Annotated in this window: 56 protein-coding genes, 1 tRNA gene, 4 pseudogenes and 1 riboswitch (1 of these 62 cut by a window edge); of the genes and pseudogenes, 31 read left to right on the top strand and 30 right to left on the bottom strand. The window is 63.0% G+C overall.

All coding sequences use genetic code 11. The annotated features are described in order from the left end of the window. The first annotated feature begins 93 nt into the window (after positions 1-93). Positions 94-660, top strand: a complete 567-nt coding sequence (locus AUC70_RS11785) for a hypothetical protein (RefSeq protein WP_069445017.1) — start codon at positions 94-96, stop codon at positions 658-660. Here the strand turns inward: AUC70_RS11785 and AUC70_RS11790 are convergent. The 4 genes and pseudogenes from AUC70_RS11790 to AUC70_RS11805 all read right to left on the bottom strand — a co-directional run bounded on the left by AUC70_RS11790 (position 657) and on the right by AUC70_RS11805 (position 5,091). After that, positions 657-1,411 (bottom strand): annotated as a pseudogene (locus AUC70_RS11790) (SDR family NAD(P)-dependent oxidoreductase). The gene AUC70_RS11785 and the pseudogene AUC70_RS11790 sit on opposite strands and share 4 nt — an antisense overlap. Then, positions 1,398-2,789, bottom strand: coding sequence for a glutathione-disulfide reductase (gene gor, locus AUC70_RS11795; RefSeq protein WP_069445018.1), 1,392 nt, complete (start codon positions 2,787-2,789; stop codon positions 1,398-1,400). Before gor ends, AUC70_RS11790 begins: the two are co-directional and overlap by 14 nt. Positions 2,790-2,885: 96 nt before the next feature. Continuing rightward, a complete protein-coding gene (gene rpiA / locus AUC70_RS11800; RefSeq protein ID WP_083241503.1) occupies positions 2,886-3,596 on the bottom strand; it encodes a ribose 5-phosphate isomerase A in 711 nt (236 codons plus the stop codon). A gap of 34 nt (positions 3,597-3,630) precedes the next feature. After that, on the bottom strand, positions 3,631-5,091 hold the full coding sequence (locus AUC70_RS11805; protein ID WP_069445019.1) for an NAD-dependent succinate-semialdehyde dehydrogenase: 1,461 nt from the start codon (positions 5,089-5,091) through the stop codon (positions 3,631-3,633). A 56-nt stretch (positions 5,092-5,147) separates the two neighbouring features. Here AUC70_RS11805 and AUC70_RS11810 point away from each other — a divergent pair, with 56 nt between their 5' ends. From AUC70_RS11810 to AUC70_RS11865, 12 genes are all read left to right on the top strand, one after another. Continuing rightward, a complete protein-coding gene (locus tag AUC70_RS11810) occupies positions 5,148-5,831 on the top strand; it encodes an HAD-IA family hydrolase (RefSeq protein WP_069445020.1) in 684 nt (227 codons plus the stop codon). A gap of 116 nt (positions 5,832-5,947) precedes the next feature. Then, positions 5,948-6,259, top strand: coding sequence for a hypothetical protein (locus AUC70_RS11815; protein WP_069445021.1), 312 nt, complete (start codon positions 5,948-5,950; stop codon positions 6,257-6,259). Positions 6,260-6,413: 154 nt separating this feature from the next. Beyond that, a tRNA-Val gene (locus tag AUC70_RS11820) sits at positions 6,414-6,489 on the top strand. A 117-nt stretch (positions 6,490-6,606) separates the two neighbouring features. Next, positions 6,607-6,831: riboswitch (cobalamin riboswitch) on the top strand. A gap of 174 nt (positions 6,832-7,005) precedes the next feature. Continuing rightward, complete coding sequence (locus AUC70_RS11825; protein WP_069445022.1) at positions 7,006-7,803, top strand: DUF4198 domain-containing protein; 798 nt, start codon at positions 7,006-7,008, stop codon at positions 7,801-7,803. 25 nt (positions 7,804-7,828) lie between these two features. Further along, positions 7,829-8,461 (top strand): cobalt transporter CbiM, encoded by a 633-nt coding sequence (gene cbiM / locus AUC70_RS11830; RefSeq protein WP_069445023.1) that lies wholly within the window; start codon positions 7,829-7,831, stop codon positions 8,459-8,461. Continuing rightward, positions 8,458-9,063 (top strand): transthyretin-like family protein, encoded by a 606-nt coding sequence (locus AUC70_RS11835; RefSeq protein WP_069445024.1) that lies wholly within the window; start codon positions 8,458-8,460, stop codon positions 9,061-9,063. The genes cbiM and AUC70_RS11835 overlap by 4 nt, the downstream gene beginning before the upstream one ends. 72 nt (positions 9,064-9,135) lie before the next feature. After that, positions 9,136-9,852 (top strand): cobalt ECF transporter T component CbiQ, encoded by a 717-nt coding sequence (gene cbiQ, locus AUC70_RS11840; protein WP_280138254.1) that lies wholly within the window; start codon positions 9,136-9,138, stop codon positions 9,850-9,852. A gap of 16 nt (positions 9,853-9,868) precedes the next feature. After that, positions 9,869-10,522 (top strand): energy-coupling factor ABC transporter ATP-binding protein, encoded by a 654-nt coding sequence (locus AUC70_RS11845; protein ID WP_069445026.1) that lies wholly within the window; start codon positions 9,869-9,871, stop codon positions 10,520-10,522. A 77-nt stretch (positions 10,523-10,599) separates the two neighbouring features. Continuing rightward, the gene (locus AUC70_RS11850; RefSeq protein WP_069445027.1) at positions 10,600-10,863 is read left to right on the top strand and encodes a metal-sensing transcriptional repressor; all 264 of its coding nucleotides are present in this window, start codon (positions 10,600-10,602) and stop codon (positions 10,861-10,863) included. Positions 10,864-10,876: 13 nt separating this feature from the next. Further along, the gene (locus AUC70_RS11855) at positions 10,877-11,821 is read left to right on the top strand and encodes a nickel/cobalt efflux transporter (protein ID WP_069445028.1); all 945 of its coding nucleotides are present in this window, start codon (positions 10,877-10,879) and stop codon (positions 11,819-11,821) included. A gap of 225 nt (positions 11,822-12,046) precedes the next feature. Further along, positions 12,047-12,301, top strand: a complete 255-nt coding sequence (locus AUC70_RS11860; protein ID WP_193427319.1) for a hypothetical protein — start codon at positions 12,047-12,049, stop codon at positions 12,299-12,301. 1,165 nt (positions 12,302-13,466) lie between these two features. After that, positions 13,467-13,910 carry a fasciclin domain-containing protein gene (locus AUC70_RS11865; protein ID WP_425283601.1) on the top strand — a complete coding sequence of 148 codons (444 nt, stop codon included), beginning with the start codon at positions 13,467-13,469 and terminating at the stop codon, positions 13,908-13,910. Between the two features lie 126 nt (positions 13,911-14,036). Here the strand turns inward: AUC70_RS11865 and AUC70_RS11870 are convergent, their stop codons facing one another. The 3 genes from AUC70_RS11870 to AUC70_RS11880 all read right to left on the bottom strand — a co-directional run bounded on the left by AUC70_RS11870 (position 14,037) and on the right by AUC70_RS11880 (position 15,990). Continuing rightward, positions 14,037-14,276: a hypothetical protein gene (locus tag AUC70_RS11870; RefSeq protein ID WP_069445031.1), complete on the bottom strand. Its 240-nt coding sequence runs from the start codon at positions 14,274-14,276 to the stop codon at positions 14,037-14,039. A 105-nt stretch (positions 14,277-14,381) separates the two neighbouring features. Continuing rightward, positions 14,382-14,777: a DoxX family protein gene (locus AUC70_RS11875; RefSeq protein WP_069445032.1), complete on the bottom strand. Its 396-nt coding sequence runs from the start codon at positions 14,775-14,777 to the stop codon at positions 14,382-14,384. A 181-nt stretch (positions 14,778-14,958) separates the two neighbouring features. Then, a complete protein-coding gene (locus AUC70_RS11880) occupies positions 14,959-15,990 on the bottom strand; it encodes a glutamine synthetase beta-grasp domain-containing protein (RefSeq protein ID WP_069445033.1) in 1,032 nt (343 codons plus the stop codon). 417 nt (positions 15,991-16,407) lie between these two features. Here AUC70_RS11880 and AUC70_RS11885 point away from each other — a divergent pair, with 417 nt between their 5' ends. Then, on the top strand, positions 16,408-16,608 hold the full coding sequence (locus tag AUC70_RS11885; protein ID WP_158007438.1) for a DUF2735 domain-containing protein: 201 nt from the start codon (positions 16,408-16,410) through the stop codon (positions 16,606-16,608). 100 nt (positions 16,609-16,708) lie between these two features. Here the strand turns inward: AUC70_RS11885 and AUC70_RS11890 are convergent, their stop codons facing one another. The 5 genes from AUC70_RS11890 to AUC70_RS11910 form a co-directional block, all read right to left on the bottom strand. Further along, the gene (locus AUC70_RS11890) at positions 16,709-17,902 is read right to left on the bottom strand and encodes a type III PLP-dependent enzyme (protein ID WP_069445035.1); all 1,194 of its coding nucleotides are present in this window, start codon (positions 17,900-17,902) and stop codon (positions 16,709-16,711) included. 172 nt (positions 17,903-18,074) lie between these two features. Next, positions 18,075-19,139, bottom strand: coding sequence for a caspase family protein (locus tag AUC70_RS11895; RefSeq protein WP_141702095.1), 1,065 nt, complete (start codon positions 19,137-19,139; stop codon positions 18,075-18,077). A 26-nt stretch (positions 19,140-19,165) separates the two neighbouring features. Further along, a complete protein-coding gene (locus AUC70_RS11900) occupies positions 19,166-19,495 on the bottom strand; it encodes a hypothetical protein (protein WP_141702096.1) in 330 nt (109 codons plus the stop codon). Positions 19,496-19,572: 77 nt separating this feature from the next. Continuing rightward, positions 19,573-20,508: a c-type cytochrome gene (locus tag AUC70_RS11905; protein ID WP_069445038.1), complete on the bottom strand. Its 936-nt coding sequence runs from the start codon at positions 20,506-20,508 to the stop codon at positions 19,573-19,575. A gap of 27 nt (positions 20,509-20,535) precedes the next feature. Continuing rightward, complete coding sequence (locus tag AUC70_RS11910; RefSeq protein ID WP_069445122.1) at positions 20,536-21,165, bottom strand: glutathione S-transferase N-terminal domain-containing protein; 630 nt, start codon at positions 21,163-21,165, stop codon at positions 20,536-20,538. Positions 21,166-21,339: 174 nt separating this feature from the next. Between AUC70_RS11910 and AUC70_RS11915 the strand changes: the two genes are divergently transcribed. From AUC70_RS11915 to AUC70_RS11930, 4 genes and pseudogenes are all read left to right on the top strand, one after another. Continuing rightward, positions 21,340-22,116, top strand: coding sequence for a DUF1045 domain-containing protein (locus AUC70_RS11915; RefSeq protein WP_069445039.1), 777 nt, complete (start codon positions 21,340-21,342; stop codon positions 22,114-22,116). Positions 22,117-22,207: 91 nt separating this feature from the next. Continuing rightward, positions 22,208-22,387, top strand: coding sequence for a hypothetical protein (locus AUC70_RS11920; protein WP_045367957.1), 180 nt, complete (start codon positions 22,208-22,210; stop codon positions 22,385-22,387). Between the two features lie 295 nt (positions 22,388-22,682). After that, positions 22,683-23,381: a 2OG-Fe(II) oxygenase family protein gene (locus AUC70_RS11925; protein WP_069445123.1), complete on the top strand. Its 699-nt coding sequence runs from the start codon at positions 22,683-22,685 to the stop codon at positions 23,379-23,381. A 122-nt stretch (positions 23,382-23,503) separates the two neighbouring features. Next, positions 23,504-24,387: pseudogene (locus tag AUC70_RS11930) on the top strand (NAD(P)-dependent oxidoreductase). A gap of 6 nt (positions 24,388-24,393) precedes the next feature. Here AUC70_RS11930 and AUC70_RS11935 read toward each other — a convergent pair. From AUC70_RS11935 to AUC70_RS11945, 3 genes are all read right to left on the bottom strand, one after another. Beyond that, on the bottom strand, positions 24,394-24,873 hold the full coding sequence (locus tag AUC70_RS11935) for an Lrp/AsnC family transcriptional regulator (protein ID WP_069445124.1): 480 nt from the start codon (positions 24,871-24,873) through the stop codon (positions 24,394-24,396). A gap of 113 nt (positions 24,874-24,986) precedes the next feature. Continuing rightward, positions 24,987-25,598, bottom strand: a complete 612-nt coding sequence (locus AUC70_RS11940; RefSeq protein ID WP_069445040.1) for a uracil-DNA glycosylase family protein — start codon at positions 25,596-25,598, stop codon at positions 24,987-24,989. Between the two features lie 70 nt (positions 25,599-25,668). After that, positions 25,669-26,412 carry an MBL fold metallo-hydrolase gene (locus AUC70_RS11945; RefSeq protein WP_069445041.1) on the bottom strand — a complete coding sequence of 248 codons (744 nt, stop codon included), beginning with the start codon at positions 26,410-26,412 and terminating at the stop codon, positions 25,669-25,671. A gap of 263 nt (positions 26,413-26,675) precedes the next feature. Here AUC70_RS11945 and AUC70_RS16825 point away from each other — a divergent pair, with 263 nt between their 5' ends. The 7 genes from AUC70_RS16825 (at position 26,676) to AUC70_RS11975 (ending at position 32,159) form a co-directional block, all read left to right on the top strand. Continuing rightward, a complete protein-coding gene (locus AUC70_RS16825) occupies positions 26,676-27,071 on the top strand; it encodes a hypothetical protein (protein WP_141702097.1) in 396 nt (131 codons plus the stop codon). Further along, the gene (locus tag AUC70_RS11950) at positions 27,041-28,201 is read left to right on the top strand and encodes a sensor histidine kinase (RefSeq protein ID WP_141702098.1); all 1,161 of its coding nucleotides are present in this window, start codon (positions 27,041-27,043) and stop codon (positions 28,199-28,201) included. The genes AUC70_RS16825 and AUC70_RS11950 overlap by 31 nt, the downstream gene beginning before the upstream one ends. A gap of 88 nt (positions 28,202-28,289) precedes the next feature. Further along, complete coding sequence (locus AUC70_RS11955) at positions 28,290-28,484, top strand: DUF1289 domain-containing protein (RefSeq protein ID WP_069445125.1); 195 nt, start codon at positions 28,290-28,292, stop codon at positions 28,482-28,484. Next, entirely contained in the window at positions 28,481-29,182 is a 702-nt protein-coding gene (locus tag AUC70_RS11960; protein WP_069445042.1) for a retropepsin-like aspartic protease family protein, read from the top strand. Before AUC70_RS11955 ends, AUC70_RS11960 begins: the two co-directional genes overlap by 4 nt. A 67-nt stretch (positions 29,183-29,249) precedes the next feature. Then, complete coding sequence (locus AUC70_RS11965) at positions 29,250-29,804, top strand: retropepsin-like aspartic protease family protein (protein ID WP_069445043.1); 555 nt, start codon at positions 29,250-29,252, stop codon at positions 29,802-29,804. Positions 29,805-29,948: 144 nt separating this feature from the next. Beyond that, a complete protein-coding gene (locus AUC70_RS11970) occupies positions 29,949-31,451 on the top strand; it encodes a phosphomannomutase/phosphoglucomutase (RefSeq protein WP_069445044.1) in 1,503 nt (500 codons plus the stop codon). An 84-nt stretch (positions 31,452-31,535) separates the two neighbouring features. After that, entirely contained in the window at positions 31,536-32,159 is a 624-nt protein-coding gene (locus AUC70_RS11975; protein WP_069445045.1) for a methyltransferase family protein, read from the top strand. A 72-nt stretch (positions 32,160-32,231) separates the two neighbouring features. On the opposite strand, the gene AUC70_RS11980 is transcribed toward AUC70_RS11975, so the two are convergent. Further along, complete coding sequence (locus tag AUC70_RS11980) at positions 32,232-32,726, bottom strand: fasciclin domain-containing protein (RefSeq protein ID WP_083241505.1); 495 nt, start codon at positions 32,724-32,726, stop codon at positions 32,232-32,234. A gap of 282 nt (positions 32,727-33,008) precedes the next feature. Here AUC70_RS11980 and AUC70_RS11985 point away from each other — a divergent pair, with 282 nt between their 5' ends. Together AUC70_RS11985 and AUC70_RS11990 are read left to right on the top strand one after the other, a co-directional pair. Next, entirely contained in the window at positions 33,009-33,944 is a 936-nt protein-coding gene (locus AUC70_RS11985) for a LysR substrate-binding domain-containing protein (protein ID WP_158007439.1), read from the top strand. 37 nt (positions 33,945-33,981) lie between these two features. Beyond that, positions 33,982-35,001, top strand: a complete 1,020-nt coding sequence (locus AUC70_RS11990; protein ID WP_069445047.1) for a TerC family protein — start codon at positions 33,982-33,984, stop codon at positions 34,999-35,001. A gap of 39 nt (positions 35,002-35,040) precedes the next feature. On the opposite strand, the gene dusA is transcribed toward AUC70_RS11990, so the two are convergent. The 5 genes from dusA to AUC70_RS12015 all read right to left on the bottom strand — a co-directional run bounded on the left by dusA (position 35,041) and on the right by AUC70_RS12015 (position 38,705). Beyond that, entirely contained in the window at positions 35,041-36,060 is a 1,020-nt protein-coding gene (gene dusA, locus AUC70_RS11995) for a tRNA dihydrouridine(20/20a) synthase DusA (RefSeq protein WP_083241506.1), read from the bottom strand. 109 nt (positions 36,061-36,169) lie between these two features. Continuing rightward, on the bottom strand, positions 36,170-36,898 hold the full coding sequence (gene arsH, locus AUC70_RS12000; protein ID WP_280138249.1) for an arsenical resistance protein ArsH: 729 nt from the start codon (positions 36,896-36,898) through the stop codon (positions 36,170-36,172). A 3-nt stretch (positions 36,899-36,901) separates the two neighbouring features. Then, positions 36,902-37,312, bottom strand: a complete 411-nt coding sequence (arsC, locus tag AUC70_RS12005; RefSeq protein WP_069445049.1) for an arsenate reductase (glutaredoxin) — start codon at positions 37,310-37,312, stop codon at positions 36,902-36,904. Further along, positions 37,309-37,662 (bottom strand): ArsR/SmtB family transcription factor, encoded by a 354-nt coding sequence (locus AUC70_RS12010; protein WP_069445050.1) that lies wholly within the window; start codon positions 37,660-37,662, stop codon positions 37,309-37,311. The genes arsC and AUC70_RS12010 overlap by 4 nt, the downstream gene beginning before the upstream one ends. 86 nt (positions 37,663-37,748) lie before the next feature. Then, on the bottom strand, positions 37,749-38,705 hold the full coding sequence (locus AUC70_RS12015; protein ID WP_141702099.1) for a c-type cytochrome: 957 nt from the start codon (positions 38,703-38,705) through the stop codon (positions 37,749-37,751). 119 nt (positions 38,706-38,824) lie between these two features. Here AUC70_RS12015 and AUC70_RS12020 point away from each other — a divergent pair. The 4 genes and pseudogenes from AUC70_RS12020 to AUC70_RS12035 all read left to right on the top strand — a co-directional run bounded on the left by AUC70_RS12020 (position 38,825) and on the right by AUC70_RS12035 (position 46,259). Further along, positions 38,825-41,153: pseudogene (locus AUC70_RS12020) on the top strand (heavy metal translocating P-type ATPase). Between the two features lie 15 nt (positions 41,154-41,168). Beyond that, positions 41,169-43,820: an aminopeptidase N gene (gene pepN, locus AUC70_RS12025; protein ID WP_069445052.1), complete on the top strand. Its 2,652-nt coding sequence runs from the start codon at positions 41,169-41,171 to the stop codon at positions 43,818-43,820. Between the two features lie 256 nt (positions 43,821-44,076). Further along, positions 44,077-44,415, top strand: a complete 339-nt coding sequence (locus tag AUC70_RS12030; protein WP_069445053.1) for a hypothetical protein — start codon at positions 44,077-44,079, stop codon at positions 44,413-44,415. Positions 44,416-44,420: 5 nt separating this feature from the next. Beyond that, positions 44,421-46,259 (top strand): PAS domain-containing sensor histidine kinase, encoded by a 1,839-nt coding sequence (locus tag AUC70_RS12035; RefSeq protein WP_069445054.1) that lies wholly within the window; start codon positions 44,421-44,423, stop codon positions 46,257-46,259. Positions 46,260-46,266: 7 nt separating this feature from the next. On the opposite strand, the gene AUC70_RS16830 is transcribed toward AUC70_RS12035, so the two are convergent. The 9 genes and pseudogenes from AUC70_RS16830 to ccmI form a co-directional block, all read right to left on the bottom strand. Then, positions 46,267-48,075 carry a bifunctional [glutamine synthetase] adenylyltransferase/[glutamine synthetase]-adenylyl-L-tyrosine phosphorylase gene (locus AUC70_RS16830; RefSeq protein ID WP_141702100.1) on the bottom strand — a complete coding sequence of 603 codons (1,809 nt, stop codon included), beginning with the start codon at positions 48,073-48,075 and terminating at the stop codon, positions 46,267-46,269. Positions 48,076-48,154: 79 nt separating this feature from the next. Then, positions 48,155-49,123, bottom strand: a pseudogene (locus AUC70_RS16835) (bifunctional [glutamine synthetase] adenylyltransferase/[glutamine synthetase]-adenylyl-L-tyrosine phosphorylase); the annotation flags it as partial. 42 nt (positions 49,124-49,165) lie between these two features. Continuing rightward, on the bottom strand, positions 49,166-50,623 hold the full coding sequence (locus AUC70_RS12045; protein WP_069445055.1) for a sensor histidine kinase: 1,458 nt from the start codon (positions 50,621-50,623) through the stop codon (positions 49,166-49,168). After that, the gene (locus AUC70_RS12050) at positions 50,607-51,287 is read right to left on the bottom strand and encodes a response regulator transcription factor (RefSeq protein ID WP_069445056.1); all 681 of its coding nucleotides are present in this window, start codon (positions 51,285-51,287) and stop codon (positions 50,607-50,609) included. Before AUC70_RS12050 ends, AUC70_RS12045 begins: the two co-directional genes overlap by 17 nt. A 115-nt stretch (positions 51,288-51,402) precedes the next feature. Further along, positions 51,403-52,968, bottom strand: a complete 1,566-nt coding sequence (locus AUC70_RS12055) for a Do family serine endopeptidase (RefSeq protein WP_069445057.1) — start codon at positions 52,966-52,968, stop codon at positions 51,403-51,405. A 168-nt stretch (positions 52,969-53,136) separates the two neighbouring features. Further along, entirely contained in the window at positions 53,137-53,634 is a 498-nt protein-coding gene (locus AUC70_RS12060; RefSeq protein ID WP_069445058.1) for a cytochrome c-type biogenesis protein, read from the bottom strand. Between the two features lie 2 nt (positions 53,635-53,636). After that, positions 53,637-55,625 carry a heme lyase CcmF/NrfE family subunit gene (locus tag AUC70_RS12065; protein WP_069445059.1) on the bottom strand — a complete coding sequence of 663 codons (1,989 nt, stop codon included), beginning with the start codon at positions 55,623-55,625 and terminating at the stop codon, positions 53,637-53,639. Continuing rightward, complete coding sequence (ccmE, locus tag AUC70_RS12070; protein WP_069445060.1) at positions 55,622-56,092, bottom strand: cytochrome c maturation protein CcmE; 471 nt, start codon at positions 56,090-56,092, stop codon at positions 55,622-55,624. Before ccmE ends, AUC70_RS12065 begins: the two co-directional genes overlap by 4 nt. After that, positions 56,089-56,642, bottom strand: the end of a protein-coding gene (ccmI, locus tag AUC70_RS12075) for a c-type cytochrome biogenesis protein CcmI (RefSeq protein WP_069445061.1). 598 nt of this gene lie beyond the right edge of the window; 554 of the gene's 1,152 nt are visible here — the last part of the coding sequence; its start codon lies beyond the right edge, outside the window — the gene reads right to left on this strand; it ends in the stop codon at positions 56,089-56,091. The genes ccmE and ccmI overlap by 4 nt, the downstream gene beginning before the upstream one ends.

Below are 56,642 nucleotides of genomic sequence, written 5' to 3' on the forward strand. Positions count from 1 at the left end.
TGCAGCCTCCGACGATACGAACGATTCGCATCAGGATGAGGCTCGCAGATGGGGCTCCGCTATCAAAACCTTTGCCGACGTGTACGCCAATGCATGACGTCGGAGTTGGATCTCGAAACGCCCCGGATAAGACTCACCAAAGAAGAAATGGAAGATGCAACCCTCCAGCGAAGCACTCTAGACGAAGAGTTTCCTCCCCAACGGGGCGACCTCACGGTCTGCGTGGACGACCTCCGCGAAGCTGCAACACACCACAACGACGACTGGCTCGCGCAACGGCTGATCGAAGAGGCTGTGGCCCTTGATCGCAAACGCCAGAAACGCGGTGACGGGCTCTACTGGCAGTACGTCAACATTGCCTATGCCGCTCAGCAAACCGCAGAGAACGAATTCAACAAGCTGTACATCCGGGGCGTATGCCGCTTCGCCATAGAGTCCGGCATCAAGCAGGTTGAAGTCTATCGAGCGAAAGTGCTCTCGGCCTCGCCGCCCGATTCCGACGAATTGATGGGGAACACCGCGGACCCGGAATCGCTGCTCTCTGTGCTCAGAGGCGACAAGACAGTAAAAGCTCCGTCGGCATTGAAGGAAGCATATTTTACCGACACGGGGCTGAGCGTCCGCCTGCCTGGCGACTGTGCAACTGGTCTATCCACCTAGAGCGTCGTCTGCATCCCGCCATCGACGTTGAGCGCGGCGCCCGTGATGTACGCCGCCTCGTCCGAAGCCAAGAACAATGCGGCATTGGCGATGTCCTCGGGCGTCCCGAACCGCCGGAGCGGCGTCTGGGTCAAGAGCGCCTTCGCGATACCGGGGTTCTTCAAATAGCGGCCGATCAGCGCCGTCTCCACATAGCCCGGCAGCAGGGTGTTCACCCGAATGCCGTAGGGGGCGTATTCGACCGCAAGACTACGTGACAACGCCGACACCGCGCCCTTGGTGGCCGAGTAGACCGCCATCTGCCGCGTATGCTTGGCCGACATCACCGAAGACAGATTGACGATCGAAGCCTTGCCCGACGCGCGCATCAAGTCGAATGCCTCGCGCGCGCATTTCACCGTCCCATCGAGATTGACGGACCAGACCTTCTCCCAATCCTCGTCCGTGAGATGACGAAAGTCCGCACGCGCGCCGACGCCCGCATTGTTGACGAGGACATCCAGCCGACCATGGGCGTCCTTGATGGTCGCCATCACGCCTGCACTTCGGCCGTGTCGGTGATGTCGACCGCCTGCGCCTCGGCGGCACCGTTCGACTTGACGATTTGATCGGCCGTCTCCTTGGCCGCATCGCCGTCGATATCGGCAACGATCACATGCGCCCCTTCGCGCGCGAAGGTCTCGCTGATGGCGCGGCCGATGCCTGCGCCTCCGCCCGTTACGAGCGCAATCTTTTCCTCAAGCCGCCGCATCTGATCCCTTGATCGGTGTTGGCGGCTCCCACTTCTGCCGCAGGGTTACGAACTCTTCCGCCATGCTGGGGTGAAGCGCCATGGTGGCGTCGAAATCGGCCTTGGTCGCACCGAGCCGCAAGGGGATCGCCGCCATTTGAACGATCTCGGCCGCGTCGGGTCCGACCATGTGCAGGCCGAGCACCTTGTCGGTCTCGACGTCCACGATCAGCTTCATGAAGACCTGCTCGCCGCGCCCGCTGATGGTGGCACGCATGGGCCGGAAGCTCGTCTTGTAGACATCGACCGCATGGTTCTTGCGCGCGTCTTCTTCCGTGAGGCCCACGGTTCCGATCTCCGGCTCGGTGAAGACCGCCGTCGGGATGAAACTGTAGTCCATCGCCTTGGGACGGTCTTCGAACACCGTCTCGACGAAGGCCGTCCCCTCGCGGATCGCCACCGGCGTGAGATTGGCGCGATCCGTGACATCGCCCACCGCATAGATGCTGTCGACGGACGACTTGGAGTAGGCGTTCACGACCACTTTGCCGTTGTCGCCGAGCTCGACGCCGGCGGCCTCGAGCCCCAGTCCTTTGGTGTTCGGTGTGCGGCCGGTCGCGGCCATGACGGACGACGCATGAAGGCAATCGCCATCCGTCAGCGCGACCCGGTATCCCTCGCCGTCCTTCTCGACCGACGTGATATTCGTGCACATCCGCAAGTCGACACCGCGATCGCGCAGCGCCTCGGCGACCATGTCGCATAGATCGTGGTCGAAGCCGCGCAGGATCTGTTCGCCGCGATGGACCACGGTAACGTCGACACCGAAGCCGGCGAAGATCGAGGCGAACTCCATGCCGATATAGCCCGCGCCCAGAATGACAATGCTCTGCGGCAGCGCCTCGAACTTGAAGCACTCGTTCGAGCTGATGAGATGCTCCGCACCCGGTATGGATGGAAAGGCCGGCGCCGATCCCGTCGCAACCAGGATGTATTTGGCCGACACGGGCGCATCGCGATCGGCGAGACGCACGCTATGAGGCCCATCCACCGTCGCCCGCGCCAGGAAGCGTTCGACCCGGTTGTTCTCGAGGGTGCGCGTATAAACGCCGTTGAGCCGGTCGACCTCACGCTGCACGTTGTGGATCAGCGTGGACCAATCGAACCCAAGGTCGCTGTAAGACCAGCCGAATGGCTTGGCATCTTCGATTTCGGCGCCGTAGCGGCTGCCGTAGACCAACAGCTTCTTCGGCACGCAGCCGCGAATGACGCAGGTACCGCCGACACGGTATTCCTCGGCGATGGCGACGCGCTTGCCGAGCTGGGCCGCGAGCCTGGCCGCGCGAACGCCGCCGGACCCTGCCCCGATGACAAACAAATCGTAGTCGTAGTCAGACACTTTGGATCGGTACTCCGGATGACTTTTTCAGATGATGCGTCGGATGATGACGGGTCGGATGAGATTTTGTCAGATGACAACTTGGCGCTTGTGACCTTATGCGCTCGGATGCTTCAGGACTTGTACGCCATTTGCCCCTGCGACAATTGCCATATCGCAAAGTCCGAGAAAAAGACCGTGCTCGACCACGCCGGGCACGCGCGTCAGGGCGAAAGCCAGAACCTCGGGCTCGGCGATTTTGGGAAATGCGCAGTCCACGATCAGATTGCCCTGATCGGTAACGAAGGGGCGGCCTCCCTCGCCGGGCCGGAGCCGGATCTCGCCCTCGCACCCAGCCTCCGCGGAAAGTGCCTGGATCAGCTGCACGGTCGCCTTCAAACCGAAGCGTACCACTTCGATCGGCAGCGGATGGGACCCGAGCGTCGCGAAGCTTCCGGTGTCCGCGATGACGACCATGCGCTCGGACGCGTCGCGACGATCTTCTCCCGCAACAAAAGCCCCGCCGCCGCCTTTGATCAGCCGGATGCTGATCGTCGATCTCGTCGGCACCGTCGGAATCGAGGTGCGGGGTTTCGTCCACGTCGTCAGCGGAATGCCCAAAGCCTCGGCATGGGCACGAGTCGCCTCCGACGTCGGCACGCAAATGACGTTGAGACCATCGCGCACGCGCGCGCCGACCTCTTCGACGAAAGGCGCGGCCGTGGAGCCCGTGCCGAGCCCAAGCCGCATACCGGGCTGCACCAGCTCGATAGCCGCCCTCGCCGCGGCGGCCTTGTACCCTTCGATCGTCCTTGCGCTTTCCGACATCGGCCGTCAGGTCTCCCCCTCGTGAAGTCTCTCGCTAGCGGGGGCTCCCGTTATCGAGGCCCCCCATCATGACGTATTTCAGCTCCAGGAATTCTTCGATGCCGTGGTGGGAGCCTTCGCGGCCCTGGCCCGACTCCTTCACGCCGCCGAACGGCGCCAATGCCGAAGAGATCATCCCTTCGTTGACGCCGATCATGCCATATTCGAGCGCCTCGGCCACCCGCCAGGCGCGCGAAATATTCTCCGTGAAGAAATACGCCGCAAGGCCGAACGGCGTGTCGTTCGCGAGCGCAATCGCCTCCTGATCGTCGCGGAAGCGGAACAGCGCCGCGACCGGGCCGAAGGTCTCTTCGTGAGCGATGCGCATCTCCGGCGTCACGTCGGTCAACACGGTGGGCGCAAAGAATGTCCGCCCAAGCTCGTGCCGCACGCCGCCGGTCAGAACCTTGGCGCCATGGGCGACCGCGTCCCGCACATGGGCCTCGACCTTTTCGAGCCCGGCGTCGTTGATGAGCGGGCCTTGCGCCACGCCCTGCTCGGTGCCGTCGCCCACCTTGAGGTCCGAAACGGCCTCGGTGAGCCTTTCCGCGAAGCGATCATAGATGCCGCTCTGAACCAGAATTCGGTTGGCGCTGACGCATGTTTGCCCCGAATTCCGGAACTTCGACGCGATCGCGCCGGCGACAGCCGCATCGAGTTCGGCGTCGTCGAAAACGATGAACGGCGCATTGCCGCCGAGCTCCAAGGAGAGCTTTTTCACCGTGTCGGCGCTCTGGCGCATGAGGAGCTTCCCGACCTCGGTAGATCCGGTGAAGGTGATCATGCGCACGAGCCGGTTGGAGGTCAGTTCGCCGCCGATGGCCTCGGCATTGCCGGTGATGACATTGAGAACGCCCGGCGGGAATCCGGCCTGGCAAGCCAGCTCCGCCAGGGCTAACGCGGTGAGCGGCGTCTCGGGCGCCGGCTTCACGACCACGGTGCACCCTGCGGCGAGCGCAGGCGAGATCTTGCGCGTGATCATCGCGAACGGAAAGTTCCACGGGGTGATAGCCCCGACCACGCCGACCGGCTGCTTCATGACGAGCACACGGCCGCTGTGCTTGGGCGTCGGGATGATCTCGCCCAGCACGCGCCTTGCCTCTTCCGCGTAGAACTCCGTGAAGGACGACCCGTAGTCCACCTCCGCGCGCGCCTCGGCCAAAGGCTTGCCCTGCTCGGCGGTCATGAGACGGGCGAGGTCCTCTGCGTGCTCCTGCTGGAGCTCATACCAACGGCGCAGGACTTTCGCGCGCTCGCCCGCCAGCAAGCCGCTCCAGGCCCGAAAGGCGCGATCCGCGGCCTCGATGGCCTCGCGGGTCTCGTGCGCGCCGAGATTGGGCACGCGGCCGACGACCGCGCCGGACGCCGGATTGGTGATGTCGTCCACCGGCGTGCCTGTCCAGGCACCGCCGATCAGGCATTGGTCCTTGATGAGGGTCGGTGTCTTGAGTTGCATGGCCCGCTCTCTACGCCGCCGCTTGCGCAACGGCAAGTCACGTGTGAGAGAGGCCCATGTTCGAGGGTGCGACAATTGTTTTCGATCTCGACGGCACGCTGGTCGACACCGCGCCGGACCTTACGAATGCCCTCAACCACGCCCTGAATCTGCATGGACACCGCACCGTGGAGCCCGCGCTCGTCCGCGAGGCGGTGGGGCGCGGCGCGCCGGCCATGATCTACGAGGCGCTGGGCATCGAAACCGGCACGGAGGCGATCCTCGCGGACTTCCTCATCCACTACGAGGCCAATATCGCGGTGGAGAGCCGCCCCTTCCCCGGCGCCGTCGCGCTGCTGGAGCGGCTCGCGGACCGCGGCGCGCGCCTTGCCGTCTGCACCAACAAGCGGGCGCGCCTGGCCAATCTTCTCCTCGAAGCGCTGGAGCTCGACCATCATTTCGCAGCAATCGCGGGCCGCGATACGTTCGAGACGTCCAAGCCCCATCCGGGCCACCTTCTGGGCGCCATTGCCGCCGGCGGCGGCAATCCGGCCCGCGCCGTCATGGTGGGCGACAGCGCCGTCGACATCCAGGCCGCGCACCGAGCCGGAATTCCCTCGATCCTGGTGACATTCGGCTATTCCCCTCCGTCGCCGGACGGTCCTCACCCTAGCGCTACCATCGACAGCTTCGACGCCCTGGAATCCCAGGCCGAAATCCTGCTCAAACGCTTGACAGACCACGACCCGACCCGTTCCTAATAGCGCCCGGGTGGACGCGCTGGAATTTCGCCTCAATCGCCCCATGGGCTGCAACCAACAGCCACAATTGCGCGCTAGGTACGGGAACTGAGCTTTTTGCTCCAAGGAGAACTGGAATGCGCGGACGTATTGTGATGAGCGCTTGCATCGCATTGATGATGAGCGGAACCGCTTTCGCCCAAGACGCAGGGGAAGACTGTGTCAGCCAGCTTGCCGAAACCGAAAGCCTCGTGGACCAGACGGTCAACGCGAAGGTGCTCGACGAAGGCGACGTCGAAGAGGTGAACATGCTTCTCGACGAGGCGGACGCGGCCTGCACCGACGGGGATTACGGCAAGGCCAAGACCACCATGACCAAGGTCAAGGGCATGCTGAAGCCGGCGCCCGCTCCGGCTCCGGCCCCGGCGGAAGACGCGGCGGCCCAGTAGACTTTTTAGGAAATCTGCGCCGTTTCGCGGGACGGCCTGCTTGACTTCGCGAGGGGCCGTTCGCTAAATGCGCGCTTGCCGTCGCACCCCCTCATCACTTGAGGCGAGGACGCGAACGGAGCCGGGCGCGATCAAGACCTAACGCGCCCCGCACGGGCGGTTAGCTCAGCTGGTAGAGCACTGTGTTCACATCGCAGGGGTCACTGGTTCAAGTCCAGTACCGCCCACCATCACGTCACCGAAAACAGACGACGACTTCATTCCGCGCAGACCGTCGCTGGCGGCGAGAAACATTCCGTCGCAGTAGCAAACGCCGTATCGCTATTGACACTGTGGAGAATCTGCGGCCCTTTCTAGGGGTCGACGGTTCTCGATCATTGCTGGTCGAGACTAAGAGGGAACACGGTGCGTCCTGTCTCGCGTCATCGAGACGACAATCCCGTGGCTGCCCCCGCAACTGTGAACGGTGAGCACGGCTGAACGACGCCACTGGGGAACTTCATAACCCTGGGAAGGCAAGGCCGACGCGACGATCCGTGAGTCAGGAGACCTGCCGCTGACATCCGGCACCGGCTTTTGCCCGGTGCCTAAACCGTAACCGGACGCCGGGGTGAGCGTCTGGCGGTTGAGTGGGTGTCCGGTGGCCTATCTTCCGTTCCCGCTCATGACACCGCCACTTCCCCGATCGTCCTTTCCTCATGCCCGATGCGGTTCGTCCCGCGCGGGTCACTTGGGAGAGACGACCTATGAAACTTCGTAACGGACTATCCGCTGCCATTGGCGTTGCCGCGCTTCTCGCGCCGCTCGCCGCGGCCGCCCATTTCCAGCTCGTCTATACGCCGGAGGTCAATCTGACCAAGGCGGGAGACGTGCCCGTCAAGCTGATCTTCTGGCACCCCTTCGAGAACGGCCACGTGATGGACATGGGTGAGGTCATCGACTTCTACGCCGTCAACCGCGGCAAGAAGATCGACCTCAAGGACACGCTGAAGCAGATCAAGTTCGAGGGCTCGGAGAACACTGCCACGGCTTACGATGCCTCCGTCCCACTCAAGCGATCGGGAGACTACGTGCTCGTCGCTGTTCCCTCGCCCTATTACGAGGAGAGCGAGGACGTCTACATCCAGCAGATCGCAAAGAGCTATCTGAACCTGAATGAAGTCCCGACGGATTGGATGGAGCCGCAGGGCCTACCCACCGAGATCATCCCCCTCAACAAGCCCACCAACATCGTGGCCGGTTCGACCTTCACCGGCCGGGTGATGGCCGACGGCAAGCCCGTACCCGGCGCGGAGATCGAGGTCGAGTACATGGCGGCCGAGCCGTCCATGGACGAGAACAAGCCGAAAGACCCGACCGCTTCGCCGATGCCGGGCGGCGCGCTCGTCGCCGTCAGCGATGACAACGGCTACTTCACCTTCGGCATTCCGAAGGCCGGCTTCTGGGGCTTTGCCGCGCTCGGCTCGGGCAACACCAAGGAGCATGAGGGCAAGGAGCTTTCTCAAGACGCGGTCATCTGGGTCCGCGCTTTCGACGTGAAATAGGCCAGCCTAGGACCTGGAGGGAAAGATGCACATTGTCGACGGTGCTCTATCGAATGAAGTCTTGATCGGCGGCGCGGTTCTCGCTGCCGGCGGCATCGCGTTGGGCCTGAAATCGCTGCCGGCGGAGAAGATGCCCGCCGCCGGGGTTCTAAGCGCAACGTTTTTCGTGGCGTCCCTGGTTCATGTGCCAATCGGACCCTCCAGCGTCCATCTGATCATGAACGGTCTGGCCGGGTTGGTGCTCGGCTGGGCCGCCTTTCCGGCCCTTTTCGTCGCCCTACTGCTGCAAGCCGTTTTCTTCGGGTTCGGCGGGCTGACTGTGCTGGGCGTCAACACCGTCAACATCGCCCTGCCCGCGGTGCTCGTCTACTACATCTGCCGGCGGGGTATCGCGTCGGGCTCTCCCACCGTCGCCGCAATCTGGGGCGGTATCGGCGGGGGCCTTGCGATTGCCTTGACGACGGGCTGCGTGGCTCTCTCGTTGGCGCTCACGGGGGACGAATTTCTGGCGGCGGCCAAGCTCACATTCTTCGCGCACATCCCCATCATGATCATCGAAGCGCTGATCACAGCCGCGGCCATCTACCTTGCACGAAAGGTAAAGCCTGAACTGTTCGAGAGGTTCACGGTGTCCCCATCGGAAGGAGTTTCGTCATGAGGTCCCTTCGCCTTGCGCTCATTCTACTTTTCCTGATGCCGGTTCACTCTGCGCTTGCGCATAAGGTCATCGCTTCGGTCTACGCCAGTGGCGACGTGATCGAGGGCGAGATCGGCTTCTCCAACGGAGATATGGCGCCCAATGAGCTTGTCGAGGTCTTCGACGAGGACGGCAACAAGCTCGGCGAAACCAAGACGGACGAGGACGGCTTCTTCACCTTCCGTCCGACCAAGCCCGTTGCGCACGTATTCAAGTCCAATCTCGGCTCGGGCCACGTCGCCACTGTCCGCATGGAAGCCGACGAACTACCGGACATAGCCGGCGCCGAGCCCGCCGCAGCGGATACAGCGACGGCAGCTGAGACCAAGACAGACTCAGCGTCCGCCGCTCAAGAGGGCGCCGCGGACGAGACGCTGACGCAGGCACAGTTGAAGTTGATCGCGCAGGCCGTGCAAAAGCAGATCATCCCGCTTCGCCGCGACATCGATGCCTATAAGGAAAAGAACAACATTCAGAACGTTCTCGGCGGCATCGGTTACATCTTCGGCCTGTTCGGGCTCGGCTACTACATCGCCGCGCGCCGCAAAATGACGGGGGCCTGAGGGCGTGGGACATGTGGTCGAGGCCGGCGTCCGGCGCTCCTGGACACCGGCGCCACCACGGCCAAGACCTATATTAGCGAGACCGATCCACGGGCCCGGATCCTGGCGGCGGTGGCGTTCGCGATCGTCGTGGTCAACCTTCATGACCTCCGTGCCCTAGCCGCAGCCCTCGTCGTTGCGCTCACGCTGATGCTCATGGCCCGGCTGCCGCCGCGCGCGACGCTCAAGCGCATGCTCACAATGGATGGCTTCATCATCTTCATGCTCCTGCTCTTGCCGTTTACCGTGCCGGGCGACGCCATGTTCACGGTCTTCGGTCTGCCCGCGACATGGCAAGGGTTGCGGCAGGCGATCGAGATCGGCTTGAAAGCCAATGCGATCATTCTGACGCTGATGGCGCTGGTCGGCTCCATGGAGCCCGCCAGGTTGGGGCAGGCCCTCTACCGCCTGAAAATGCCCGAGGGACTCGTCTACCTGCTCATGTTCATGGTCCGGTATGTCGACGTGCTTCAACAAGAGTATCTGCGCCTGCGCGTAGCCATGAAGGCGCGCGGGTTCCGCCCGGGAAACAACAGGCACACCTACCAATCTCTGGGTTACTTGATCGGCATGATGCTCGTCCGTGCGGTGGAGAGGTCGGAACGGATTCTCGGCGCCATGAAGTGCCGTGGGTTCTCCGGGCGCATACCGCTATCGGGCGACCTCGCCTATGCGCGATCGGATGCCGGCTTCGCGTTCGCCTTCGGCGGCATCCTTGCAGCGCTCGTCGCGCTCCAGTTTCTGCGTTGAGGCGGCGGGGTCGTAGATGACATCCCTGATCGAGCTTACCGACATTCATTTCGCCTATCCGGGCTACCCGCCCGTGCTCAATGGCGCAGACATCCGGCTCGGTAGCAAAGAGCGTCTATGCGTCGTCGGGCACAACGGTTCCGGCAAGAGCACGCTCTTGCGCATCATCGTCGGCCTGCTGCGGCCCAGCCGCGGCCGTGTCGTAGCCTTCGGCCGGGAGCGCCGCGCCGAAGACGACTTCCTCGAGGTACGGCGCCTTGCCGGGCTGGTGTTCCAGGATCCCGACGATCAACTGTTCTGCCCGACAGTGGCCGAGGATATGGCTTTCGGCCCCCTCAACCTTGGCAAAACCCGCGAGGAAGCCATGGCCATCGTCGATCGCGTGCTGGCGGAATTGGATCTCACCCGGTTCAAGGACCGGGTGACCCACAAGCTCTCGGGCGGAGAGAAGCGCTTGGTGACGCTCGCCACCGTTCTGGCCATGGAACCGGAGGTTCTTCTTCTCGACGAGCCGACCAACGCCCTCGACGAAGACAACGAGGCCAGGCTGACCGAGATATTGCGCACGCTTCCGCAGGCGATGATCGTTGTGTCGCATGACGCGCAATTTCGCGAGCGCATTGCGTCACGCACGGTCCGTCTTGCAGAAGGACAAATTCGACCCACCTAAAGATGCGAGGTGCCGAGCCTCTTTCCATGGGGTGAGATCTAGCCTATCTTATCCCCTCCTAGGGGATAGGATAAGCGATGATACATCAAACCCACGACGACGTGCTGCGGCGGCTCAAGCGTGCAGCCGGTCACTTGCAACACACAATCTCAATGATCGAGACCGGACGTCCTTGTCCGGAAGTCGCCCAACAGCTTCATGCCGTCTCGAAAGCGATCGAACAGGCCAAGAAGATCTTCATCCACGATCATATCGATCACTGCTTGAACGACAGCATCGGTAAGAGCGCGCACCGCAAGTCACTGATCGTCGAGTTCAAGGAAATCTCCAAGTACCTGTAAGGCATCGCTTCTCATGACATTGACGGACCTCATCGCCGGGGGCGGCGCCAACCCGCTCCTCCTCATCGCCATGGCCTTCCTGCTCGGTGCGTTTCACGGACTGGAGCCGGGCCATAGCAAGACGATGATGGCCGCCTATATCATCGCCATCCGCGGCACGATCCCTCAGGCAATCCTGCTCGGTGTGTCGGCCGCGATCTCACACTCCCTTATTGTGTGGGTCCTTGCCATTCTCGGGCTTCTGTACGGGGATGAACTGATCGGCGAACAGATGGAGCCATACTTCATGATCGCCTCCGGTGTGATCATCGCATGCATTGGCTTGTGGATATTCCGCCAATCCATGCAGGCCCGAGCGGCGGGGCATCACCACGACCATGCGCATGGCCATAGACCCCATTCTCATGCCCACAACCACCAACACGATCACGTCCATCCGCATGAGCACGGCAATTCTCATCACGATCACACTCACATCCTCGGCGGGACGCACGATCACGACCGTCCCGCCCGGGAGAAGCCGGAGTTCATGGACGCCCATGCCATGGCACATGCCCGCGAGATTGAAGCGCGCATCGGTTCCGGGCGCACGTCGACATGGCAGACCATTCTGTTTGGGCTGTCGGGCGGGCTGATCCCCTGCCCGGCGGCAATCACCGTTCTCTTGCTCTGCATTCAGCTCGGTCAGTTCATGCTCGGGATTGGCTTGGTCGCGTCCTTCAGCATCGGGCTGGCCGTAACGCTGGTCGCGATCGGCGTCGTCGCCGCAGTTGGCATGCGCTATGTCAGTAAAAAGGGCTCATCCCGTTTCGACGCGATCCTGAAGAAAGCACCCTATATCTCGGCCACCTTCATCGGACTGATCGGCCTCTTCATGATCTACTCGGGATGGGCGCATCTGCATGGCCACGATGGCGATGGAGAATCTGACGCGGCGCCGCACCACGAGACGCTCTAAGAACGGCGCTAGCGGACCGCATCCTGCTGACGGTTCGTCTGTTTCGGGTCAGAGCGCGTTGGGACCAGCGCACTTATGAAGCCGGCTTCGGCCCCGCGGACAGGCATCAGGACGGATCCCGCCGCACACCCATTTGTTAAGCTTCGGACCGCTCTCGCCTGGCAGATGCCGCATTTGTCTGCGAGGGTGCACGTCAAGTCGAAGTTGAAGTCGAAGGAGTTCGCCATGACGAAATTCATGATGGCCTGTGGCATGGCTTGCGCGTTGGTGGTTGGCGTCGTCGCATTTGCACCGACACAAGCAAACGCAGGCGTCTATGTCAGAGCTCCCGGCGTCAGGGTCGGCGTCGGCATCGGACCTCGCTACTATCGGCCTTATCGCTACGCCCGGCGCCCCTATTACCGCGCACGGCCCTATTACGCTCCCCGCCGCTATAAGCGCCGTTGGCGCCGTCGCGCACGCCGCGCCTACTATTGGTAGGGAACGCCTGGTAGCCAAACCCAGCGCAAGCGTACGCCGCTAGCCTTAAAGCATCCAAACACCCAAGCGAAGGTGCGCACCGGCGCGCCTTCGCCTCCGCGCGCCATGAGCGGCGTCCTGGTTTTTTGTCCTCCCCAAAGATGAACGTCACCTGCACGTCCGGTTCAGGACGGGTTCAAGCGGCCGCGCGCACTCTGCGCAAGGTCAGGCCCTGAACTGGCGAGCGTAAGCCTCTCCTTGGCAATCGGGCGCGGAGCGTCAGGGCGCTCCACGCTCACCCCCCTTCGAGGCGGGGCCAAGGCAGCAGCATGAGGTGGCGACATGAGTTCCTTCAAACTACTCGCGACCAGCGTCGTTCTGGTCGCGCATGGGCCGGCGCAGTGGGTTTGGTCACCGTCTTCTTCGCGACCATCTGAGCCGCGCGCCGCATGCGCCGGCACAGCGCCGCACTAAACTGATCGACACGGCCGCGTGAACTTGCGCGAGGTTCAGCGCACTTCGTTCTGACTGAGCGTGATTGGTAATGCCCAGCGCCCGTATCTACCTTTTGACCATGACAAGCCCGACAGCAATTCCGCAAAGGGCCATCGATCAAGGAGATACATCATGAAGGCGATCATGCTCGCACTGACGCTTCTCGCAGCCACTGGCGCACCTGTTCTGGCCGACGGCTTCCCGAACCCCTACCAGACGAATTTCGATCGCTAAGCGATGCGTTCGGACGCAGAGCCCCCGGTCTTCCCTCCCAGGCTGGGGGTTCTGCTTTTCTCAAATGGCATGTGATCCAAGGGCCTTGAGCCTACGTAGTTTTGGTATCTGGCTGGGTTTCGTCTCGCCCCCCTGACGCATCCCCAGTTCGGTGCCTCCATCCGCCCCGGTGCCCCCGCGCCGGGGCGTCCTTTGTGAGGACGACGATCATCTCAGGCACATTGCGAAGAGACGCCGGGCGGTGCGGCCGCCACCGCCTGCCCCCCTGTTTGCGCAAGTGGTCCTCGTTGAGGACGTGTAATGGTTCGGCGCGTAAGCCCCCCGCTCACGGACACGTGACCGCCTGGCGGTGATCTACACCATGCGACGGCTGCGTAGTTGCTTTCGTTGATAACTCTTCCCCCCCAAAACGGAGGTCTCAATGAAAGTACTGCGCTTATTCTCAACCCTGGTTTTGATGCTCTTCACTGTCTCTGCCGCGAACGCCATGTCCAAGGACATCGTCGACACCGCGGCGGGTGCTGGACAGTTCAAGACTCTCGTCGCCGCGGTGAAGGCTGCGGGGCTGGTCGATACGCTGAAGGGAGACGGCCCGTTCACTGTGTTTGCACCGACAGACGAGGCGTTCGCCAAGCTTCCCGATGGCACGGTCGATGACCTGCTGAAGCCCGAGAACAAGGATAAGCTCGTGGCCATCCTCACCTACCATGTCGTTCCCGGGAAGATCATGTCCGGCGACATCTCCGGCAAGGCGACAGAGGTGAAGACAGTCCAGGGCGACACGCTGAATGTCGATGCGACGGACGGCGTAAAGGTGGACAAAGCCAAAGTCGTGAAGGCTGATATCGACGCCTCGAACGGCGTGATCCACGTGATCGATACCGTGGTGATGCCAAACTAAGATTGTTCGGCGGCGACCAATGCGGGTCCCGGCCCACGACGGCTGGGGCCCGTTTTCAATTGTCGGCAGAGTGTTCTTCGCGAGGCGGCCGCCGCTGCTTTGACGGAAGCCCAATACCGGTGTGTCTCAGCGCAGCAGCTGCGCGGTCCGTGCCTTCTTGCGATGACGCGGTTTGGTGGGAAGCGGAATTCCTGCCGTGGACTTGGCGACAGTCGTCACATTGAGCCGTCCGGCCAACAGATCATCCGGCAATTTCGTCTTGATCCAGAACGCGTTGTCGAACTGCTCCGCGCTGGATCCGGGCGCGACCTGTTTGGCCGCGTTGGTTCCGAGCAGACCAGTCACCGTGATAGCCAAGACGGCCATCGTGATATGCCGACATACGCTCATCGCCGCCGAGTGTGATTCGGCGGCGATGAACGGCGAGTTTAGAGACTTGCTTAATAATCGGTTTACGCTACGGCGCGGTCCTCAGGACTTTTTTCTGAGCATCTCATCGACGCTCCAAGGCCCGCCGCCCGCGAAGGCGATGTATAGAAAGATGAAGCAGAAGAGGATCGCCGCATCGCCGCCATTCAACAGCGGATAGGGGCTCTTCGGCGCATGGGCCAGCCAATAGGCGAAGGCCATCAAGCCGGAAAGCACGAAGGCGGTCGGCCGCGTGAACAGCCCGACGACGAGCAGCGCGCCGCCGACGATCTCGAGAATGCCGGCAATCCACGGCAGGGAAAATGCCTCGGGCGAGAACCCGCCCTCTGGAAATCCGAGCAGCTTGGATGTGCCGTGCTCCATGAAGATCAGCGCGGCAACGATGCGCACGATACTCAAGATGCGCGGCGCCCAGTCGGTTTGCAGTCGATCGGCCATGTCGGCGTTCCCTCCCAATTCAGTCGTGAGTCGGTGGGGAGCTTAGCCTGCCGAACCAGACCCGTCATGTTACGAGCCTGCAAGGAAGTGGCAAATCGGCCACGAAAAAGGGGAGCCTTGAAGGGCTCCCCTTTGCACTTTCTAGAGCGTGTTGCCCGTGCCGTTTACGGGACCAGTGTCCCTACGCAGCTGCGCTCGCGGCAGTCGGGACCTCGGAAATGGTCTTCAGGATCTGCGAAGCGATCTGGTAGGGGTCGCCTTGCGAGTTCGGGCGACGGTCTTCCAGGTAGCCCTTGTAGCCGTTCTTCGGGAAGCTGTTCGGCACGCGGACCGACGCGCCGCGGTCTGCAACGCCGTAGCTGAACTTGTTCCACGGCGCCGTCTCGTGCTTGCCGGTCAGACGCATGTGGTTGTCCGGGCCATAGACAGCGATGTGGTCCTCGAGGTTCTTCTCGAACTGGGCCATCAGCGCCTTGAAGTACTCCTCGCCACCGACTTCACGGAGATACTCGGTGGAGAAGTTGGCGTGCATGCCGGAGCCGTTCCAGTCCGTGTCGCCGAGCGGCTTACAGTGATACTCGATGTCGACGCCGTATTTCTCAGTCAGACGCTCCAGCAGGTAGCGGGCCATCCACATTTCGTCGGCGGCCTTCTTGGAGCCCTTGCCGAAGATCTGGAACTCCCACTGGCCCTTGGCCACTTCGGCGTTGATGCCTTCGTGGTTGATGCCGCAATCCAGACACAGGTCGAGATGTTCCTCGACGATCTGACGGGCGATCGAACCGACCTGCTTGTAGCCAACACCGGTGTAGTACTTGCCTTGCGGCTCCGGATAACCGTGCTCCGGGAAGCCCAGCGGGCGGCCGTCCTTATAGAAGAAATACTCTTGCTCGAAACCGAACCACGTACCGTCGTCGTCCAGGATGGTCGCGCGCTTGTTCGTCGGATGCGGCGTGCCATCGGGCAGCATCACTTCGCAGAGGACGAGAGCGCCATTCGTGCGAGCAGGGTCTACGAAAACGCGGATCGGCTTCAGAACGCAGTCGGAGTTGCTGCCGTCGGCCTGCATGGTCGAGCTTCCATCGAAGCCCCAATCCGGAAGTTCTTCGAGCGTCGGAAAGCTATCGTACTCTTTGATGAGGGTCTTGCCACGCAGGTTCGGCACGGGCGTGTAACCGTCGAGCCAAATGTACTCGAGCTTATACTTGGTCATTGTGAGTCCTTCTGGGTTTTAAACGACTGTACGGATGAATCCCACCTAGCCGCGAGAGGCTGGCGGCCAATACCTCCTGAAAGCAGTTTTTGTGCCAGTGCGAAGAAAGCGGGCGGGCCGGGCGCAGAAGGCGAGCTTCGTCAGCATACCCCCCTGCAGGCACGTACATTTTTCCGTAACAATTTTAGCGTCTTAGGGAAAACGAGGACCGCGCGCCCGATATGCGATCAATCTGCGCGCGGTTGGTCAATCCGAAGGCAGTCCAATCTTGCTGAGCAATGCAGCAGAAGAATTGCTGCTCAAATGTACGCCATTCCGCGATTTTTTTGTGCAAGGGGCTGCTGCGTTTCTATATAGGTGACTCCAGGTGCGTTGCTCCGATTCAGTTGTAACGCACACATGACAATGGAGGACTATATGACGGCAAATGCACATGAGGAGACGGCGAAAGTCATTCCGTTTCCGAAAGGTGGCCGCTCGGGACTGAGTGGCAGCCAATACGGCGCACACGCGGCCGATGATCTCCTGACGTCAATGGGCGTAGCCTACGTCGACTACGGGAGCGGCTCGTATCACGATGCGGCCATCCGCGATGCGCGGCAGTCACGTGAGCATTGACGGCCAAGAGACTACTCAAGGCACCTAGAGGGCCCGCTTACACGAAGAGCGCGGCCCTCTCTTCATAGGCGCCGCGTTTCCGTACACCACCTGCAAAAAGCTAGATGCTGATAGAGCGCGGATCGTCCGCCGCTTGAGCTTCCGTGCCGGCAAACATCGACAGCATGGGCTCATCCGTCAGCGTGATTTCTTCGAAATCGCCGAAACCGTTGAAGCGGTTCCCCAGAACGCGGCCATAGGCGCCGACCTGGCCGATTTCCAGATAATCCCCCTCCCCGATCGCGTCGGGCAAGACGAACGGACCCGGCAGATAGTCGGCGCTGTCGCACGTGGGGCCATAGAGCACATACGCGGTCTCGCCGCCCCCAAGGTCCTCGCGGCCGGGTGTCACGCAGCGCGCCGGGAAGCGAAAACCGGAAAACGCCGCATCGAACAGCGAACCGAAAGCGCCGTCATTGACGTACAGCGCAGTGCCGCGACGCGCATCGACGCGCACGATCACCGACTCCGCCTCCGCGACGAGGCCCCGGCCCGGCTCGCATAGAAGCTCGCAGGAATGCTTGACCGCCAGCGCATCGGCCGCCCGGACGATTTCCTCCATGTATAGATCGAGGCCCGGCGGGTCCGAGTGCGGGTAGCGGGCCGGAAAGCCGCCGCCGATGTCGATCGCATCCACCAGCACGCCGGACGACACGATGAGTTGTCCAACCTGGGTCAACGCCTCGCCGAAGGCTGCCGGGACCACGGCCTGCGATCCCACGTGGAAGGTGATCCCGAGGCGGGTTGCGTGCTGGCGCGCCCGCAAGAGCAGTGCTGGCGCCTCTTCGACGCTCGCGCCGTACTTTCCTTCAAGGGGGATAAGGCTGTGCGTGTTGGGACAGGCGATCCGCAGGAACAGGGTCAGATCGTCGGCCTCGTCCGTCTCCGCCAAAACCTTGCCCAGTTCGTCATGGGAGTCGAAGGCAAAGCACCGCACGCCGTAGTCGCGATAGGCGCGCGCAATGGCGCCGCGCGACTTGATCGGGTTCATGAAAAAGAGTTCGGCCCCATCGATGGCCCTGACGCGCTCGATCTCCGCCAGCGAGGCGACATCGAAGCTGCGAATGCCGGCCCCGGCCAGCACGTCGAGAACGGCCTGCGTGTCATTGGCCTTGGTCGCGTACAGAACGCGGCCGGGGAAGTTCGCCAAAAACCATTCCGCCGCGCGCGCCACTGTATGGGGCCGCAAGGCCAGGACAGGCCGCTCCGGCCGATGATGGCGGAGATACTCCGCCGCGTTGGGAAAAACGTTCATCCGAAAACTCTCATCCCATGCGACGCCGGCACGAGACTACCGGCCGGACCCGGCGATCCTCACGGACATACGCGCGGAATCGACTTGGTCAGCTGCCGCGCGAAGCAGCCCTCCGTATGGGGTTCGGCGTGTCTTGTAAAGCTGATTCAGCAGCCTCTTGCATGGCTCTGGCTTAGCCCTGCTGGGAGTCCTTGGACGCGCCCTTCGGCGCCTTCAATACGGCGGTGCCGGCGCCCGACAATCGGGGGCTCTGAAGCAAGCCAAATGTCTTGCGCGCGCCGAGCCGAACCATCGCCGCCGTGTAGGCGTAGAGCTCGGCACTATCCACGTCCCCGTCCCCGTTGCCGACGGGTGCAAGGTCCGCGTCGCCGGCCAGGCCTTCGATCAGATAGCGCGTGAAGAGCCCTACGTCGTATTCCGTATCGATCAGCGCGCGCTGGCCGCGATCGGCGGCCACGAGAACCGTCAGCGGCGCCTTGGCCTTCTCCGGCAGCGCGCTGCGCTTCGTCTCCGGAATATTGGGCGGCAGGATATAGTTGCCGTGATCGCGGCCGAAGGAACTCTCGAGCATGACCACGACCTGATCGGCGCCGAGCCCCGCGAGGTTGGCATACAGGGTCGACAGCGGATAGCCGCGCCGCTCCTCGCGATAGGGCTCCGCGTCCACTGGCAGCAGATACGTCTCGTCCTGCGCCGCGTTTACGGCACCGTGACCGGAATAATAGACGAACACCTTGGCGTTGGGCCGCGCTTCGACCAAGCGCTTCAGCTCTCCGTCGGAGCCGGGCACCGGACCGAAGACCCGCTCCAGGTCAGCGCGCGCGGCATTGCGCAGATCGATCACCTGATCCTGCCGGACGCCCATATGCTCGGTGAGGAAGAAGTACATGGCGCCGGCATCGTTCCGGGCCGTGCGCGCCTCCGGCAGATTGTCGTAGGTCGTGTTGCCGATGATCACCGCGATCGCGTTCTCGTCCTCAGGCAATGTCGGCGACGCCCGATACAGCTCGCGAATGCGGCTGAACGACTTCACGACATTCCCGTTGGCGCTGCCGGGCCGCGGCATCTGGCGCGGCGGCGTACTGCATAGTTCGAGATTGCCCGCATCCTCGATGCGCCGGACGTCCTTCAGCGAAAGATGGCCGCCAATCTGGACGCAGGAGCGGCACCACACGACCCCGTAGCGGCCATAGAGATCGTCGAGCTGCTTCTGATTGAGTCCCGATGGCGCCGGCAAGCAGCCGGGGCTGCACTCCCTTGCCGTCACGCTCGGCCCGTGCGCGGCGCGCAGTCTCTCGAGCAGATCCTTCGGCAAGCAGTCGATGTCGAGGCGGCGGCGCTCTCGGATTCGGCCTTGGCGGTGCTGGCGTCGGTTTCCGGATGGGTGGCGGCGTCCGGCGCGCCTTCGGCAGCCGGAACCTCGGGAGACTGGGTTTCGTCCGCCACCTCCGCGATGGTCGTAGCCGCTACGACGATTGCGGCGTCACGCGCGCCCGGTGCGGCCTGGGCGCCCGCCGACAGAGCGAGCCCGCCCCCTGCGGCGAAGGCAAACCCCAAAATCAGCCGCAAGCGGCTTTGAAAGCTCCCCGCCATTGCAATCCTCAAGACCATGGTGCGCGCTCCACGCTAGAGCGCGGGACCCAAGTCTTCAAGGCGTGTTGAAGGAGTCTTCAAGGAGTGTTCGCCGGATCCGGCCCTAGCGGCAGGGTTTTGAGGAACGCGGCGATGGCCTCGCGATCGCTCGCGGGTAGCCGCGCCATGTTTTCCTGCACGGGCACCATGGACTCGCCGACGACGTCGAAGTCCGGCGTCGATCCTGTCTCTAGAAAATAGGCGATGTCTTCGTGGGCCCAACCGCCGATGCCGTCCGGACCCGGCGTGATATCCGGCGCATCGCCGCCTCCCTCCGGACTCTTGGCACCCGCGAAGGCTTGGCTCGCGATAATGCCGCCGAGCGCATTCCGGGGACTGTGGCACTCGGTACAGTGCCCGGGCCCCATGACCAGGTAGCCGCCGCGATTCACTTCCTCGCTCGCGTCCGGGTCCGGCACGAATGTCTCGCCATCGACGTACAGACGTTGGAACAGGCCCACGCCCCGGCGAATGTTGTAGGGGAAGCGGAGGTCGTTCGGAGGCACGTTGCTGCGCACCGGCGGTAGCGTGTCGAGATAGGCCTTGAGATCGATGAGGTCCTCGAAACGCATGCGCTGATACGACGTGTAGGGAAAGGCCGGATACAGATGCACGCCGCCGGGCCCGACGCCACGCTTCATCGCGTTGACGAAATCGAGCGTCGACCAGCCCCCGATACCGCTCTCGGGATCGGGTGAGATGTTGGGCACGTGAAAGGTTCCCACATCCGTCTTGAGGCAGCGGCCACCGGCGAGCAGTGTTTCGTCCTCGGTATCGAGACTGTCGCATGCCTTGACCGGCACGGCATGGCACTCCGCACACCCGCCGGCGATGAACATCGTCTTGCCGTTTGCGACATCCGGCGTGTGATCGGGCAGGTCGTCCGCCGAGAACGTGACGGGCATCGTCAGAAGATAGAACGCAATGCCAGCTGCCGCGATCAACGCGAGCCCGACTAGAAAGACCCTCCGCATTGTCCCTCGTCTCCTGCCTGTCACCGCTTACGGCAACGGCAACTTACGCCCCGCATCGACCACGTCCCATCCGCGCTGCACGGCCGGACGCGCGGCGATCGCACGGTACCACCGCTTGATGTTGGGATAGTCGTCCACATCCACGGGCTGGATCGGGTAGCGCGCAATCCACGGCCAGATCGCGATGTCCGCGATGGAGTAGTCGCCGGCCACATACTCCACATCGCCGAGCCGGGTGTCGAGCACCTTCCAGAGGCGGCGCGCCTCTTTCGTGTAGCGCTCTTCGGCGTAGGCGCTCTTGCCGGGATGATAGGACACGAAGTGATGAACTTGTCCGAGGAATGGTCCGGCCCCGCCCATCTGCCACATCAGCCATTCGATCGTCCGCCATTTCGCGTCGAAGTCCTGGGGCAACAGGATGCCCGTCTTGTCCGCGAGATAAAGTAGGATCGCGCCCGACTCCATCAGGCTCAGCCCCGTGTCGTGATCGACAATGGCGGGGATCTTGTTGTTGGGGGAGATCTTGAGGAACTCGGGATCGAACTGAGCGTCGTTCTCGATGTCGATGCGGTGCACCCGGTAGGGCAGCCCCGTCTCCTCGAGCATGATCGAGGCCTTCTGTCCGTTCGGAGTCATCCATGTGTAGAGGTCGATCACGCGTTCGGATTCCTTAGAGTCGCTCACACTGTGCGAAATTGGAGACGAGATTCACCAAGTCTTCATGGCTTCGCCGCCCTATCGCCCGAAACCGGTCGCGTCAAGGTCACAGCGCAACGGTAGACAGGATCTTGCAGCTCAATGAGGGGGGAGACCGGCTTGAGGGAGACGGCAATGCTACATTCGACACAGCGCGCACAACACAGGGAACCGAGCTTCGGAGCCGTCCCGTCCGCGCCAACACATTTTTCGGTTTGCTACACGCCGCGCCCCGGCAGTGCGCTCGCACAGTTCGGCCGCTCGTGGTTTGGCCGGGCGAATGACGGCACCACACTCCAAGCATTCTCCGCGTCCGGCCTTGGCGGCGACGCGCCGGCCGGCATCACGCCGACACCGGGCCGCTACTTCGGACTACACGCACCCTTCTTCGCGCCCGCACCGCTTCGGGGAGACGCTGGCCTTGACGAAGTCCGCACGCATCTCGAGCAGTTTGCCGCAAACCGCAAGCCGATCGAGACCGGTCCTCTGAAACTGACGCGCATGCGCCGGTCGCTCGTACTTCAACCGGCCGAACCACGCCCCGAACTCGATTGGCTCGCGCTGCAGTGCTTCAACGCTTTCGACTCGTACGCCGAGATGGCGGACACTGCCGATGACGAGCATCCGCATCTCAGCCGCTATCAGCGTCTGCTCCTCAGGAGCTTCGGCCAGCCGAACGTGATGAGTGAGTACCGTTTCGCCCTCAGGCTGACCGGACCGCTCGATGAGCGGCAGATCGAGCTGGTCTCCGTCGCCCTACGGCCTCTCATTGCGGACCTCTGTGCCGACGGCGTCTGCGTAGACGGGCTCTCGCTGATCGGGAGCACCCCGGAGGAGGCGAATGGCCACGCTTCCGGGCAGACTCAAGGGACGCCGGTCCGGCTCCTCGGCCGCTACAGCCTCGCGGGATGACCTCCCGCGAGCCCCTGCGCTCGGGCCCCCAGCCTCAGTTTTGACACAGGCGTCCTCCAATTTCAGAAAATTGGGGGCACAGGGGATTCCAATGCCGAACTACGCCGAAATACTGGCTTTTCTTGCCGAAAACCCTCCGCAACTCGAAGGTGAGTGCGAGCTTCATGCCTCGCTCTTGGAACTGCTGGCCAGGTGCCTGCGGAACGAGCAGGTCGCGACCGACGACGATTTCGCGGATTTTGGGGATATCACCGGCATCTCAATAAACTAGCCTGAGCGCCCGCGCGTTCTCGCGCGCGTTCTCGCGCGCGTCTCGCGTCCCTGGCGCTGCTGGTTTTGGAAGGGATTTGAGCCGCATCAACGCCGGCAGACCGTATTCGCCGGAGGTTCGGAGCGGCATCGGGGACCTTGCGAGCATCAAGTAACGCCGACTCTAGGACAATCAAGGAAATTGGCTCATTTGCACGCATGGGCTTTAGGGTGCTAACTGAGCAGCTGGATGGGATCGACTGGGCGCTGGAGAAACCAGCATTTTATGTCCCAATCTTTAGGAGTTGACCGACACCATGAGGGAAAGCGCAGCCTTGCAGCAGGCGGATGTCGCCGCGAAGAGTACGGCGGACGACGTCATTCGCACCTTCACCGAAAGCGTGGCGAACGGGGATCACAGCGACGCTCCGTATCCGCACTGGGTGCTGAAGAAGTGTTTCCCCGACGATACGATCGAGGACATTCTCGGCCTCCCCTTCCCGGCCCCGTCGCTCGACGGCGTTTCCGGCAAGCGCGAACTCCACAACGCCACGCGCAGATATTTCGACGTTGAGAACCGGGACAAGTTCGCTTCCGTGAGTGCCGTGTCCGAGGCGTTCCAGGACAAGCGCATCACCGACATGATCGAGAAGACCTTCGGCACCGACCTCAGCGGCACCTATCTGCGCATCGAATTCGCGCAAGATACGGATGGTTTCTGGCTCGAGCCGCATACGGATCTGGGCGTGAAGTCTTTCACCATGCTCCTCTACCTCTCCGACGAGGACGGACATGACAATCTCGGCACCGATGTCTACGACGCGGACAAGAGCCACGTGGCGCGCTCACCCTTCGCGCCGAACCTCGCTTTTGTCTTCGTGCCCGGCGACAACACCTACCACGGCTTCGAGAGGCGTCCGATCAAAGGCGTCCGCAAGTCGCTGATCATCAACTACGTGACCGACGAGTGGCGCGCACGCGAACAGCTCGCGTTCCCCGAGGCGCCGATCGACTGACGGCCCCGACGCGCAGGCCGTCGGCCGCGAGACTTGAAGAATGAGAGAATGGCCGGGTTCGTCCCGGCCATTTCCTTTATGGTTGCCGCGATACGGACGAAGGCAAGAAAGACGGGGGCTCTATGAGCAAAGTCGCGTGGATCGGTCTTGGCGTGATGGGATACCCGATGGCCGGCCATCTCGCGCGAGCGGACACGATGTGACCGTGTTCAACCGCACGCGCGAAAAGGCCGAGAAATGGGTCGCCGAGCACGGCGGATCGTTCGGAGCCACACCGGCGGCGGCAGCGGCGGACGCCGATATCGTCTTCACTTGCGTCGGCAATGACGATGATCTGCGCGCGGTGACCCTTGGCCCTGACGGCTCTATCGAAGCAATGAAATCCGGCGCGGTCCATGTGGACCACACCACCGCGTCTGCCGAGATTGCCCGCGAACTCTATGAGGCCGCGAAGAGCCGCGGCGCCGGCGCGCTGGACGCACCAGTCTCCGGCGGACAGGCTGGTGCCGAGAACGGCAAGCTCACGGTGATGGTGGGCGGCGACGAGACGGACTTCGCGAAGGCGCAAGCCGCAATCGCCGCGTTCGCCCACGCCGTCAATCTCATCGGGCCGTCCGGCGCCGGACAGCTCACCAAGATGGTCAATCAGATCTGCATCGCCGGGCTCATCCAGGGGCTCGCCGAAGCGCTCAATTTCGGCATGCGCGCCGGGCTCGACATGGAGAAGGTCATCGCCACCATCTCCAAGGGCGCCGCGCAGTCCTGGCAGATGGAAAATCGCTGGAAGACCATGATCGCGGGCGAGTTCGAGTTCGGCTTTGCCGTCGATTGGGTCCGTAAGGACTTCGGGATCTGCTTCGACGAAGCCCGCCGCAACGGCGCGAGCCTGCCCGTCACCGCGCTCGTCGATCAGTTCTATGCCGATATCCAGGAAATGGGCGGGCGGCGCTGGGACACATCCAGCCTGATCGCACGGCTCAGCCGTGACGAGACGAAGCCGTCCTAGCGCCGCTTAGGTGCGCTTTTCTTCCGCGGCATAGCTGAGCGGCAAGGACGTCGTGAACTTGATCTGCTCCATGGCGAAGGCCGAACTCACATCGGAGAGTTCGATCTTGGCGATCAGGCGCTTGTAGAACGCGTCGTAGCGTTCGATGTCCGGCACCACCACGCGCAAGAGATAGTCGATCTGCCCGCTCATGCGGTAGAACTCGACAACCTCCGGAAAGTCGGCGAGTGCGGCATGAAAACGCTCGAGCCATTCCTTGGTGTGGTTGCTGGTCGTGATGGACACGAACACCGTCACGCCCGCATTGACTTTCTTGGCGTCCAGCAGTGCCACACGCCGTTCGATCACCCCTTGCTCTTCGAGCTTTTGGATGCGCCGCCAGCACGGGGTCGTGGACAGCCCGATCCGCTTGCCGATCTCGGCGACCGGCAACGTGCAATCCTCCTGCAAGATTTCCAGGATCTTGCGGTCCATCCGATCCAGCATCGAAGCCATCCGAGAAAATAGGCGGGATATTCAGGCCGATTAGAAACACAGTTCTAATTTTCACCAGAATAGGCCGATACCGTAGATAAATATTCCACGGTCCGCAAGCAGGCTCACACGACCTTGCTGACCTCGCGGCGCAGGATCGGAAGCAGTTCGTCCTCGAACCACGGGTTCTTCTTCAGCCAGGCATTGTTCCGCCAGGACGGATGCGGCAGCGGGAACACACGTGGGCTCCTTGGCTCTTTGAGATGCGCGCGCCAGTTGAGCATCGTTTCCTGCAACGTCTTTCCCCGCGCCGACCCCAGATGGAACGCCTGGGCGTACGCCCCGACCGCCAGGATCAGCTCGACGTTCGGCAGCGCTGAGAAGAGCTCGGGATGCCAACGCGCCGCGCACTCTCGCCGCGGGGGCAGATCGCCTCCTTTGGCGTCGAGCCCCGGAAAGCAGAAGCCCATGGGCACAATGGCGACCCGGGCTTCGTCGTAGAACGTCTCGGGCGTCATGTTCAGCCAGGAGCGCAAGCGGTCGCCGGAGGGGTCGGTGAAGGGTTTGCCGGAGCGGTGCACGCGCGTCCCCGGCGCTTGACCGCAAATGGCCAGGCGCGCTGTCGTGCTGGCCCGCAGAACGGGGCGCGGCTCATGCGGCAATGGCCGGCCGCGTGGCGTCTCCACGCAGATACGGCAGTGCCGGATCGCACTCAGGATCGCATTGAAGTCCGACATCGGGCACCAAGACGCAATTAGGGACCGAGAGACGCAAAGCCACGCGGCTCACTCGCGAGCGCCGCGGTGGTCAGAGGTCGATCACCATACCGTCTTCGGCGAGCTCGTAGCGCGCAAGATCCACCTTGCCGCGAGCATCGAGCATCTCTTGGCCCATATGGGTCAACAAGACGCGCTTCGCCGCGAGGCTCTCGTAGTTGGCGTCGATAGTCTTGTAGTCGAGATGCATCGCCATCTCGAGGTCGTATTGGAAGCACTCCGAGATGAAGAGGTCGGCTCCCCGCGAGACCTCGGGCAAGACATCGACCCACCCTGTATCGCCGGTGAAGGACACGGTCTTGCCGTCGATGCCGAACCGCATCGCGTAGGGCGGCGCACCGGAGGGATGGTGCACTTCGAACGGCGTGACCGAGACGCCATTCATTTCGAGAGGGACTTGTTCTTGATGCTCGACGAAAACGAGATCGAAGTTGACACCACTGGCCAGCGTGCCGGGATAGACGGCCTCGGTCAGGGTGATGAAACGCTCTTCGGTCGTCTTGGGGCCGACGATCACCAGGGGCCGTGTCCTCAAACCGATATACTTGGCATGGATCAAGAGCCACGGGAGTCCGCCGATGTGATCGCCGTGCAGATGTGACACAAACACTGTGTCAATATCGTTCGGCGACAAGCCCAGCCGGCTCAGGCCGATCAGTGTCGTCGCGCCACAATCGATCAGAAAGGTCGACGTTTCCGAGCGGACAAAATAACAGGTTTGCAGCCGGTTTCCGGCGCCAAACGCATCGCCGCACCCGACGACGGTCAGTTGCATCGTGTTCCCATTTGCTCCCCCTCCCCCAGCCTGGGGTATCGGTTTCATGTGGTCTCTCAATCCTCCACTTCAAGACCGGTGCCAGGGCGGCGCGCGGGTAAACGGCTCATTAGGATTTTCGCTAGATACTTCTTGTTAAGCCTAACGTCGGGGGACGGGGTGGATGCGGTCGCGCATCCACGGGACCCCCGTGTGTGTTCTTGTTTGCGGTCAGGGTGCGGGTTCCTGAAGAAATGTTGAGTGGTGCGTCAGCGGAAGCCCCAGTGGCTGGTCCTAGCTCGTTGAGCGGACAGAAGCGGCGCGCATTCCGCAGCGTCCAAGAGGCTCGCGAAAAACTCTCCTATAAATCCGCCGGCAAGCCCGAGTTCGACTACGAACTCCTGATGATGTTCGTCAGGAACGAACTATCGGCCGCCATCACCACGCCGCTGCTTGCCGTCGTCGTCGCCATGGGCGCGATGTTCTGGTCTTCACCCCGCCAGCTGCTCCTTTGGCTGTGCTGCATCTTCGTCACCAAGGGCATCCTCGTAGGGATCTGCCGGCAATTCTCCAAGGAATCGCGCGACGGGATGAACGTCGCATCGTGGCGGTCGAAAATCACCGCCGCTGAGTTCCTGTACGGGGTCACGTGGCATCGGTGGTTTTCGTCAGCCCACTGACGGAAGATGTCGCCGGCTACACGTTCATCTTCGCGGCCGTGCTGGTCGTGATCTCGATGCGCATGCTGTTCGCCTCGACCGTCATGCCCATTGTCTACGCAGGCACGTTGCCGATGACGGCGGCGATCGTCATCCGCTTCGCGCTGCTCAACGATTCGTTCTACTGGGCCATGGCCATGATGGCCGTGGCTGTCCACCTCTACTTCCTGTGGCTGATGAACGGCTTCAACAGCACCGTGGTCTCCATGCTGGAGTTCCGCGCGGAAAAAGACGCGTTGATCGGCGAACTCGAGCAATCGAAGTCGATTTCCGACGAAGCACGATTGCGAGCGGAGGAAGCCAACCTCGCCAAGTCGCGCTTCCTGGCCACGATGAGCCATGAACTGAGAACACCTCTCAACGCCATTCTCGGCTTTTCCGAGATCATGCGCGACGAGGCTTTCGGTCCGCATGCCAATCCCACGTATAAAGAGTACGCGAGCGACATCCACGAGAGCGGCCAGCACCTTCTGACCCTGATCGACGAAATCCTCGACATCAGCCGGATCGAAGCGGGCCGCTACGAGCTCCACGAAGCTCCCATCTCGCTGACCGCCATCGCCGAGGAGTGCCACCATTTGATGCGCGTCCGCGCCGACAATAAGGGCCTGCAGATCAACCAAGCCTTCGAGGAGAACCTGCCGAATGTCTGGGCGGACGAGCGCGCAATGCGGCAGATCTGTCTCAACCTGCTCTCCAACGCGATCAAGTTCACGCCTGCCAACGGGACCATCACACTGAAAGTGGGGCGGTCGAGCGCGGGCGGGCAGGCCCTCACCGTCAAGGACACAGGCCCCGGCATCCCGGACGACGAGATACCCCGTGTCCTGCGCAGTTTCGGGCAAGGCTCGCTGGCGCATCAGACGGCGGAAGGCGGCACCGGTCTTGGTCTACCCATCACCAAGGGGCTGACCGAGCTCCATGGCGGCAGCTTCGAGCTCAAGAGCAAGTTGCGTTACGGGACCGAAGTCACCGTCACGCTGCCCCCGGGCCGCATCATGGAGGCTTTGCCGAGGCTCGCCGAGCCGGGCGAACAGGAGCCTGAAGAGAAGCCGAAGACTCAGGCCCTTTGGGAGAAACGGGCGAGCTAGCCCCAAAGGTGCGGCGACCTGCGCCGATTGCCCTCCCACACCCCAGCGACTACATAGGAAGCTTGTGCTTCAAAACAGCGAGGGTCGCTTGGAAACGCCTTGCGTCAATGTCTGCATGCTCGACGATGCGTCGGGCCTTTGCGTCGGCTGCGGCCGCAGCGGCGCCGAAATCGCCGGCTGGGTCGATATGAGCCCCGCGGAACGGCGCGCGATCATGGCGGCGCTGCCTGAGCGGATGCGCCAACTCGAGCGTGAGACCGCGGAGGGCGAGACCGCGTCATGACCACCTGGGTCGCCCTGTTCGTCCTTGCACTCGGCGGCATGCTGCTCGTCGGCAACGACTCGGGCATGATCGCAGGTGTCGACGAGACCACGTTCGGCTACGGCGTCTTCCTGCTGGCGCTGCTCATCTATCTGGGAGGTGGGCTGCTCGGCCGCTATGGCGGCGGGGCGGCGACAGTGGCCCGCGACGCGGTCACCTGGCTCGCGCTCGGCCTCGGTCTCGTGACGATTTATGCCTACAAGGATGAATTGACGCCGATCGCCGCGCGCGTTGTGGGCGAACTTCTGCCCGGTACCGCCATGACCGTCGAGACGAGCACGGGCGGTCTCACCGAGGTCAAACTCAGAAAGCGCCTGAACGGTCACTTCACGGCCAATGTCGAGATCAACGGCGAGCCGGTTTCCATGATCGTGGACACCGGCGCCTCCTCGATCGTCCTGAGACCGGAAGATGCCCAGGCCGCGGGCATCGACGTCGAGGAGATGACCTTCCGGGTGCCCGTCCTGACCGCCAATGGCCGCACCATGGCCGCGCGGGTCTGGCTCGACGATGTCTCGGTCGGCCCTCTGGACCGCACCAGGGTCGAGGCGCTCATCGCTCAGCCGGGGGCGCTGTCCCAGAGCCTGCTCGGTATGAGTTTCTTAAGCCGCCTGCGCTCCTATGAATTCTCCGGGGACTATCTGACCTTGCGCGGCTGACTTGACCGGCTGACAAGGCCCGCAAACGAGCCTCCCGGACCGAAGATCCGAGACGGCGAGGCGCGTTGTGCGGTCGGCGAACAAACACCTTCTACAAGAGGCGGCCCAGTGGCTCCTGGTCGCTGCAGCCCTCTTTGTCGGCATCTATTTCTTTGAAGACATAAAGGCCTTGGTCGTCGCGTCCGATGGCGAGATGCCTAGCATCCTCACGTCGCGATCCGAACCCGACGAGAAGACCGATACGGGATTCTCGGGCGTGGTCCGGCTGAAGGCGGACCGGCGCGGTCACTTCGTCTTCACGGGCAAGGTGAATGGACGGCCCGTGACGTTCATGGCCGATACGGGCGCGTCCATCGTGGCGCTGACCTATGAGGATGCCCGGCGCGCCGGCCTCTCGCCGGCCAACCTCGATTTCAGTGCGCGCGTTTCCACGGCCAACGGCATCGCCAAGGTCGCCCCGGTGACCCTGTCGCGGATCCGCGTCGGAAGTATCACGCTCCGCGACGTCCCTGCCGCCGTCGCGGAGAAAGGCGCGCTCGACGTCAACCTGCTCGGCATGAGCTTTCTGGGGCGCCTGGAGAGCTTCAACCTGAGCGGCGACGAACTGGTTCTGAACCAATAGCCTTGACCCCACGGCCTTGGGCCCTTCCCGCGCACCGGCCCCCTCGGGACTGGTGGATGCAGGGGAAATTCTGCTATTGCGTTCCCAACCGGCCCGGTCGCCAAGCCGCGCGCCCCCAAGCCCCATCATCCGCGAGGAGACAGAATGTTCCCGAAGCCACGCCAGGATCTCGTCCCCAACACCGCCGCGTTCGAGCGCCTTCCCCTCGTCAAAGCCACGGGCTTTCGGGAATATGACGCCCGCTGGCTCTTTCCGGATGAAATCAATCTCCTCGGCATGGAAGCGGTTGGCCTCGGGCTCACGACGCTGATGCGCGAACGCGGCGTTCCCCTGCGGATCGTCGTCGGCCACGACTTCAGGTCCTATTCGTCGGCCATCAAGGCCGCGCTGATCACAGGGCTTCTGGCCGGTGGTGCGGAGGTTCACGACATTGGCTTGGCGCTGTCGCCGATGGCCTATTTCGCCCAGTTCGAGCTCGACGTGGAAGGCGTCGCCATGGTCACCGCCAGTCACAACGACAATGGCTGGACCGGCATCAAGATGGGCATCGACCGCCCGCTGACCTTCTCGCCGGATGATATGACCCGGCTGAAAGAGATCGTGATGAATGCCGAATTCGGCGAGTACGACGGAGGCGGACGGTACATCTACGTGCCCGATCTGCCCGAGCGCTACATGGCCGATCTGCTGAAGCACCCCAAATACACGCGCAAAATGAAGGTGGTCGTCTCGTGCGGCAACGGCACGGCGGCGGCCTTCGCTCCTGAGGTGCTGTCTAAGCTCGGCTGCGAGGTGGTCCCGCTCAATTGCGAACTCGACCACAGCTTTCCCGCACACAATCCCAATCCCGAAGACCTCGCGATGCTGAACGCCACGCGCGACGCGGTCCTGGAACACAAGGCCGATCTCGCCCTCGTCTTCGACGGTGACGGCGACCGCTGCGGTGTTGTCGACAATACAGGCGAGGCCATCTTCGCCGACAAGGTCGGCGTGATGCTTGCGCGGGATATTTCTGCGCTCCACAAGAACGCCCATTTCGTCGTCGACGTGAAATCCACCGGCCTGTTCAAGACGGACCCGGTTCTCATCGAGAACGGGGCGCATACGGCCTATTGGAAAACCGGTCACTCCTACATCAAGCGCTACAGCCACGAGAACGGCGCCCTGGTCGGCTTCGAGAAGTCCGGGCACTTCTTCTTCAACAAGCCGATCGGCCGCGGCTACGACGACGGGCTGGTTTCAGCCATGGCGGTGCTCGACATGCTCGAGCGCAGTCCCGGCAAGACCCTCGCCGAACTGAAGGACGCCCTTCCCCGCACGTGGCAGTCTCCCACCATGTCGCCGCACTGCGCCGACGAGACCAAATACGGCGTGGTCGACCAGGTCGTGAAGCACTTCGAGGATGTCGCGGAGCGCGGCGAAACGCTAGCGGGCCAGAAAATCCGTGAACTGATTACCGTCAACGGAATTCGCATCGTGCTCGAAGACGGCACCTGGGGGCTTGTGCGCGCTTCGTCGAACAAGCCCGAGCTCGTGGTCGTGGTCGAAAGCCCCACGTCGGAGGCCAACATGCGGGCCATCTTCGCCGAGATCGACAAGGAACTCGCCAATCATCCGGAAGTAGGCGAATATAATCAGAAGATCTAGAAAACGACCGCACGACAACGCAACAAAACCGTTAGCTGACTGTCGCAAATCTGCAATCCGAGTCTGGTCTGGTCCGCGCTTGTCATGATCGATTTCAGTTACACACACGCCGTTTTCGTTGTGGGCCTCATCGTCGGCATCACGCTGAATTTCCTGATGCTGCGGACCCTGTTCTTCCCGCCCTTCCGGGTTTGGCCGACGCCCGGCCCGGGGACTTGGCAGAGTGTAACCTTCTGGACGTTGTTCCGCGCCGGCATGGTGCTGACCTTCGTCATGGGTATTCTGGATTGGAATAGCGCTGGCCTGGTCGATCTCAGTCGCCTCATCATTGGCCTTCCGCTGTTCCTTGTTGGCTTCGGCATCACGGTATTCGGCTACTTCAATCTCGGCCTCGGCAATACGTATTGCGGCGAGGACGGATTGATTAGCCACGGCCTCTACCGTTTCAGCCGCAACCCGCAATATGCTTCATCGATCCTCGGTCTGATCGGGACGGTCATCATGGCCGACTCCTGGCTCACCGTTCCCCTGGCGTTCTCGGCCAGCTGCGTCTACGTCCTGATGGCGCTGACCGAGGAGCAATGGCTCGAGGATCGCTACGGCGCGACCTATCTCGAGTACAAGAACCGCACGGCGCGTTTCTTCGACCTGCCGGGGTTCATCCAATACCTGATCGAGAAGACGCAGCCGTCCCGCCGCACCGGCTAAGGCAGACGGCGTCGTAAACAAAGCGGCCGCCCGCTTACGCGAACGGCCGCCACACCACTCTTCCAACTAGTCCTACGAGTCCGCCGGCATGAGCACGCCGTCGAGCGCATGGATCATGCCGTTCGAGGCGGGGATGTTCTTCCTGACGATCTGCGCATCGCCTACGAGGAACGGATTGCCCGTCATGCCGTCCACCTCGATGTCGTTACCGGCCTTCGTTTCGATCGCGACCTTTTCATTGAACCACGCGCTCACGAAGTTCTTGCCGGGAATGATGTGGTTCTTGAGCACAACGGCCAACTCGTCCTTGTTCTCAGGCTTGAGCAGCCGCTCGACAGTGCCATCAGGCAACGCTGCGAATGCTTCGTCCGTCGGGGCGAAGATGGTCCATTCCTCGCTACCCTTTAGCGCGTCCGACAGACCCGCCGCGTTCACCGCGGCCACAAATGTCTCGAAGGAGCCTTCGCTTTCGGCGCGCTCGTAGAGATTGGGCGATTGGCTGGCTTGCGCAGTCCCCGCAAGCATCAGACCCACTACGGCGGCACTCGCGATCGACTTCCACATCATGTCAGTTTCTCCTGTTCATGTTGACGTTCACCAAGAGCCGAATTGTCCGGCTAATGCCTACATGGGAAGGCTTCGACCGGGCGGCCAATTGGAAGCCTGCTGGCAAATCATCGAGATTTGCGATGACGTCGGCCGAACTGGCCGCGGGGCAAGGCCCGCACCCGTTGCCAATGGCCAGAAGGGCATTTCGATAGAATGATCGATGATTTTGATAGGAATTTCCTATGATTATTGCATAGGAAACGCAGTACCCTACATCGCAGTATGGAAGGGGTAACTGCCATGCCCACACTGAGACAATTGGAATATTTGGTCGCCGTCGCCGACAACCGTCACTTCGGACGAGCCGCCGAGCGGGTGAATGTCACCCAACCCACGCTGAGCGAGCAGCTTCGCACGCTGGAGCAGCGATTGGGCGTCGAGCTTGTCGAGCGGTCGCGATCGAATGTGGTGGTCACCCCCCTCGGCTTCGAAGTCGTCGAGATCGCGCGCCGTATGCTTCAGGACGCCCAGCGCATCGTCGATATTACGGGGAACGTGGGCTCGGGCATCGCCGGCGTCGTGCGCCTAGGGCTGCCGCCCACGATCGGGCCCTATCTTCTCCCGCGCGTCGACCCCACCCTTCACGCGACCTACCCCAAGCTCAAGCTTTACGCCCGCGAGGAGTTGCCTCACGCCCTTCCCCGGGAACTGGCCGAGGGCATTCACGACGTGATCATCGCCCCCCTCCCCGTGAACCAGAACGCCAAGGAGGCTGTCCTTTTCGAGGAACCGCTTTATCTCGCCGTCCCGATCGACCACGAGCTGGCCAACCGGTCCAGCATCAAGGCGGCCGACCTCGAGGGGGTCGACCTCCTGGCCCTTGGACCGGGCCACCAGCTCCGCGAACTGGTCGTCAACCTCGCGGCGGAATGCGGCGCGAATCTGCGCTACGACTACGAGGGCACCAGCCTGGATACGCTGCGTGAAATGATGGCCACGGGCCTCGGCGTGAGCCTAATGCCCGGACTTTATGTCCGCAGCGTCGTCAGCAAAGACCCCCGTTTCAAGACCTTCGACATTGGCAGCCGTGGGTTGAGCCGGACCATTGGCATGCTCTGGCGCAAATCAAAGAACCCACAACATAATTTCGACAATCTCGCCGTATTGATCCGGAACATCGTAAAAGATGAATTCGGCCCCAGCCGTGTTAAGACACGGGCGGAGTCGGTCGCCTAGCGGCGCTACCACCACGATTTTCCGGAGTTTTTCTTACATGGCGTTCATCGACACCCTGGTCATGGGCAAGCCCGCTTGGATGTGGGCAATCTTCATGACCATCGTGGTCATTCTGCTTGCGGTCGATCTTGGACTGTTTCACCGCAAGGCCAGGGAAATCGGCGTCCGGGAAAGCCTGCTTCTCAGCGCCTTCTACATCACGATCGGCCTCGCCTTCGGCGCGTGGGTCTGGCTCAATATCGGGCCCACCAGCGGCAAGGAGTATCTCACCGGATTCCTCGTTGAGAAGACGTTGTCCATGGACAACATCTTCGTCATGTCGCTGATTTTCACCTACTTCGGAATTCCCCGGATCTATCAGCACCGGGTGCTGTTCTACGGCATTCTCGGCGTCATCCTGCTGCGCGGCATCGTCATTGCGTTGGGCGCCTGGCTCGTCGCGAGCTTCCACTGGGTACTGTACATCTTTGCGCTGCTGCTGATCTTCACCGGCATCAAGATGCTGCTTCCAGGAGACGATGAGCCGGACATCGAAGAGAACTTCGCTCTGAGAATCATGCGGCGATTCTTGCGCATCACGCCCAAGCTGCATGGACAGCGCTTCTTCATCCGGCAGCCCGACGACAAGACCGGCAAGATCCTCACATGGGTCACGCCTCTCTTCGTCGCGATGATCCTGATCGAGATCGTCGACGTGATCTTTGCTCTCGACAGCATTCCCGCCATCTTCGCGATCACCACCGACACGTTCGTGGTCTATACGTCCAACATCTTCGCGATCCTTGGCTTGCGCGCGCTCTATTTCGCGCTCGCCGCCGTGATCGATCGATTTTCCTACCTCAAGCCTGCCCTCGCCATGATCTTGGTGTTCATCGGCTCGAAAATATTCGTCGCCGACCTCGCAGGCTGGGAGAAGTTCCCCTCATCGGTGTCGCTCAGCGTGACAATCGCGTTGATCGCCGGCGGGATCCTCTACTCGCTCTGGCGCACGCAGCGCGATCCCGAACCCCCGAGCCCGAACGACAAGGTTCAGAACGCAAAACCTGGGGATGTCTAGGAGCGCTGTGGCTCAGCGCGACGAGCGGCCGATGGACGCCTAAGCGGCGGATCTGTTCTCCGCCGTCCGCGTTTCCGGCACGGTGCCGCTGACGATGTCGCGGGCCTGCTCAAGCACCTCGACGCCGGCGCCAGGCAAGTGCGCATTCTCGGCGATATGCCGCCGGAAGGCGCGCGCCCGCGGCTGTCCATGGAACAGGCCGAGCACATGCCGGGTCATCGCATTCAACCGCACACCGCGGTCGAGCTCGCCCCCGACATAGTCGATAAAGCGATCGAGCACCTCGAAGCGTGTAAGTGGGACCTCCGCTTCGCCGTAGAGCGTCTGGTCCACGGCGGCCAGGAGATACGGATCCGCGTAAGCCGCGCGGCCCAGCATCACACCGTCCACGTGGACAAGATGCGGCGCCGCATGCGGCAGCGAGCCAAGACCGCCATTGATGACGATGGCAAGATCGCTGCGCCGGGTCTTCAGGCGATGGACACGGTCGTAGTCCAGAGGGGGCACGTCGCGGTTCTCTTTCGGGCTCAATCCGTCGAGCCAGGCCTTGCGCGCATGAACGATGAACATCATGCAGCCGGCGTCCGCGACCGTATCGACAAACCGGTCGAGGCTTTCTTCCGTATCTTGATCGTCGATACCGATACGGCATTTGACCGTCACCGGAACGTCGACGGCGTCCGTCATCGCGCCGACGCACTCCGCGACAAGTTTCGGCTCCGCCATGAGACAGGCGCCGAACCGGCCGGACTGCACCCGGTCCGATGGGCAGCCAATGTTGAGATTGATTTCGTCATAGCCCCATTCGGCGCCGATCCGCGCGGCCTCGGCGAGACCTGCGGGATCGCTGCCGCCGAGCTGCAGCCCGACGGGATGTTCGGCAGCATTGAACCCGAGGACACGAACGCGATCGCCATGGAGCACCGCATCGGCGGTCACCATCTCGGTGTACAGAAAAGCGCGCGCCGAAATCAGCCGCAAAAACGTGCGGCAGTGGCGGTCGGTCCATTCCATCATCGGCGCGACGCAGAAACGGTGCGAATCTGGTTTCAAAGACATCTGCTCAACTTTGGGATTAGCCCTTTGTAAGTGGTGGCACAGTGCGGCAATCGCAAGGCGGTAATGAGCCACCGCGCGGGTATATGCGCAAGCCCATGCGAAGTACGTATTAAAGACTGCGCTGATTGACCCGTTTTGACAGTTCTTCCGCGCTCTCGACGCGTTCCGAATAGCGATCGACGAGAGGCGCCGCGCGGCTGCGCACCATATAGGTGAACTTCACGAGCTCTTCGATAACATCCACGACCCGATTGTAATAGGCCGAGGGCTTCATGCGATCATTGTCGTCGAACTCGAGAAAAGCCTTCGCCACGGAAGACTGGTTCGGGATCGTCACCATCCGCATCCAGCGTCCAAGAACGCGCATCTGGTTGACGGTGTTGAAGCTTTGCGAACCGCCGCAGACCTGCATCACGGCAAGAGTCTTACCTTGCGTCGGACGCACCGCGCCGAGCGCCAGCGGAATCCAGTCGATCTGCGCTTTCATGATGCCGGACATCGCACCGTGCCGCTCCGGCGAAACCCAGACCATTCCTTCCGACCACGCCGCAAGGTCCCGCAATTCCTGAACTTTGGGATGATCGATTTCCTCCGCGTCCGGCAACGGCAAGCCGCGTGGATCGAAGATGCGGGTTTCGCAGCCATGCCATTTCAAAAGGCGCTCCGCCTCCAACGCCAACAGCTTCGAGAAAGAACGCGCGCGCAAGGACCCATAGAGGATAAGAATGCGCGGCTTGTGGCCCGGATCGTCGGGGCCGGCATAGTAGGCCACGTCGACCGGCTGCATGCACGCGACGTCGATATTGGGAAGATCGTGTCCGTCCTGCTGGTCCGCCAAGCCCTACGCCCTCCCCGTATCGATCTGCTCACCGTCTTCCTTGGTGAAGACGCCAAAATGCGGATTCTCCAGGAGATCGAGCACAAGTTCGCTCGGGCGGCACAGGCGAATGCCCTTGGGCGTCACGACGATCGGCCGATTGACCAGGATGGGATGCTCCAGCATGGCATCGAGGATCGCCTCGTCGGATACAGACGGATCTGTAAGCCCCAACTCTTCGGCCGGAGATTTGCTGACCCGCAGTGCCGTGCGCGGCGTGAGCGATGCGCCCGCAAACAAGGCGATCAACTGCGGCCGCGTCCATCCCGTTTCGAGATACTCGATGACACGGACGTCCTCGCCAGACGCTTCGATCATCTTGAGCGTGTTGCGGGACGTGCCGCAGTTGGGATTGTGGTGGATGACGGCGGTCACGATGCTCTTTCTCCTTCTCCGCACTCGCAGGCGATTTCGTCGAGAACGGTTTTGCACAGCTCGGCATTGCCGCCGCAGCAGTCTTCCATCAGGAACGCGAGCAGGCCCCGGATGCCGTTGATATTTGCGTAATAGCGGATGGTTCGGCCCTCGCGCACGTTGCGGATCAGGCCTGCGCGCACGAGCACACTCAAATTGGCCGACATCGTGTTTTGCCGGACATCCAAGGCGTCGCTGATTTCTCCGGCTTGCATGCCGCGATCGCCGGCCCGGATCAGAAGCCGAAAGACTTCCAGCCGCGTCTCCTGGCCAAGCGCCGAGAGCGCGATCAAGCTCTGATTAAAATCCATATATCGAGAATAATGGAAGTATACGCAGGCGCAAGGTCTTGCGCCTACCCACGCGCCGTATGCGACATCGAGCCGCTACGTAAACGCTAAGGCGCGCGGGGCGGGGGCGGCGGAACGGTGAGGTCGGGGACGAGTTCCTGCCCCGGCAGGGCCGCATTGGCATCCGCCGGCGCTGGAATCGGAAGTTCTTCGATGATCATCGGCGCGACGGGCTGCCGTGCCGGCGCCATCGGCCGCGGATGCACGATCATGTAGGCCGCGACGTCCCAGGCATCCTGCACGCTCAGGACCGGGTTCTCATGGTCCACCCCGATGGGCATGTTGGCGCGGATGTACGAGGCTGCATAGGCGATCTGGCCCATACCCGCCCCGCCATTGAAGCTGTCCTCGCCCCAAAGCGGCGGCACGTAATAACCGACCTCGGGCGGCAGCCTCGGCGCGCCCTGCCCGTCCTGGCCGTGACAACTCAGGCAGTGCTGCGCGTAAACCGTCTCGCCGCGCCGGGCACTCGGCACATCGCGGGGAACCGCGATCGGCATCAATCCCGAGCCCGGCAGGCGCACGCCCTCCGGCGTGTCCTTGCCCACGAATTCGAGATAGGCGATCAAGGCCAACATCTCGCGGCTGTCTTCCGGCAACGGCTTCCCGTTCAGACCGAGCCTCATGCACGAGTTGATGCGATCGGGCAGCGTGATGACCTTGTTGTCCACAAGCATCGGGAATGTCGCCGCCGTCGACACGAAGGGCGCGGCGAAAGGCTTCAGTCCAGCATTCAAATGGCAACTCTGGCAGGACAAATTGTTGCCGCCAAAGGCCATTGCGGAATTCTGTGCATCTTTGCCGATGAAACGCGGCGTGTCTTCGACAAGATCCCGGCCGTACCGGATCAGGTCGGTCTTGGGCCCCGGGTCCAGCGCGTCGATCTTTTGCGGCACGTTCGAAGGATAACGAACCGTGGTGCCGCCTTCCGTGAGCAGGTACCCTGCGCCAACCCCCGCAACCGCCGCCAAGGCGATGCACAATTCCCATGCAACTGTTCTCAAGCCGAATGGTCCCCTCTCACCCCGAATGACCAGCGTGTCGCATCCTCACTTCCGCGTAGCAGATGCGAAGCAGCGCGTGAACGAGTATATGAGCCTAACGTGATCACGATCCTGAAAGCATGACAGACAAAACGCTCCAGCCTTCCGAAACCGCCGTCGACCCTGTCTGCGGCATGACCGTCGACCTCACTGCCGGCAAGCCGAGCACGGCGCATGACGGCATAGACTATCACTTCTGCTCGAAGGGCTGCCTCGCGAAGTTTACCGCCGATCCCGAGCGCTACCTGAACGGCGCGCCCGAGCCGGAGCCCGCCCCGCCGGGTACGCTGTACACCTGTCCCATGCACCCTGAGATTGTCCAAGAGGGCCCGGGCGCGTGCCCATCTGCGGCATGGCCTTGGAGCCCATGGGGATCCCTACGGAGGATATGCCCAACGAGGAACTCATCGATTTCACACGGCGCCTTTGGGTCGCGGCGCCGCTCGCGCTGATCGTGGCCGCCATCGAGATGAGCGGGCATCTGTTCGGGCTCGACCTGCTGCCGTTCCTGGAGCCGCATGCCAAGCAATGGCTCCTGTTCGCCCTGGCGACACCCGTGGTGCTGTGGTGCGGCTGGCCGTTCTTCGTGCGCGGTGTGCAGTCCTTGCGCACCGGCCACCTGAACATGTTCACCCTGATCGGCCTCGGCACGGGCGCGGCCTATCTCTACAGCGTCGTCGGCACGGTCGCACCGGGCCTGTTCCCGGAAACCATGCGCGATGAACACGGACTGGTGCCCGTCTATTTCGAGGCGGCCGCCGTCATCGTCGCGCTGGTCCTGCTGGGACAGGTCCTCGAACTGCGCGCCCGCGAAAAGACCGGCGGCGCCATCCGCGCCCTGCTCGACCTTGCGCCCAAGACGGCGTTGCGCGTCCACGCGGGTGGCGAGACCGAAACCGTCCCGCTCGCCGACGTGCAGGTCGGTGACATCTTGCGGGTTCGTCCCGGGGATCAGGTTCCCATCGACGGCACCGTCATCGATGGGCGCAGCCAAGTCGACGAGTCGATGTTGACCGGCGAACCCGTGCCCGTCGCCAAGGGGCAGAACGACACGGTCACGGGTGGCACGCTCAACGGCACGGGGTCGTTCGACATGCGCGTGGACCGAACGGGCGCCGAAACGACGCTGTCCCAGGTCGTGCACATGGTCGCCGAGGCGCAACGCTCACGCGCACCGATCCAGCGTCTTGCCGATAGCGTCGCGGGCTACTTCGTCCCCGCCGTCATTGCCGTCGCCGTGATCGCCTTCATCGCTTGGCTGCTCGTCGGCCCGGCCCCTCAGCTTCCCTACGCCCTCGTGGCCGCGGTCAGCGTGTTGATCATCGCTTGCCCCTGCGCGCTGGGTCTTGCGACGCCGATCTCGATCATGGTCGCGACGGGCCGTGGCGCGCAGGCCGGCGTCCTCATTCGCAATGCCGCCGGGCTGGAGCGCCTGGCCAAGGTCGACACGCTCGTGGTGGACAAGACCGGCACACTCACCGAAGGCAAACCCGCCCTGACCGACATCGAGGCCGTGAACGGCTTTACCGACGCCAAGGTCCTCGGCATTGCCGCCGCGCTCGAGAGCGGCAGCGAACACCCTCTCGCCGTCGCGATCCTGAAAGGCGCGTCCGACAAAGGCGTGAAGGTCGAGAAGGCGCGGGACTCGAGGCGGTGACAGGACAAGGCGTCATCGGCCGCGTCGGCGGGAACATCGGCGGGCACGCGGCGCGGCTGGGCAACAGCCAGTTGATGGACGAACACCGGATCAACATCCTCGACGTCAAGGATACGGTGACGCGGCTCCGCAAGGAGGGAAAGACCGTGGTGTATCTCGCGGTCGACAACCGGCTCGCAGGCATTGTCGCCGTGGCCGATCCTATCCGGGAAAGTGCCAAAGACTCCGTCGCCACCCTCCACGGCTTGGGCTTGCGCATCGTGATGGCGACCGGAGACAACATCACGACTGCCAGGTCGGTCGCCGACCAGCTTGGGGTCGACGAGGTTCATGCCGGCATGACGCCGGGCGAGAAGCTGGAACTCGTGGAAGAGCTTGAGAACCAGGGAGCAGTCGTGGCCATGGCGGGCGACGGCATCAACGACGCACCTGCGCTCGCCAAGGCCGACGTCGGCATCGCCATGGGCACGGGCGCGGACGTCGCCGTCGAGAGCGCGGATATGACCCTGCTCAAAAGCGATCTGCGCGGCGTCGCCCGCGGCGTGAAACTGGCGCGCGCCACCATGCGCAATATCAAGCAGAACCTGTTCTTCGCGTTCTGCTACAACGCGATTGGCGTCCCCATCGCGGCCGGCGTGCTCTACCCTGTCGCCGGAATCGTGCTGTCGCCCATGATCGCGGCCGCGGCCATGAGCCTGTCGTCCGTTTCCGTCGTCGGGAACGCTCTACGCCTGCGCCGTGTTGACCTGTAACCGGAGGCCCCAAGGATGAACGACCAGAGCCGCACCACGAAGTTCCTCAAGGACTATGCGCCGCCGGAGTACCTGATCAAGGACGTGGCGCTCGACGCAAGCCTGGCACCGAAGGGCGCACGCGTCTCCTCACGGATCTCCATCGAACCCAACGCGGGAACCGTGGCCGGAACCCCGCTGGTCCTGGATGGCGAGGCGCTGACGCTCGAAAGCATCGCGCTCAACGGCCAGGAGCTCGAGGCCGGCCGGTATACGCTGTCCCCCGGCAAACTTACGATCGCCAACCCGCCCGTCGGATCCTTCACGCTAGACATCGTCACGCGCTGCAACCCCGAAGCGAACTTGGAACTGTCGGGCCTGTACCTGTCCAGCGGCACCTATTGCACCCAGTGTGAGCCCGAAGGTTTCCGGCGCATCACCTATTTCATCGACCGTCCCGATGTGCTCGCGACATACACCGTGCGTCTCGAGGCGGACCGCAAGTCCGTGCCCGTGCTGCTGTCGAACGGCAACCCCGTGGATGCCGGCGAGATCGAAGGGACCGGGCGGCACTACGCCATCTGGCACGATCCCCATCCGAAGCCCTCCTATCTCTTCGCGCTGGTCGGCGGGAACCTTGCGTCGATCCACGACACCTTCACAACGGCCTCGGGCCGCGAAGTCGCGCTCGGAATCTATGTCGAGCCCGGCAAGGAAGATCGCTGCGACTGGGCGATGGAATCGCTGAAGCGCGCCATGCGCTGGGACGAGGAACGCTTCGGCCTCGAATACGATCTCGACGTGTTCAACATCGTCGCCGTGTCCGACTTCAACATGGGCGCGATGGAGAACAAGGGCCTCAATATCTTCAACGACAAGCTTGTGCTCGCACGGCCCGATACGGCGAGCGACGCGGACTACACATCCATCGAGAGCGTGATCGCGCACGAGTATTTCCACAACTGGACCGGCAACCGGGTCACCTGCCGGGACTGGTTCCAGCTTTGCCTGAAAGAAGGTCTGACGGTGTTCCGCGATCAGGAGTTCACGGACGATGTCCGCATGGGACCTGTGATGCGCATTCTCACCGCGCGTCTCCTTAAGGCTCGTCAGTTCCCGGAGGATGCCGGCCCCCTCGCCCACCCGGTGCGTCCCGCCTCGTATATCGAGATCAACAATTTCTACACGGCGACGGTCTACGAGAAGGGCGCAGAACTCTGCCGCATGCTGCAGACGCTGATCGGCAAGGACGCCTTCCGCCAGGGCATCGCGTTGTACTTCGAACGCAATGACGGCACCGCGGCGACCGTCGAAGACTTCGTCTCGGCCATGGCCGATGCCTCCGGCCGCGACCTCACCCAGTTCATGCGCTGGTATACGCAGAGCGGAACGCCGGAGATCGCGTGTAGCCTCGACTACGATCCGCACGCCAAGACGGCGCGGCTGAAAGTGAACCAGGTCGTCCCGCCGACGCCGGGCCAAAGCAGCAAGGAGCCGATGCATATCCCGCTCAAAGTGGGTCTGATCGGCGCCAATGGCGACGAACTGCCCCTCAAGCTGAACGGCGAAACGGTCCCCGGCGGCCTGCTGGAAGTCACCGAACGGGAACAGGTGTTCGAGTTCGAGGACATCCCTGCGCCGCCGACACCCTCGATCTTACGGGATTTCTCCGCGCCCGTGCGTGTGACCACCAGCCTGAAGCCTGAGCAGATCGAATTCCTGATGATCCACGATGCCGATCCGTTCAACCGCTGGCAGGCTGCCCAGACCTACGCCACGGATCTGATTGCCACGGCGGCGCGTGACGGGCTCGACCTTGGACCCGTCAGCGGACCACAGGCCGCACGGCTTGCGCAGGCACTGGAACCGGGCCTGCGCGACGAGACCTTGGCGCCGACCTATCGCGCGGAAACGTTGAAACTGCCGAGCGAGTCGGACATTGCCCGCGAGCTTGGGCGCAACGTCGACACGGATGCGATCTTGGCGGCCCGCGACACGCTGCGGAAGACTCTCAGCGAGGCCATGGCAGACACGTTGTCGGCAATCTACGCGGCCACCGCGACGGACGACGCCTTCTCACCCGACCCGGACAGCGCCGGACGGCGCGCGCTGCGCAACGCCGCGCTCGATTTGATGACGGCCACGGGCACGCAAGAAGCCATCGACCGCGCGCTACGGCACTATCGCAACGCGACCAACATGACCGACTCCATCATGGCCCTGTCGGTCCTGTCGCATATCCCCTCAGACGAGTGCGACGAAGCGCTCGACGACTTCTACACGCGCTGGCAGGGCGATGCGCTTGTGCTCGACAAATGGTTCGCGGTGCAGGCGCGCGCAGGCAGGCCGGACTCGGTCGCTACCGTGCACCGTCTCCTCGGCCATCCGAAGTTCTCTTTGAAGAACCCGAACCGCGTTCGGGCGCTGATCGGCTCATTCGCCATGGGCAATCCGTCCGGCTTCAACCGGGCCGACGGCGCGGGCTACGCGTTCCTCGCCCAGCAAGCCCTCAAGATCGATGGCTTCAACCCGCATGTCGCCGCGCGCCTGCTCGGCGCTTTCGAGAGCTGGAAAACGCTCGAGCCTGGGCGGCAAGCCCATGCCAAGAAAGCCCTTCAGGGGCTGTCGAGCGCCGAACTGTCCACCGACGCCTACGAGATCGTCACCAAGACGCTGGGCAGCGCCTAGAATCAGCCTTCTCCTGTCAACGACTTGTTAACGTAATTTCCACAGGTTTTTACTAGACAGAAGCTTCAGTCAACGATTCCATGGACTGAAGCGATTCGGAGATGCGGCAACTTCTCCGGGACGGTGATTAGGAGAAGAGGGGGACCGAATGGCGCGGGCTCGTCCTGCGCGAGGTGCGGGAATCTATTCCATCGCGGGGCCACGATGGCAGGACATCCGCTCGCTCGTTGACCAATACCTCCCATCGCCGGAGAGGTTGAGGCAGCTTGTCCCGGTTTTCCTCGTCGGTTTCGTGATCGTCGCCGCCCTCGGCTTCTATTATCAAATCAGCGCCGGAAAAGAGTCGGACCTGACCTCGGCCCGGCGGCAGCTGGCCCTAAACGCCGATGTCGCTTCTCTGAAGCTCAGCGCCGACGTCTTGGCATCCAGCGCGGACTGGCAAGGAGAGTTGGCGCGCAGCATGCCCCTCAGCGCCACGCGCGAGGGCCGCGTCGTGCTGCTGTCCGATGCCGAAGGCAGCATCCAGGCCCGCGTGCCCATCGGCAGCGACTACCAAGGAAATCTGCTGACCGTTCTCGGCCCCGGACAGCCCTGACCATCATGGGCGCCGATGCCGGCGTCATGCGCGTCACGCTGAACGACGGCACCGATGCTTTGGTGACCGTGCGCAACGTGCCGCGGACCGATGCGCAACTGACCCTCATTCAGCCTGTCGCCAGCGCGCTTGCAGGATGGCGCAGCAGCGCCGTGATCGAAATAGTGCTGCTCGTCTGTGGCGGACTGGTTCTCGCACTGTTCGCAGGTGCGTTCTGGTATCTGACCCCGTTTGGGAAGACGCGGGACTCCGACTCGCTCACGCGCGAACTGACCCAAGCCCTCCCCGGCTGCGGTGTCTGGCGCTGGAACCTGGCGCGCGGCCACGTGGAATGGTCCCCGCCGATGTATGCGCTCTTAGGCCTGGAGCCTTCGTCCGAGATTGTCTCCTACGGGATGCTCGCCGAACGGCTGCATCGAGAGGATGACCTGCGCGCCGAACTCGACCGTCTCATGCGCGAGGGGATCGACCTGTTCGACCAGTGCTTCCGGCTCCGCCATGCCGACGGCCACTGGGCAACGATCCGCCTGCGCGGCCACATCACCCGCGATACGGCAACCGGCGAGCCTTACCTCACGGGCATGGCCGTGCTTGCCGATCCGAACGCCGTCCCGGGCGCTGCCGATGCGAACGCGCGCCTGCGCGACGCCGTCGAGACCATCTCCGAGGCCTTTGTGCTGTGGGACAATCACAACAAGCTGGTGATGTGCAACACCAAGTACCAGCAGTTCCACGGCCTGGCCGACGACATCGTGCAGCCGGGCAGTTCCTACGACGAGGTCATCGCGTCGGCCTCAGAGCCCATCGTCTCCAAACGCTATGCCGTGGCGGGCAGAAACGACCGCCAGTCCCGCACCTACGAAGCCCAGCTGGAAGACGGCCGCTGGCTGCGCATCAATGAGCGCCGCACCCGCGATGGCGGCTATGTGAGCGTCGGCACGGACATCACCGACCTTAAGCAGAGCCAAACGAAGAATGCGGAGAGCGAGCAGCAGCTTCGCGCCTCCGTCGCCGAACTGCGCCTATCGCGCCGCGAACTCGAGCATCAGAAGCAGCAACTCGTCGACTTGGCCGAGAAATACGCATTGGAGAAAAACCGTGCGGAAGCGGCGAACCGGGCCAAGTCCGAATTCCTCGCCAATATCAGCCACGAACTGCGGACTCCGCTGAACGCGATCATCGGCTTCTCGGAAGTCATGCAGCAATCGCTGTTCGGTCCGCTCGGACACGAGAAGTATGGGGAGTATGCGCGCGACATCTATTCCAGCGGCGCCTACCTCCTCGAGGTCATCAACGACATTCTCGACATGTCGAAGATCGAGGCCGGCCGGATGACCCTCGACCTGGGCAATGTGGATGTCGCCGAGATCGTCCAAGACAGCATGAAGGTCGTGAGCCAGGCTGCGGCCGAACGCGACATCGCGCTCGAACGTCACGGGCCGGAGCGCTTCCCTATCCAGGCCGACCGCCGCTACCTGAAACAGGTCTTCCTCAACCTGCTGTCCAACGCCGTGAAGTTCTCGCGCGACGGCGGACGCGTCGACGTCAAGCTGACGCGCAGTAACGGCCAGCTGAGGATCGCCATCAAGGATACGGGGATCGGCATCGCCGAAGCCCACATCACGAAACTCGGCACGCCCTTCGAGCAGGTCGAGAACCAGTTCTCCAAGAGCCATCAAGGCAGCGGCCTGGGCCTCGCCATCTCCCGCGCGTTGGTGGAGCTCCATGGGGGCACGCTCGAGATCAAGAGTCGCGAAGGCTACGGCACGACGGTGACATGTTCTTTGCCGATCCGCACACCACGTCCGGCCGATGTTGAGGAACCGCTGGCGCAGAGCGCCTGAGCTGACCTCACGACACGAGCCGGTTGAACGCGCCTTGCACCCGCGCCAGCGTATCCTTCAGCGTCGCTTCCAACATCGAGAAATCCGGCATGTCGGCAGACCGCGCCAACAGATCCCGCAAAGCTTGCGGCGCATCGTGGGCGGTGAAGGTCTCATCAAGACAGAGCCGCAAGATCTGCGTAAGCGATTGATAGAGCCGCGCCGCCGGAATGAGCAGTTCCGCGTCCGCAGGCTCGAGAATCCCCGCGGCCGCAAGCTTGGACAAGGCTCCCTCGGCGTTCTGATCCAGCACGTCGGGCCGTTCGGCCGCGCTGACGAGCTGGAGGAACTGCGTGATGAACTCCAGATCCACGATGCCGCCCCGGACCTGCTTCAAATTCCAGATGTCCGTCGTCCCCTTCTCGGCGGCAATCTTCCGGCGCATCTCGTGCACCTCGCCGGCGACGGCTGCCCGGTCACGCGGTCTCGTCAATACGCCGCGGATCGTCGTCTCGATCGTCTCGCGCATTGAATCGGGCCCTGACACCACACGGGCACGGGTCAGCGCCAAATGCTCCCAGACCCACGCGGAGTGTTCTTGATAGTCGATGAAGCCCGACAGCTTGGTGGAGACGGGACCTTGGCTGCCGGACGGGCGCAAACGCATGTCGACTTCGTAGAGAGCCCCCTCCGCCGTCTGGGCCGAAAGCGCCGAGATCAGCCGCTGTGTGAACCGCGTGTAGTATTGAGGACCGGGAAGGCTTCGGGAGCCGTCGGACTTCGCATCGTCCCCCGCATAGTCGTAGACGGTGATGAGATCGAGATCTGACGCGGCGGTCATCTCCTGGCCGCCGAGCTTGCCCATCGCCAGCACCGCGATCATGCCGTCCGGCAAAAGGCCGTGCTGCGCGACGAGTTCCTCGCCGACGCGGTCCGACAGCGCCTGGATCAGCGTGTCCGCAAGCGCGGCATAGGCCTCGCCCGCGAGTTCCGCCGAGATCGTGCCGGAGATCACCCGAACGCCGATGAGAAAGCTTTGCTCGCGCCCCACGATCCGCGCGCGGTCGAGCGCGTCCTCGTAGTCTGTCGCGAGTGCCAACGTGCTGCCGACGACGTCCTTGAGCTGCGCCGTTGTAGGCACGTCGCCGAAGAACCCGGGGTCGAGCACCGCGTCCAAGAGCAGAGGACGGCGCGCGAGGATCTTTGCAAGCCGCGGCGCCGTCCCCATGATGTCGGCGACGAGACGCAACAGGCTCGGATTGGCGGCGAGAAGCGAAAACAGCTGCAACCCCGCCGGCATGTTGGCCATCACCTTGTCGAAGGTCGACAGGGCGAGATCGGGCTGAGCGGTACGGCTGAAGGCTTCCAGAAGGTTGGGGAGAAAGTCGGTGAGACGCTCGCGCGCCTTGGCGCTGCGCGTGGCCGGATAGCGGCCGGCCTGCCAGGCCTTGATCGCTTCGATGGCGGCGCCCGGATTCTCGAAACCGAGCTCCTGGAGCGCGGAGACGGATTCCGGTTCGGCCTCGTCCCCAACGAGAAGACCGGAAACGGACGATGGCGGCTGGGGAAGCTTCTCGAACAAGGCGCCATAATGCGTTTCGACACACGTGAACCGCGCGATCAGCGCATCGCCAAAGGCGTCCGTGTCGGCGAAACCGCACAGCCGCGCGAGCCGGTCGAGTTCTTGCGGTTCGGCGGGAATGATGTGCGTCTGCTGATCGCCCACCATCTGAATGCGGTTTTCGACCCGGCGCAGAAACAGATAGGCCTCCGACAGTTCCTGTGCCGCCACGGGATCGATCCATGCGCCTTCGGCAAGCCGGGCAAGCGTCTGCAATGTCCCGCGGTCCGCAGTTCCGGATGCGCCCGCCCGCGATCAACTGCTGTGTCTGGGTGAAGAACTCGATGTCCCGGATGCCGCCCCGCCCCAGCTTGATATCGTGGCCGCTTACGGCGATGGCCCCATGCCCTTTGAACGCATGCACGCGGCGCTTCATGGCGTGGATGTCGGCCACGGCGGCGAAGTCCAGATATTTCCGCCAAATGAACGGCGAGAGCTGCTCGAGAAAGTCCTGCCCGAGCGTCTCGTCTCCGGCAGCAATGCGCGCCTTGATCAGCGCCGCCCGCTCCCAATTCTGGCCGAAGCTCTCGTAGTAGGTTAGCCCTGCGTCGATCGAGAGCGCGATCTGCGTCGCGCCGGGATCTGGACGGAGCCGCAGGTCCGTCCGGTACACGTAGCCGTCCTTGGTCTGTTCCTGCAGCAGGCGCACCACGTCGCGCGTCAGCTTTACGAAGAAGGCTGAAGGCTCTGTTGTCTCGGTCAGATGCGACCGCTCGGGGTCGTAAAACACGATGAAGTCGACGTCGGAGGAATAGTTCAACTCCATGGCGCCGAGCTTGCCCATGGCGATCAGGAAATAGCCGTCGGTGTCGGCCGATGTCAGCTTTCCGGCCTCATGCGCCTTGCGGAACAGATAGCGGACGGCGGTCCGGACCGAGATGTCGGCGGCATCGCTCAAGCCGGTCAGGGTCTCGGCGGTCGTCCAAACGCCACCGAGATCGGCGAGCGCCGTCAGCAATGCGCTCCGCTTCTTGAAGCCGCGCAGCAGGGCCAAGGCTTCGGCTTCGGACGCAGCTTCCGCCATTCCGGCCTCGAGGTCCGCGCCGGCCCGGGACAGATGGGCATCCGGGTCCTCCGTCAGACACGCCGCAAGGAGGTCCGGGTTGCGTTCCGACAGCGCTGCAAGAAAAGGCGAACCCGAGAAGACGGCCGTGAGAAACGCAGCAACCTGCGGCGAGTCCAGAAACTCGACCGCGCGCGCAGCACTTGGGTCTTCGGCCAAGGCTTTTCGCACCGACGCAAGACGTCGCACCGCGCTCGGCATCGAAGACTTCCGGGCTTTCGCAAATCCGCTCGGCGAACGCCGTCACGTCGGCCTCAGTTCTCCTCCTGGCGACGGTCTATCAGCCGTCTTCGCTCCCTGCGCGCCGTTCTCCAGCGGAAGGCTGAGAATAACGCGGAGGCCGGGTTCGTTGTCCTCGAGCCTCAGGGTCCCACCATGCAGTCTCGCCACCGCCGCGACAAGGCTCAATCCAAGACCGCTGCCGGGCTCCGAGCGGCTGGCTTCGAGACGCACGAAACGGCTCAACACGCGTTCCCGTTCGGACTCCGGACGCCCCGGCCCGCGGTCGCACACGGCGATTTCCGCGAGCCCGTCATGGGCCGACGTGCGGACGACGACTTCCGAGGCGTGACCATTGGCTTGAGACGGAGGAACGAGGCCGTATTTCAACGCATTGTCGATGAGATTGGCGATGGCCTGCCCCAATAGCTGCCGGTTTCCGCGCACGGGGACGTTGCCCGCAAGATCCACCTTGAGGGCGATGCCCCGCTCCTCCGCGACGGGCTCGTACAGCTCGGCCGCGTCGCCCACAACGGCGGACAGATCGAGGCTGTCGCGATCGTCGCCCCCCCGCGCCGCTTCGAGCCGCGCGATGGAGAGCAGCGCGTTGAACGTCTTCATAAGGCCGTCGGCTTCTTCGATCGTTCGTTCCAAGGCCGCACGATAGGTAGTCTCGTCGGGCGGCTCACGCAGCGCTTCTTCCACGCGGTTGCGCAGCCGGTTGAGAGGCGTCTTCAGATCGTGCGCGATATTGTCGGAAACTTCACGCATGCCGGCCATGAGCTGCTCGATACGTCCGAGCATCGAGTTGAGGCTCTGTGCCAAGCGATCCAGCTCGTCGCCCGATCCACTCACGGGCAACCGCCGGGAGAGATCGCCCGCCATGATCGTGCGGGTGGTGGCGGAGAGATTGTCGACCCGCGCCAGCAAACGCCGGCTGACCCAGTAGCCGCCGCCAATGCCCACCACCGCCATGACGCCGAGCCCCCACAACATCGTCGAGCGGATCAGCCGCGACAGCTCCCGCCGGTCCTCGATGTCACGGCCCACGATCAGCCGATCGCCGCCAGGAAGCCGGAAGACATTGGCAAAAGCGAGCCGCTGTTCCATGCCGCCTGGCGCGGGCCGGCTGTAGAAGAACTCGACCGGCCCCACGCTATCCCAAAGCTGCGGCGAGACGGCACTGAGATTGCCGGCGAGCTGCTTCTCGTTCCGGTCGGCGACAAGATAGAGGCTATTGCCCGGCGTGCGGCTGCGCTGCGCGACGATCCTGACAAGCTGATCGCGCCCGCCTGCCCGGTACTGCTCCGCAAGTCCCTTGAGCTCAGCATCGATTGTCTGGTTGAGCTGACGCGACAGCAGAACCGTCGTGTTCCAGTAGAGGTAGACGATGGCGATGATGGCGGCCGCACTGAACAGCGCGAAATAGGTCAGCGACAGGCGGAATGTCGTCGTGCGGAAGAGTTTAGTGAGCGCTGTCACGGATCGTGTAACCGGCGCCGCGAACCGTATGAAGGAGCGGCTGTTCGAAGTTCTTATCGATCTTCGACCGGAGCCTTGAGATGTGAACGTCGATGACATTGGTCTGTGGGTCGAAATGATAGTCCCACACGTTCTCGAGCAGCATGGTGCGTGTGACCACCTGCCCCGCGTGCTTCATCAAATATTCGAGCAGACGAAACTCCCGCGGCTGCAGCAGAATTCGCCTCGCCGCGCGGGTCACCTTGTGGGATAGACGGTCCAGAACGAGATCGCCGACGGAAAGCCGCGTCGCCCCCTCTTCCGGAGAAGTGCGCCGTGCCAGTACCTCAATGCGGGCCAGGAGCTCGCTGAAGGCATAGGGCTTGGTGAGATAGTCGTCGCCGCCGGCCCGCAATCCTTTGACCCGGTCGTCGACCTCTCCCAGCGCCGACAGGATCAGAGCCGGCGTATGGATCTCGTCCGTCCGCAACGCCCTGATGACATCGAGGCCGTCCAGTTTCGGCAGCATGCGATCGACGATGAGCACGTCATAAGCATTGGCTTTGGCGAACTCGAGGCCGGCCTCGCCATCGGCGGCGTGCTCGGCCATATGTCCCGACTCTTTGAGCGCCCGCTTGAGAAACGCCGCCGTTTCTTGGTCGTCCTCGATAACCAGGACCCGCATATCGCCTCAGCTCGTTGTTCACCGCGGAAAGACTTAAGAGAGAATACTCAAAAAAAGGCGGGCGGCGCAGTTTGGGGGGGAAAACCGCACCGCCCTCCGACAGAAGAAGGAGACGTTATCCCTTCTTCTGGGTAAGCGCGACAAAGCGGGACTGGTCGCCGGTCTTGACCTGCATCAGGACCTTGACCTTGTCCTTGTCTCCTTTGGCGGACTCGGTCGCCTTGGCGAGGCCTTTCGCGACATCGCCCGGCGTCGAGACGTCCACGCCTGCGACCTGAAGAATGATGTCGCCCGGCTTCAAGCCCTTGTCGGCGGCATCGCTATCGGAGTCGACCTCCGTAATCACGACACCCTCCTTGCCCGCACCCGGAATGGTGGCTGCCGGTGCGAGCGACAGGCCGAGCTTCTCCATCTGCTCGCTCTGATCGGCGGGCTCTTCCTTCTGGAGCGAGGCCAGCTTCTTGGCGCTCGGGAACGAGCCGAGCGTCATGTCGACTTCACGCTTGTCGCCGTAGCGGACAATCGCGAGTTTCACGCTGGAGTCGGGTTCGAGATCAGCGATCTTGCGGGCAAGGTCGCGCGAGTCCTTCACCTCGCTGCCATTCACTTCGATGATGACGTCGCCGGCCTTGATGTCCTCCTTGGACGCAGGACCGTCCTCGGTCACCTTGGTGATCATGGCGCCCTTCGGCTCGGTCAGTCCGACCGAGTCCGCAATGTCGTCGTTCACGTTCTGAATAACGACACCGAGCCAGCCGCGATCGACGCTGCCGTCGTCCTGCAGATCTTGGACCACCTGCTTCACGAGAGCGGCCGGAACGGCAAACGCAATACCAACATTGCCGCCGGACGGCGAGAAGATCGCCGTGTTCACACCGATCACATTGCCATCGAGGTCGAAGCTCGGGCCTCCGGAATTGCCGCGGTTCACGGCGGCATCGATCTGGAGGTAATCATACGGTCCCGAACCGATGTCGCGGTTGTGCGCCGAGATAATGCCGGCCGTCACAGTGCCGCCAAGGCCAAACGGATTGCCGACCGCAAGCACCCAATCGCCAACGCGCGGATCCTTCTCGGACAGATTGACGTAAGGGAACTTCTTGTCCGTATCCTCCGTCACCTTGACGAGTGCAAGGTCCGTGCGCGGATCGGTTCCGATCAGCTTCGCTTCGAACTTTTCGCCGTCTTCCATCGTGACGGTGATGTCGTCGGCGTCTTCAACAACGTGATTGTTGGTGACGATGAAACCGTCGTCGGAAATGAAGAAGCCGGAACCCTGAGCAAGGCTCGGGCTATGCTTGGACGGCGGCTTCGGCATGCCCTTGCGGAACTGATTGAAGAAGTCATGCAAGGGATTGTCTTCCGGCACGTCCGGAAGGCCGGGAATGGGAGAATCGTCGTTCTCCGCAGTGGTGATCTCGCCCTTCACGTTGATGCTGACAACGGCGGGCTTCACCTTCTGCACGAGATCGGCAAAGGAGAGCGGCGCTCGGCCATAGGGCGTCTCGATCGTCTGCTGCGTCTGGGCGGTTTCTGCAACCGCCACCGGCACACTCGGGTTGAACGAAAGGCCGATCGCCCCTGCGGCGACCAGCGCGGTTGCGGCGAGGAGCACAGGCCTCCGAGCGAGTTTCCGCGGCCGCTTGCTCTCGTTCGCTGCTGGGTTCGTATCAGGTGTCATTCGTTTCCCCTCTCCTGGGACGGCAAAAGTGTTCGGGCGATGCTCGGACAGGCCGAAGCGATCATGTGAGAGTCGGAATATAGGGAGCCGCCAATTACGCAGCGGTTTCGACGGCATTAATTTTCCGTAAGGTACGGGCCTGCCGACAGGCCTTGAAAACCAAGGCGGTTACGTCTTATCGGCCGCTTTCGGTGCGTCCGCATCCAGGAGCCGGTCCAACTGCTCCCGCTCGCTCTTGGTCAGGTCCGGCGGCGGCGCTGAAGTGGTGGCCCGGCGGATGTAGCCGTAGAGGATGCCGACGATGGCGAGGAGCAGCACAAACGGCGTCGCCAGCCACAACAGCCAGGTGTGGGGCGTGAACCGGGGTTTCAGCAGCACGAACTCGCCGTAACGCGACACCACGAAGGCGATGATCTCGTCATCGCTGTCTCCCGCCTTGAGCCGTTCGCGCACAAGCACACGCAGATCCTTGGCCAAGGGCGCATCGGAATCGTCGATCGACTGATTCTGGCAGACGAGGCAGCGCAAGCCTGCCGACAGCGCCCGCGCCCGCGCTTCCAGCGCCGGATCGTCCAGGACCTCGTCCGGCTGCACCGCATGGAGGCTCGGCACGCCCAGAGCGAAAACGGCGAAGAACGCGGCGAGCAGAGAGGCACGGAAGCGCATCGTCACTTGCCCGCCGCCACGGCCGGCCCTGTCTTCGTCTTGGCCCGTTTGGGAGCCCCGACGCGCAAGCGGCGGTCAGACAGCGAGACGCCACCGCCGAAGAACATCAACAAGGAGCCGAGCCAGATCAGCCGAACCATCGGATTGAAATAGACGCGCACGCTGAAGGCGCCGTCCTTGAGCGGATCGCCGAGCACCAGGTAGAGATCGCCACGCCAGCTATTGTGGATACCGGCTTCCGTCGTCGCGCTCTTCTCGACCGCGTAGGCCCGCTTGGAGGGGATCAGCGTCGTGACGGGCTCCCCGCCCCGCGTCACCTGAAACACGCCGACGAGTTCCGAATAGTTCGGCCCCTGCCGTTCCTTGACGCCCTCAAAGGCGAGCGAATAGCCGGCGATCTCGACGGTGTCACCGGGCGCCAGCGCCTCGATGCGCTCGCTGCGCCACGCCGTCGTCGCGACGAGCCCGAGCACCATCACGCCGAGCCCCGCATGAGCGAGCGCCGTGCCATAGGCAGCGCGCGGCAGGTTGCGCATGCGCCGCCAGCTTTCGGACCAGCGCGCCTCGAAAAGCTTCGACCGCGTGGCGATTTCGGTCGCGGCGCCGACGATCAGCCAAAGGCCAAGGCCGATCCCGAGCGGGGCCAGCCACGGCCCGCTTTGGTGCATGGCAAGCACGATGATGATCGCGGCAACGCTGACGACGGCCGCGACCATGAGCCGTTGCGCGGCGGCCAGTAGATCGCCGCGTTTCCAGGCAAGCAGCGGCCCGAAGGGCACGGCGATGAGGAGCGGCACGATCAGCGGCACGAAGGTCAAGTTGAAGAACGGCGCGCCGACGGAAATCTTCTCGCCGGTGACCGATTCCAACGCGAGCGGATAGAGCGTGCCGACGAACACGGCCGCGCAGGCCACGGTCAGCAGAAGGTTGTTGAGGACGAGCGCGCCTTCGCGGCTGATCGGCGCGAACAATCCGCCTTGCGACAGAAGCGGCGCGCGCCAGGCGAACAGCGCGAACGACCCGCCGATGAAGATCGCCATGATGCCGAGAATGAAAACGCCGCGCGCGGGGTCCACCGCGAAGGCGTGGACGGACGTCAGCACGCCCGAGCGCACCAGGAACGTCCCCATGAGGCTCAAGGAAAAGGTGATGATGGCCAGCAGGACCGTCCAGACCTTCAGCGCGTCACGCTTCTCCATCACCAGAGCGGAGTGCAGCAGCGCGGTGCCGGCAAGCCACGGCATGAAGGAGGCGTTTTCGACCGGGTCCCAGAACCAGAACCCGCCCCAGCCGAGTTCGTAATACGCCCACCACGAACCCATCGCGATCCCGAGCGTCAGACACATCCAGGCTGCGAGGGTCCACGGCCGCACCCAGCGCGCCCAGGCCGCATCGATACGGCCGTCGATGAGCGCGGCGACCGCAAACGAGAACGCCATCGAGAACCCGACATAGCCCGCGTAGAGGAACGGCGGATGGAAGGCGAGCGCGGGATCCTGCAGTACAGGGTTCAACCCGTTGCCGTCGAACGGCGCGGGATCGACCCGCAAGAAGGGATTCGACGTCGTGACGATGAAGAGCAGGAAGGCCACGGCGATCGAGCCCTGCACCGCGAGCACGTTCGCCTGCAACCGGCGGGGAAGATTCGAGCCGAAGGTGGCGACCGCGGCACCGAACAGGGCCAGGATCAGGACCCACAAGACCATCGAGCCTTCGTGGTTCCCCCACACGCCCGAGATCTTGTAGAGCATCGGTTTCGCCGAATGCGAATTCTGCCAAACGTTCAGAACCGAGAAGTCCGACGTGACATACGCGACCGTCAGGGCCGCGAAGGCGATGCAGACGAGCAGAAACTGGATCTGTGCTGCGGGAACGGAGACCGCGGCTAAGCGCGGATCGTTGACGCGCGTGCCGATAATCGGCAGCACCATCTGAACGATGGCGACGCCGAGCGCGAGGATAAGGGCGTAATGTCCGGTCTCCGCGATCATTGCGTCGTGACCTTTCCGCCGGCGGCGCCGGCATCGCCCTCCCGCCAGACACCTTGTTCCTTCAGCTTCGCGGCGACCTCGGGCGGCATGTAGTTCTCGTCATGCTTAGCGAGCACGTTGTCGGCCTTGAAGGTTCCATCCGGCTGAACCCAGCCTTCGGTCACGACACCCTGGCCTTCGCGAAACAGGTCCGGCAGCACGCCGGTATAGGTCACGGGCATAACCTTGGCGCCGTCCGTCACGGAGAAATGGACCGTCGTGCCCTGGTCCCGTTGCACGCTCCCGGTCTCCACGAGTCCGCCGAGCCGGATGCGCTGACCCGGTGCGATCTCCATCTTTGCGATGTCGCTCGGGCTGTAGAAGAACACGATCGAGTCCCGCATGGCGTACAGCACAAGCCCCACGGCCACACCCAAGACCACAAGGCATGTTCCGATCAAAACACCTCTGCGCTGTTTCCGCGTCATGACGTCAATCCTAAATCCGCTGCGAGCGTGTCGAGTTTCTCGATCGCTTGCTCATTGCCCGCGAACTGTTTCTTGGCCCGGGCCAAGGCTTCCTTCGCGTCATCGCTTCGCCCGAGGACCGTATACGCCCGCACCAGGCGGAGCCAGCCGGGCAAATCGTCTCCGTTCTCCTCGAGCCGCGCCGCCAGCCGCGTGACCATCTGATCGACCATGGCCTGGCGCTCGTCCGGGCTCATGCTCTGCGCGGCGGCGATATCGGCCGCCGACGGTCCCGGCTGTGGCGCAGGCTTGGCCTCGGCGACGGGCGCCTCACCGGAGAGCTTGGCTTGGGCGCTGGCGATCCGTCCCTCGATCATGGAGGTCCAGCGCGCATCGTCTTTTCTGACCTCGATCAGCCCCTGCCAATCGGCCAGCGCGCCTTCGAAGTTGCCCTCCTGCTCCTTCGCGATCGCAAGGAGAATGCGCGGTTCGACCAGTGTTCCATCGCGCTTCAAGGCCCTCGCCAAGCGCAATGCGCGCCGGTCGGTTACGAGCCCCTTCTGCTCGAGGA

This window comes from Methyloceanibacter stevinii (assembly GCF_001723355.1).
Lineage (GTDB): Bacteria > Pseudomonadota > Alphaproteobacteria > Rhizobiales > Methyloligellaceae > Methyloceanibacter > Methyloceanibacter stevinii.

Coding starts and splice junctions, on each gene's coding strand:
- AUC70_RS11935 (WP_069445124.1), bottom strand. CDS start 24,873: ATGCTGGATCGGATGGACCGCAAGATCCTGGAAATCTTGCAGGAGGAT.
- AUC70_RS12060 (WP_069445058.1), bottom strand. CDS start 53,634: ATGCGCTTCCGTGCCTCTCTGCTCGCCGCGTTCTTCGCCGTTTTCGCT.
- AUC70_RS11945 (WP_069445041.1), bottom strand. CDS start 26,412: ATGCAACTGACCGTCGTCGGGTGCGGCGATGCGTTTGGCGCCGGAAAC.
- AUC70_RS11885 (WP_158007438.1), top strand. CDS start 16,408: ATGACGGCAAATGCACATGAGGAGACGGCGAAAGTCATTCCGTTTCCG.
- ccmE (WP_069445060.1), bottom strand. CDS start 56,092: ATGACGCGGAAACAGCGCAGAGGTGTTTTGATCGGAACATGCCTTGTG.
- AUC70_RS12065 (WP_069445059.1), bottom strand. CDS start 55,625: ATGATCGCGGAGACCGGACATTACGCCCTTATCCTCGCGCTCGGCGTC.
- AUC70_RS12050 (WP_069445056.1), bottom strand. CDS start 51,287: ATGCGGGTCCTGGTTATCGAGGACGACCAAGAAACGGCGGCGTTTCTC.
- AUC70_RS11825 (WP_069445022.1), top strand. CDS start 7,006: ATGAAACTTCGTAACGGACTATCCGCTGCCATTGGCGTTGCCGCGCTT.
- AUC70_RS11785 (WP_069445017.1), top strand. CDS start 94: ATGACGTCGGAGTTGGATCTCGAAACGCCCCGGATAAGACTCACCAAA.
- AUC70_RS11875 (WP_069445032.1), bottom strand. CDS start 14,777: ATGGCCGATCGACTGCAAACCGACTGGGCGCCGCGCATCTTGAGTATC.
- AUC70_RS11970 (WP_069445044.1), top strand. CDS start 29,949: ATGTTCCCGAAGCCACGCCAGGATCTCGTCCCCAACACCGCCGCGTTC.
- AUC70_RS12035 (WP_069445054.1), top strand. CDS start 44,421: ATGGGCGCCGATGCCGGCGTCATGCGCGTCACGCTGAACGACGGCACC.
- AUC70_RS11975 (WP_069445045.1), top strand. CDS start 31,536: ATGATCGATTTCAGTTACACACACGCCGTTTTCGTTGTGGGCCTCATC.
- AUC70_RS11845 (WP_069445026.1), top strand. CDS start 9,869: ATGACATCCCTGATCGAGCTTACCGACATTCATTTCGCCTATCCGGGC.
- AUC70_RS11915 (WP_069445039.1), top strand. CDS start 21,340: ATGCTACATTCGACACAGCGCGCACAACACAGGGAACCGAGCTTCGGA.
- AUC70_RS11940 (WP_069445040.1), bottom strand. CDS start 25,598: ATGTCGGACTTCAATGCGATCCTGAGTGCGATCCGGCACTGCCGTATC.
- AUC70_RS11980 (WP_083241505.1), bottom strand. CDS start 32,726: ATGATGTGGAAGTCGATCGCGAGTGCCGCCGTAGTGGGTCTGATGCTT.
- AUC70_RS11905 (WP_069445038.1), bottom strand. CDS start 20,508: ATGCGGAGGGTCTTTCTAGTCGGGCTCGCGTTGATCGCGGCAGCTGGC.
- AUC70_RS11870 (WP_069445031.1), bottom strand. CDS start 14,276: ATGGCCGTCTTGGCTATCACGGTGACTGGTCTGCTCGGAACCAACGCG.
- AUC70_RS11835 (WP_069445024.1), top strand. CDS start 8,458: ATGAGGTCCCTTCGCCTTGCGCTCATTCTACTTTTCCTGATGCCGGTT.
- AUC70_RS11925 (WP_069445123.1), top strand. CDS start 22,683: ATGAGGGAAAGCGCAGCCTTGCAGCAGGCGGATGTCGCCGCGAAGAGT.
- dusA (WP_083241506.1), bottom strand. CDS start 36,060: ATGTCTTTGAAACCAGATTCGCACCGTTTCTGCGTCGCGCCGATGATG.
- AUC70_RS11900 (WP_141702096.1), bottom strand. CDS start 19,495: ATGGCGGGGAGCTTTCAAAGCCGCTTGCGGCTGATTTTGGGGTTTGCC.
- pepN (WP_069445052.1), top strand. CDS start 41,169: ATGAACGACCAGAGCCGCACCACGAAGTTCCTCAAGGACTATGCGCCG.
- AUC70_RS12055 (WP_069445057.1), bottom strand. CDS start 52,968: ATGACACCTGATACGAACCCAGCAGCGAACGAGAGCAAGCGGCCGCGG.
- AUC70_RS12010 (WP_069445050.1), bottom strand. CDS start 37,662: ATGGATTTTAATCAGAGCTTGATCGCGCTCTCGGCGCTTGGCCAGGAG.
- rpiA (WP_083241503.1), bottom strand. CDS start 3,596: ATGTCGGAAAGCGCAAGGACGATCGAAGGGTACAAGGCCGCCGCGGCG.
- AUC70_RS11855 (WP_069445028.1), top strand. CDS start 10,877: ATGACATTGACGGACCTCATCGCCGGGGGCGGCGCCAACCCGCTCCTC.
- AUC70_RS11850 (WP_069445027.1), top strand. CDS start 10,600: ATGATACATCAAACCCACGACGACGTGCTGCGGCGGCTCAAGCGTGCA.
- AUC70_RS11890 (WP_069445035.1), bottom strand. CDS start 17,902: ATGAACGTTTTTCCCAACGCGGCGGAGTATCTCCGCCATCATCGGCCG.
- cbiM (WP_069445023.1), top strand. CDS start 7,829: ATGCACATTGTCGACGGTGCTCTATCGAATGAAGTCTTGATCGGCGGC.
- AUC70_RS11985 (WP_158007439.1), top strand. CDS start 33,009: ATGCCCACACTGAGACAATTGGAATATTTGGTCGCCGTCGCCGACAAC.
- AUC70_RS11810 (WP_069445020.1), top strand. CDS start 5,148: ATGTTCGAGGGTGCGACAATTGTTTTCGATCTCGACGGCACGCTGGTC.
- AUC70_RS11865 (WP_425283601.1), top strand. CDS start 13,467: ATGCTCTTCACTGTCTCTGCCGCGAACGCCATGTCCAAGGACATCGTC.
- AUC70_RS11860 (WP_193427319.1), top strand. CDS start 12,047: ATGACGAAATTCATGATGGCCTGTGGCATGGCTTGCGCGTTGGTGGTT.
- AUC70_RS11815 (WP_069445021.1), top strand. CDS start 5,948: ATGCGCGGACGTATTGTGATGAGCGCTTGCATCGCATTGATGATGAGC.
- AUC70_RS11805 (WP_069445019.1), bottom strand. CDS start 5,091: ATGCAACTCAAGACACCGACCCTCATCAAGGACCAATGCCTGATCGGC.
- AUC70_RS11880 (WP_069445033.1), bottom strand. CDS start 15,990: ATGACCAAGTATAAGCTCGAGTACATTTGGCTCGACGGTTACACGCCC.
- AUC70_RS11990 (WP_069445047.1), top strand. CDS start 33,982: ATGGCGTTCATCGACACCCTGGTCATGGGCAAGCCCGCTTGGATGTGG.
- AUC70_RS11960 (WP_069445042.1), top strand. CDS start 28,481: ATGACCACCTGGGTCGCCCTGTTCGTCCTTGCACTCGGCGGCATGCTG.
- AUC70_RS11920 (WP_045367957.1), top strand. CDS start 22,208: ATGCCGAACTACGCCGAAATACTGGCTTTTCTTGCCGAAAACCCTCCG.